The 57,671-nt window shown below is 66.4% G+C and carries 36 protein-coding genes and 1 pseudogene (1 of these 37 running past the window's edge); 14 read left to right on the forward strand and 23 right to left on the reverse strand.

The features are described from left to right. Window positions 1-251: 251 nt before the first annotated feature. The gene (locus tag AB0J58_RS28300) at window positions 252-779 is read right to left on the reverse strand and encodes a flavin reductase family protein (RefSeq protein WP_364221046.1); all 528 of its coding nucleotides are present in this window, start codon (window positions 777-779) and stop codon (window positions 252-254) included. Then, entirely contained in the window at window positions 776-1,306 is a 531-nt protein-coding gene (locus AB0J58_RS28305) for an NAD(P)H-dependent oxidoreductase (RefSeq protein ID WP_364221049.1), read from the reverse strand. The genes AB0J58_RS28300 and AB0J58_RS28305 overlap by 4 nt, the downstream gene beginning before the upstream one ends. Before the next feature lie 577 nt (window positions 1,307-1,883). Here AB0J58_RS28305 and AB0J58_RS28310 point away from each other — a divergent pair. Beyond that, window positions 1,884-2,012 carry a hypothetical protein gene (locus tag AB0J58_RS28310; protein ID WP_364221052.1) on the forward strand — a complete coding sequence of 43 codons (129 nt, stop codon included), beginning with the start codon at window positions 1,884-1,886 and terminating at the stop codon, window positions 2,010-2,012. Here the strand turns inward: AB0J58_RS28310 and AB0J58_RS28315 are convergent. Together AB0J58_RS28315 and AB0J58_RS28320 are read right to left on the reverse strand one after the other, a co-directional pair. After that, window positions 2,009-2,767 (reverse strand): hypothetical protein, encoded by a 759-nt coding sequence (locus AB0J58_RS28315; protein ID WP_364221054.1) that lies wholly within the window; start codon window positions 2,765-2,767, stop codon window positions 2,009-2,011. The two genes, AB0J58_RS28310 and AB0J58_RS28315, sit on opposite strands and share 4 nt — an antisense overlap. Then, on the reverse strand, window positions 2,764-4,443 hold the full coding sequence (locus tag AB0J58_RS28320) for a hypothetical protein (protein ID WP_364221057.1): 1,680 nt from the start codon (window positions 4,441-4,443) through the stop codon (window positions 2,764-2,766). The genes AB0J58_RS28315 and AB0J58_RS28320 overlap by 4 nt, the downstream gene beginning before the upstream one ends. 548 nt (window positions 4,444-4,991) lie before the next feature. Here AB0J58_RS28320 and AB0J58_RS28325 point away from each other — a divergent pair. Then, window positions 4,992-6,011, forward strand: a complete 1,020-nt coding sequence (locus AB0J58_RS28325) for a hypothetical protein (RefSeq protein ID WP_364221060.1) — start codon at window positions 4,992-4,994, stop codon at window positions 6,009-6,011. An 82-nt stretch (window positions 6,012-6,093) separates the two neighbouring features. On the opposite strand, the gene AB0J58_RS28330 is transcribed toward AB0J58_RS28325, so the two are convergent. The 6 genes from AB0J58_RS28330 to AB0J58_RS28355 form a co-directional block, all read right to left on the reverse strand. Then, window positions 6,094-6,909, reverse strand: coding sequence for a hypothetical protein (locus AB0J58_RS28330; RefSeq protein ID WP_364221063.1), 816 nt, complete (start codon window positions 6,907-6,909; stop codon window positions 6,094-6,096). A 13-nt stretch (window positions 6,910-6,922) separates the two neighbouring features. Beyond that, the gene (locus AB0J58_RS28335; RefSeq protein WP_364221066.1) at window positions 6,923-7,480 is read right to left on the reverse strand and encodes a hypothetical protein; all 558 of its coding nucleotides are present in this window, start codon (window positions 7,478-7,480) and stop codon (window positions 6,923-6,925) included. A gap of 377 nt (window positions 7,481-7,857) precedes the next feature. Continuing rightward, window positions 7,858-11,745 carry an AAA family ATPase gene (locus tag AB0J58_RS28340; RefSeq protein WP_364221069.1) on the reverse strand — a complete coding sequence of 1,296 codons (3,888 nt, stop codon included), beginning with the start codon at window positions 11,743-11,745 and terminating at the stop codon, window positions 7,858-7,860. Beyond that, window positions 11,732-12,181 carry a hypothetical protein gene (locus AB0J58_RS28345; protein WP_364221072.1) on the reverse strand — a complete coding sequence of 150 codons (450 nt, stop codon included), beginning with the start codon at window positions 12,179-12,181 and terminating at the stop codon, window positions 11,732-11,734. Before AB0J58_RS28345 ends, AB0J58_RS28340 begins: the two co-directional genes overlap by 14 nt. A 184-nt stretch (window positions 12,182-12,365) precedes the next feature. Next, the gene (locus AB0J58_RS28350) at window positions 12,366-12,659 is read right to left on the reverse strand and encodes a DUF6879 family protein (RefSeq protein ID WP_364221147.1); all 294 of its coding nucleotides are present in this window, start codon (window positions 12,657-12,659) and stop codon (window positions 12,366-12,368) included. A 23-nt stretch (window positions 12,660-12,682) separates the two neighbouring features. Next, complete coding sequence (locus tag AB0J58_RS28355) at window positions 12,683-13,285, reverse strand: TetR family transcriptional regulator (protein ID WP_364221075.1); 603 nt, start codon at window positions 13,283-13,285, stop codon at window positions 12,683-12,685. Window positions 13,286-13,421: 136 nt separating this feature from the next. Here AB0J58_RS28355 and AB0J58_RS28360 point away from each other — a divergent pair, with 136 nt between their 5' ends. Together AB0J58_RS28360 and AB0J58_RS28365 are read left to right on the forward strand one after the other, a co-directional pair. Further along, on the forward strand, window positions 13,422-14,186 hold the full coding sequence (locus AB0J58_RS28360) for a class I SAM-dependent methyltransferase (protein ID WP_364221078.1): 765 nt from the start codon (window positions 13,422-13,424) through the stop codon (window positions 14,184-14,186). A gap of 142 nt (window positions 14,187-14,328) precedes the next feature. Continuing rightward, window positions 14,329-14,691, forward strand: coding sequence for a hypothetical protein (locus AB0J58_RS28365; RefSeq protein WP_364221081.1), 363 nt, complete (start codon window positions 14,329-14,331; stop codon window positions 14,689-14,691). A gap of 44 nt (window positions 14,692-14,735) precedes the next feature. Here the strand turns inward: AB0J58_RS28365 and AB0J58_RS28370 are convergent. The 3 genes and pseudogenes from AB0J58_RS28370 to AB0J58_RS28380 form a co-directional block, all read right to left on the reverse strand. Then, a pseudogene (locus AB0J58_RS28370) lies at window positions 14,736-14,846 on the reverse strand (hypothetical protein); the annotation flags it as partial. A 65-nt stretch (window positions 14,847-14,911) separates the two neighbouring features. Next, complete coding sequence (locus AB0J58_RS28375) at window positions 14,912-16,972, reverse strand: MBL fold metallo-hydrolase (protein ID WP_364221083.1); 2,061 nt, start codon at window positions 16,970-16,972, stop codon at window positions 14,912-14,914. Further along, on the reverse strand, window positions 16,969-22,950 hold the full coding sequence (locus AB0J58_RS28380; protein ID WP_364221086.1) for a hypothetical protein: 5,982 nt from the start codon (window positions 22,948-22,950) through the stop codon (window positions 16,969-16,971). The genes AB0J58_RS28375 and AB0J58_RS28380 overlap by 4 nt, the downstream gene beginning before the upstream one ends. A gap of 1,077 nt (window positions 22,951-24,027) precedes the next feature. Here AB0J58_RS28380 and AB0J58_RS28385 point away from each other — a divergent pair. The 3 genes from AB0J58_RS28385 to AB0J58_RS28395 are packed head-to-tail and all read left to right on the forward strand — an operon-like array spanning window position 24,028 to window position 33,180. Continuing rightward, window positions 24,028-25,044, forward strand: coding sequence for a serine/threonine-protein kinase (locus AB0J58_RS28385; RefSeq protein WP_364221150.1), 1,017 nt, complete (start codon window positions 24,028-24,030; stop codon window positions 25,042-25,044). A 10-nt stretch (window positions 25,045-25,054) separates the two neighbouring features. Next, the gene (locus AB0J58_RS28390; protein WP_364221089.1) at window positions 25,055-27,856 is read left to right on the forward strand and encodes a DEAD/DEAH box helicase; all 2,802 of its coding nucleotides are present in this window, start codon (window positions 25,055-25,057) and stop codon (window positions 27,854-27,856) included. Next, entirely contained in the window at window positions 27,853-33,180 is a 5,328-nt protein-coding gene (locus AB0J58_RS28395; RefSeq protein WP_364221092.1) for a class I SAM-dependent DNA methyltransferase, read from the forward strand. Before AB0J58_RS28390 ends, AB0J58_RS28395 begins: the two co-directional genes overlap by 4 nt. A 583-nt stretch (window positions 33,181-33,763) precedes the next feature. On the opposite strand, the gene AB0J58_RS28400 is transcribed toward AB0J58_RS28395, so the two are convergent. After that, a complete protein-coding gene (locus tag AB0J58_RS28400; protein WP_364221095.1) occupies window positions 33,764-34,417 on the reverse strand; it encodes an NYN domain-containing protein in 654 nt (217 codons plus the stop codon). A gap of 125 nt (window positions 34,418-34,542) precedes the next feature. On the opposite strand from AB0J58_RS28400, the gene AB0J58_RS28405 reads away from it, so the two are divergent. The 4 genes from AB0J58_RS28405 (at window position 34,543) to AB0J58_RS28420 (ending at window position 46,199) form a co-directional block, all read left to right on the forward strand. After that, on the forward strand, window positions 34,543-41,082 hold the full coding sequence (locus tag AB0J58_RS28405; protein ID WP_364221098.1) for a DEAD/DEAH box helicase: 6,540 nt from the start codon (window positions 34,543-34,545) through the stop codon (window positions 41,080-41,082). A gap of 2 nt (window positions 41,083-41,084) precedes the next feature. Continuing rightward, window positions 41,085-43,250, forward strand: a complete 2,166-nt coding sequence (locus AB0J58_RS28410; RefSeq protein ID WP_364221101.1) for a UvrD-helicase domain-containing protein — start codon at window positions 41,085-41,087, stop codon at window positions 43,248-43,250. After that, window positions 43,247-44,152, forward strand: coding sequence for a serine/threonine-protein kinase (locus AB0J58_RS28415; protein WP_364221104.1), 906 nt, complete (start codon window positions 43,247-43,249; stop codon window positions 44,150-44,152). The genes AB0J58_RS28410 and AB0J58_RS28415 overlap by 4 nt, the downstream gene beginning before the upstream one ends. Before the next feature lie 175 nt (window positions 44,153-44,327). Beyond that, window positions 44,328-46,199, forward strand: coding sequence for a DUF262 domain-containing protein (locus AB0J58_RS28420; RefSeq protein ID WP_364221107.1), 1,872 nt, complete (start codon window positions 44,328-44,330; stop codon window positions 46,197-46,199). Window positions 46,200-46,323: 124 nt separating this feature from the next. Here the strand turns inward: AB0J58_RS28420 and AB0J58_RS28425 are convergent, their stop codons facing one another. After that, complete coding sequence (locus tag AB0J58_RS28425) at window positions 46,324-46,533, reverse strand: DUF397 domain-containing protein (RefSeq protein ID WP_364221110.1); 210 nt, start codon at window positions 46,531-46,533, stop codon at window positions 46,324-46,326. Window positions 46,534-46,549: 16 nt separating this feature from the next. Next, on the reverse strand, window positions 46,550-47,443 hold the full coding sequence (locus AB0J58_RS28430) for a helix-turn-helix transcriptional regulator (protein ID WP_364221112.1): 894 nt from the start codon (window positions 47,441-47,443) through the stop codon (window positions 46,550-46,552). Between the two features lie 351 nt (window positions 47,444-47,794). On the opposite strand from AB0J58_RS28430, the gene AB0J58_RS28435 reads away from it, so the two are divergent. Together AB0J58_RS28435 and AB0J58_RS28440 are read left to right on the forward strand one after the other, a co-directional pair. Next, window positions 47,795-48,301: an ATP-binding protein gene (locus tag AB0J58_RS28435; protein WP_364221115.1), complete on the forward strand. Its 507-nt coding sequence runs from the start codon at window positions 47,795-47,797 to the stop codon at window positions 48,299-48,301. A 268-nt stretch (window positions 48,302-48,569) separates the two neighbouring features. Continuing rightward, window positions 48,570-48,941 (forward strand): hypothetical protein, encoded by a 372-nt coding sequence (locus tag AB0J58_RS28440; protein WP_364221118.1) that lies wholly within the window; start codon window positions 48,570-48,572, stop codon window positions 48,939-48,941. A 122-nt stretch (window positions 48,942-49,063) separates the two neighbouring features. Here the strand turns inward: AB0J58_RS28440 and AB0J58_RS28445 are convergent, their stop codons facing one another. The 6 genes from AB0J58_RS28445 to AB0J58_RS28470 form a co-directional block, all read right to left on the reverse strand. Next, complete coding sequence (locus tag AB0J58_RS28445; protein WP_364221121.1) at window positions 49,064-49,648, reverse strand: hypothetical protein; 585 nt, start codon at window positions 49,646-49,648, stop codon at window positions 49,064-49,066. A gap of 246 nt (window positions 49,649-49,894) precedes the next feature. Continuing rightward, on the reverse strand, window positions 49,895-51,133 hold the full coding sequence (locus tag AB0J58_RS28450; protein WP_364221123.1) for an MFS transporter: 1,239 nt from the start codon (window positions 51,131-51,133) through the stop codon (window positions 49,895-49,897). Continuing rightward, window positions 51,130-51,915 carry a class I SAM-dependent methyltransferase gene (locus AB0J58_RS28455; protein WP_364221126.1) on the reverse strand — a complete coding sequence of 262 codons (786 nt, stop codon included), beginning with the start codon at window positions 51,913-51,915 and terminating at the stop codon, window positions 51,130-51,132. Before AB0J58_RS28455 ends, AB0J58_RS28450 begins: the two co-directional genes overlap by 4 nt. A gap of 43 nt (window positions 51,916-51,958) precedes the next feature. Further along, a complete protein-coding gene (locus tag AB0J58_RS28460) occupies window positions 51,959-53,029 on the reverse strand; it encodes a hypothetical protein (RefSeq protein ID WP_364221129.1) in 1,071 nt (356 codons plus the stop codon). Between the two features lie 642 nt (window positions 53,030-53,671). After that, entirely contained in the window at window positions 53,672-53,980 is a 309-nt protein-coding gene (locus tag AB0J58_RS28465; protein ID WP_364221132.1) for a hypothetical protein, read from the reverse strand. Then, on the reverse strand, window positions 53,977-55,050 hold the full coding sequence (locus AB0J58_RS28470) for a hypothetical protein (RefSeq protein WP_364221135.1): 1,074 nt from the start codon (window positions 55,048-55,050) through the stop codon (window positions 53,977-53,979). Before AB0J58_RS28470 ends, AB0J58_RS28465 begins: the two co-directional genes overlap by 4 nt. Before the next feature lie 1,500 nt (window positions 55,051-56,550). On the opposite strand from AB0J58_RS28470, the gene AB0J58_RS28475 reads away from it, so the two are divergent. Beyond that, window positions 56,551-56,892, forward strand: a complete 342-nt coding sequence (locus AB0J58_RS28475; protein ID WP_364221153.1) for an ATP-binding protein — start codon at window positions 56,551-56,553, stop codon at window positions 56,890-56,892. 380 nt (window positions 56,893-57,272) lie between these two features. Here AB0J58_RS28475 and AB0J58_RS28480 read toward each other — a convergent pair whose 3' ends face one another. Next, on the reverse strand, window positions 57,273-57,671 hold the end of the coding sequence (locus tag AB0J58_RS28480; RefSeq protein ID WP_364221138.1) for an amino acid racemase. It continues 480 nt past the right edge of the window; only the last 399 of its 879 coding nucleotides appear in the window; its start codon lies beyond the right edge, outside the window — the gene reads right to left on this strand; its stop codon occupies window positions 57,273-57,275.

Consider the following 57,671-nt stretch of genomic DNA (forward strand, 5'->3'; position numbering starts at 1 on the left):
GCCAGGTCCGACCGGGTACGGACACCCGGCCGGACCTGGCCCGGCGCCCGCAGAGGGCCGCCGCCCTCGTCGTCCATCTGGAGTCGAGGGGAGCACGGGTGGCAGTCTCCGGTTGACGACGGCGATCTGTTCAGGACGTCGCCTCAGGAGGTCGCCGAGAACCCGCCGTCACCGCCCGCGATCAGCCGGCCCGGATTTCCCGGGTGACGACCATGGGACGTGGTCTCAGCCGGTCCGAGGCGCTGGGATCGTCACGACGCCTTCTCCGCGGGGAGCCCTCTTTCGGAGAGCACGGCGTACTGCCCGCGGAAGTAGAGCAGCGGGCCCGTCTCCCGTGGCTCGTATCCGATGTCGAGCACGTTGCACAGCACGATGACGTGGTCACCGGAGTCGAACTCCGTCTCGATCCCGCATTCGATCCAGGCGAGCGCTCCGTCGACGATCGGATCGCCGGTGTTGGGAGAGTGGTGCCAGGCGATGCCCGCCCATTTGTCGCAGCCCGAGCGGGCGAAGGAGCGGCTCACCGGCTCCTGGTCCGCGCTCAGCACGTTGACGCAGCACGTGGTGGCCGTGCGGACGAGCGGGAAGGTCGACGACGTCTTCGCGACGGAGAACGCGACCAGCGGGGGATCGATCGAGACGCTGAAGAACGACTGACAGGTGAAGCCGATCGGTGTGTCGTTCTCCATGGCGGAGATGACCGTGATCCCTGAGCAGAAGTTCCCCATGACGGTGCGGAAGTGACGCGCGAAGCCGGTGTTCACGGTGCCGGTGGTCACTTCGCCACCTCCATCTCGGCCGCGGAGAGCCCACGACCCAGCAGGGCGCTGAGGTTCTCCCTGGCCCATCCGTCGATCACCGCGTCGAAGCGAGGCATGTCGCTCATCGAGAAGTACAACCCGCGGGTGGGAACCGAGGCGCCGAGTTCGACGAGGAGAGGACGGAGGGTGAACTCCACGGCGAGCGCGTGCTGAGGTGCGCTCGCGGTGAGAATCGGAACGGCCCGCACACCCGCGAGAGCGTTGTTGGGGTAGCGGTCCAGGAACGACTTGAGCAGTCCTGTGTAGGAGGCCTTGTAGGTGGGGCTCGCGACCACGACTATGTCGCTGGTTCTGACCGCCTGTGACAGCTCGTTCATCTCATCGTCCGGCCACTGGAAGATGCGGTCGGCATAGTCGATGAGATCGATGACGACCTTCTTTTCGGCGTCGAGGTGCTCGACCACGCGGTCGGCGAGGGCCTCGGCAATGACGAAGGTGCGCGAGCGAGGTTTGGGGTTGCCGACAACAACAGAGACTTGAGTCATCGCTATTCCTGACCGAATCCGTGCAGGCGCAATCGGATGATGAATCACCTGCGATTGGTACGAATGCAGCGGTCCACGGTCTTTTGTCGTAGCGCCAGCCCAACATCTTATGTCGGGGTATGCATGATTTAATAACCTATTTATTAACATCATATAAACTGTCTGTTTCATCTGTGTTACGGTCATTAGGTTAAGGCACTTATCGTCGGTACCGCTGCGCGTGGCCGGTCTTCTGGGGGCAGGGGGCGGACGTACGCCTGGATCACCCGGACGTGATCCTCGCCGAGCCGCCGATCCCGGGCGCCACCTCCTGTGAGTACTCCTTGATCATCACGCTGACGCTCCCGTTTCGCGGGACACTGGGACACTGGGACACGACGACCGTAGAACCTGATGCATGCTTGAGGTCAAGGTGGAATGCCGACCCGCCCGCGTTGACGCAGCGCATATGGGCCCCCGACACGACCTACCCGAGTAAGCCTCCGAAGTCTGGTCATCGGATGATGGGCCGGCTGGTGCCGTCTCTCGATTGCCGGAGTGATGGCGCGGCCGTTGCGGCGAGGTACGGTTCGACCGGTTGGCGGGGCCCCGCGCGCCCGTCGTCAGCCGCGGCGGCGCGGCCCTGGCCGTGGTCCGCTTCCACGCCAAGACGGTGAAGGTGCTGTTCGGGACACTCAAGAAGTGTGTCCGTTCGACTTCTCCCTAGTCAGGTGACCCTGAGTGCGGAGACGTGGTGGAGCAGCCGTGGGTGACGAAGTAGATCTCCATGGAGATCGACCCGTTCGGGGCTGAGAGGTCGTGGAAGTTCCGGGTCACCGCCGCTCCGAAGATGCGCGGGTACGCCTCGCGGATGGCCGTGTTGACCCGGGTGGCCAGCTGGACGCCGCCTCGGGCGCCGCCGTCGGAGTCGGAGCCGAAGGTCAGCACCATGCCGACGCGCCGCCCGGCCAGGTTCTCCCGGTGCCTGCGCAGTTCCTGGCGGACCTGTGCGGCCAGTACGACGTCACCGGCGCCGGGGGTGACCCGGAACGAGAGCGTGACCGGTTTCGCCCGGACACCTCCGACGAGGCCGGTGCAGGGGGACGGCGAAGGGCCGGGCTTTTCTGCGGGGTCCTTCTCGGCCGGGCTCTTCTCCTCCTTGGGATCTTCGGTCCGGAGCTCTCCTCCCGAGGTTCCCTCCTCCGGAGGCTTCTCGGCTGAAAGCCCTTCGGCTGAGGACTCTTCTGGGGACTCCTCAGCCGGACGCCCCTCCGGCGGGGACTCTTCGGTCGGGGGCCGGGTGGAGTCGGGCAGGGGCTGGGAGGGGTCCGGTTGGAACCGAGCGCTGTTCGTCACGAGATCGGTGGGTGAGGGGGGCGGCGCCTGCGCGCCCAGCATGATGATCGTGAGTCCGAGCAGCAGGTCGGCGAAGAGCCAACCGGCCAGCAGGGTCGTGGTGGAGGTTCTTCGGCGGGAGGTCATTGCGAGGTTCGGGCTCTCTGGCGTGAGTCCGGCCCGTCGTCGCCGCTGTCGTCTGTCCCGCCGTTGCCGGTGGCCTGGTCGTGGTCGCCGCCGTCGGCTCGGCCGCCTCCGCCGTCCCCGCCTTCACTGTCCCCGCCGCCGTCGGGGCCCTCGCCCTTGCCGCTGTCCTCGCCGTTCCCACCGCTCCTGCCGGGACCGCCCTCCTTGCCGGGACCGCCCGCCGGGAGAGTCCAGAGGCCGTCGGCCGGAAGCCGCAGCCGGGTGCTCGCCCGCTCCGAGCCGGTCACCTCGCGCTCGGCGAGCTCCCTCGACGGCAGGTCGGCCAGCGCGCTCGCGAGCGCGCTGGGAAGCCGGTCGAGCGCCTCCCGCGTCCGCTCCAGCAGGGTGACCGTCTCGATGGTGGTGTCGACCCGGGAGGCATGGGTCCCGGCGACGGCGGACCAGCTCTCCAGGGCCTCCCGGATCTCCGTACCGGCGCCCTCGAAGGTCCGGTGAAGCTCCCTGGCCGTGCCCGCGATGGTGTCGGTGACCCGTGCGCCGAGCAGGTCGACCGCCTTCTCCGTCGAGGAGCCGACCGAATCGATCGAGATGGCCGCGCGGTCGACGGCATGGCCGATGCCCGCCGTCACGCCGACCAGCTCGTTGATCCGGAGATTCAGACCGGAGACGCTGCCCTGGACCGACGTGATGGATCGTACGAGTTCGTCGTTGAACGCCTGGCGCATGTCGAGGGTGGTCCGGGAGATGGTCGTCGACAACTGGTTCCCGACATCGGTGACGGCCCGGCCGGCCGTGGATCCCGCGGTGTCGATCACGGCCGAGAACCGGGCCACCGCCGCGGCGAGGTCGTCACAGGTGCTGTTGACGGCGGCCAGGTGCCCGCCCAGGTGCTCGACGGCGTCGCGCACGTCGATCGCGCTACCGGCCAGCGCGTCCGTGGTCTTACGGGTGGCCTCCAGGGTCAGGGTGAGCGCCTCGACCAGCTCGGTGTGCACCTTGCGCGCCGTGGTCCCGACGAAGCCGATGTCGGCCGCAGCCCTGTTGAGCTCGGCCCCGAACCGCTCCGGCGCGGAGAGCCGTACCTGACCGAGTACCAGGCTCGCCTCGGTCAGCGCCCCGCGGAGCCGGACGCGGAGGGCACGGAGCTCCCGCTCCGAGGCGTCCTCCCTGCTGTTCCGCGTGATGTTCTCGAACACGGTCCAGCAGATGAGGCAGAAGATGGCCGCGAGGGTGCAGAGCGCGATGTTGTCGAACTTGAAGAACCCGGGCAACCGGCCGTCGAAGCCCTGCTGCCACATCTCCAGGAAGGGCCGCCGGGCCGCCTCCAGGCCACCGGCCGCGAGGACGTCGCCGTAGGCGCCGGTGGCCATCATCAGGCCGAGCCAGGTGATGAAGATCGGTACGAAGACGAGGGCGGGACCGACGGCGCCGCTGAGCCCCCGCCGCCATCCCGGCCTCCTCGGCGAGGACGTGCTCTCCGCCGGTTCCCCGTCCACCAGGATGGTGTCGTCGGGGGAGAAGGCGGCGAACAGGTCGACCTCGCACCAGTGTCCGGCCATGTCGGGATCGGCGACCGCGTCCGCGAGATCACGTAGCTGGTCCTGACGGGCCGCCAGGTGGGGATGATCGGCAAGCTCGCGAAGCTCGCCGGCGAGCTCCAGATCCGTCACGGACAACCGACATCCTCTCCTGATGGCGCTGAGCGCCTTTTCGGCAATCCGGATGGACCGATTCACGCCTCCGGGAGGCGTGATCATTTTGGCATATGGCGCGCATGTCGGCGGAAGGAACGGGCCGACGACGGCGGACACGGACGATGCCGTGCGGCCCGGTGGGTCACAGGGCGGCCCGAACTCGAGCGGGCCGTCACCCTGGCCTGCGAGACGTGCGCCTCCGGCGTCGCGGTCACCCTGGTCGTCCACGAGCACAAGCGGCTCGGCCGCGGCCTCGCGCCGGCCGAACCCGCCGAACAACCGCGCGCCTGCGACGTCGGCCTGGAGTTCCCCCACCCCGTTGCGCGGCGTACGAGCTGACATTGCGCCAAGCGGATCAAGGGCTCGGATCACAAATAGTACGGACTTTTCGTTCCATGTCGCCGTACCTCTAGGCAGGCTGCCCTTGGGTGTGGAAACGTTTCGGCGCCGCACCCGGATCGTCGATTGCGTGTGAACGTGGTCGCCTCCTGACCTCGCCGGGTGGGCGTTGGAAAGGTGCACAGAGCGAGATGGCGGGACGCAAGGCGCTGCTGGTGGGGACGCTACCTGGAGAGACCGCCGAGGAGGCGATGCGGGGGGCTCTGGAGCGGCTCGGGCCGCACCTGCGGCAGCTTCCGGACGGAGAGACCGGCGATCGGCGGATCTGGGTCGTTGGGCTGATCATGAGTCTGCTTGGGCATCCGGACCTGGAAGTCGCCCGCGAAGGGGACTGGTCGGACTACAAGCATCAGCGCAACTACCGCGTCCGGCGCGGGCACAGGTTACGCGGGGACGGCCTCGATTTGGGCTATCTGCGCTGGTACGAGATCAACCGACCGGTGTTCGACAAGCTCGTTGAGGGTGACCTTGCGTTCCAGGTCGGCGTCCCCGGTGATTTGGACATGACGATGTTCACCCTCGGACCGACCCGGATCGCCGGAAACCGGCAGCCCTTCCGCGAGGCCACCGTCCGTGACATCGCGGCGATCCACGCGAAGTCGCCGTCCGACGTCGTGTTCCAGCTGGAGGTCCCGGTGGAGACGGTCTTCGTGGCGAAGGCCGGTCCGCTCGGCGGCGTCGCCGCCGCCCGCCTCGCCGCCGGTCTGCACCGCACCGTCCGCGACGCGCCGACCGGCACCCGCTTCGGCATCCATCTCTGCCTCGGCGACCTCGGCCACAAGGCACTCAGCCGCCTCTCCTCGACCCGTCCACTGGTACGGCTGGCCAACGCGATCGCCGACGGGTGGCCGAGCGGGCGCACGCTGGAGTACGTCCACGCACCCCTCGCCGCCGGCGACGAACCGCCGGTCACCGCCACCCACTTCTACCAGCCGCTCACCGGCCTGCGGCTGCCCTCCACCACCCGGTTCGTTGCCGGTTTCCTGCACGAGAACCGAACCGTCGACGACCAGCGCCGCCTCCTCAACACGATCGAGAAGGCCGTCGGCGGCACCGTCGATGTGGCCGCGGCCTGCGGCCTCGGCCGCCGCAGCGACACCGCCGCGTACGCCACCATGGACCAGGCCCGCGCTCTGTGCGAGACCGAATAACCGCGGACCATACCTTGCAGAGGACCCTTGATCGTGTTCGCGGCCTTCTCCCCGGGCGGACCCGGGGGAAGTACCGCCGGACTCAATCGGCGGGTGAACGCGATCCTTCGGGCCGGTCGGCCGTGAGCATCAACGGGGTGCCGACCCCGTTCTGGGAGGCCGCCTCGGCGAGGAAGGCGGCCAGCCAGCCCAGCGCGTCCAACGACCACTCGGTGAGCACGCCGCGGAATGTGGCCCGGCGCCGGGCGGGCCCGCGCCACAGCTCGTCGATGACGGGGGATTCCAGGACCGTGCCGTCGTCGGTCAGATCGTCGGTCAGATCGTCGGTCAGGGAGACCGAGTCGCACGCGAAGACGTCCTGGGTGAAACCCCGCATCCACCGGAGCATCCCGGGCGCCGCCGAGCGGACGGACGACTCCTGCCCGCCGTCCAACGTCACCCGCACCGGTGTTCTCCACCGCGGGTCACCGTCGGCGAACCAGCCGGCGTCCTGGAGCAGGGGTGTCACGGCTCTCGCCCGCGTCGAGGCGTCGAGGCTCTGCACCGGCAGCAGGAGCTGAACCGCGCGCAGGCGCGGAGCGCCGATACGCGCCACCACGTCGCCCGCACACGAGAGGAACGGCTGGACCGGCAACGGCCGGCCGTCGGGAACCGGCTCGGTCAACGACACCTGGAACCACGCGACGCGTGACGCTTCCGGGCCCTGCCCGGCGTCGTTCATCCCCCACAGGCCGCCGGACGCGTTCTCGACGGCCTCGGTGAGCCATCCCAGCGCGGACGACCTCGCGACGAACAGGCTGTACGCGTCCGAGGAGGCGACGCGAGGATCTCGCCACGGATGCAACGCCAGCTCGCCGTGCAGAGCCGCGAACATGGTGCTGTCGGGTCTGATGCTCACGTCGCCTCTTCCGCTATCGCCTGCAGTAGATGTTCCGGCTCGGTGTGTAGAGCTTGCCCGGGTCGTCGGGCAGGCCGACCAGGTCCACATCGACGACGCTACGCCATCCCGTCAGGCTGTTGCTGTTGCATCCACCGCGTCCGGTCGCGCGGTTGCCGGCGCCGCCGCCGGACCGCACTGTCGCACTGCCCGCCGTGCCGGCGTTCCGCCAGCTGCCGTCGGAGTAGTACTGCTGCAACTGCACGGTGACGACCGCCAGGGTGGCGTTGCAGTTGCCGTTGACCCACCAGCCGTGCCCGGAGGCCTCGAAGGCGGACGAGGAGACGTGGACGTAGTCCCCCGCGGTGTTGAAGACGCACAGCGCCCGGGTGTTCGTCGCGGAGCCGGTGTTCTCCAGTTTCGCCTCGCCCCCTGCCGGAGCCCGGCCGGTATCGGGGGCCGGGGCGGGGGTGGGAGGGGGAGCGAGGACGGACGCCGACGGAACCGCGATCGCCGCGGTCTGCGACATCCCGAGGAGCGCCGCGCTTACGATGCCGGCCGTCATGGAGACCTTGCGGAGTGATTGACGCATGATCGTACCTCCGTGCTGAGTCGAGTCGAGCAGGGGCAGGGACCGTTGTGCGCACTTTTTCTGGCGGTTGGAAATGCGCGCGGTGCTGATCTCACGTGATGGCGCCAGACATTGGTAAACGTGTCATTCTCGCTCTGCCATGTCAACGGAAAAAGAATTATTGGCAGTGTTTCATTGGCTGCCTGACCTGTGATTATCCCCATAAAGTGAGCAATTCGCCGAATAATTATTTATTTCCTACTAAAATCCATCAAGGGTCTCATGTTTCCATGGGTGGTAATGTGCGACAAAGCTCAGGAAGGCGAGCGCGGTATGGAGTCGCCTCGCTGGGGGAAGAGCGGTAGGTCGTGGTCACTCGTCTGATGCGGGCGGCGCCGTCATCGAGTCCGTCGGGGGCAGATGTCCCGGAAGGGCTCGCCCGAGGGGAGGTAGTGCCGCCACTCCGCCTCGGTGAGGGAGCGGCCCGTGATGGCGCAGAGTGCAGGCGACGGCTCCGCGGGGAGGCCCACCTTCCACAGCCGGACGATCCGGTCGTTGCCGCCGGTGGCCAGAACGGTGCCGTCCGGGCTGAACGCCACGGCGCCGACGTACTCGCTGTGTCCGCTGAGCGGGGCGCCGATCTGCCTCCGCGTCGCGGTGTCCCACAACCGGACCGTGTGATCCTCGCTGCCGGTGGCCAGGACGGTGCCGTCCGGGCTGAACGCCATGCTGCCGATGCCGTCGGTGTGGCCTTCGAGCGGGTCGCCGATCGCCTGCCGGGTGGTCGTGTCCCAGAGTCGTACGGTGCGATCCTGGCTGCCGGTGGCCAGGATCCTGCCGTTCCGGCTGAAGGTCAGCGTCTCGATGTTGGTGTGGAAGCCGTGGATCGGCTCGCTGGTCGCCTGCCGGGTGGCCGTGTTCCATAGCTGGAAGGTCTGGCGGTTCGCGATGGCCAGCATCGTGCCGTCCCGGTTGAGAGCCAGCACGCTGCCGTAACCGTCGGGGATGTCGAGCGGGTCGCCGATGGGTTTCCGGGTGGAGGTGTTCCACCGCCGGACGGTGTCGCCGTCGCCGGTGGTCAGGACGGCACCGTCCGGGCTGAAGGCCATGACGCCGACGCTGCCGGTGTGGCTTTCGAGCGGGTCGCCGAGCTGCTTCCCCGTCGCGGTGTCCCACAGCCGGACAGTATGGTCGTCGCCGCCGGTGGCCAGCATCCCGCCGTCCGGGCTGAAGGTCACCGCCCGGAGTAAGCCGGTATGACCTACCAGCGGATCACCGATGGGCTTCCGGGTGGAGGTGTTCCACAGCCGGATCGTATGGTCGTCGCCGCCGGTGGCCAGCATCCCGCCGTCCGGGCTGAAGGCCACTGCCCGGACGGGGGCGGTGTGGCCTCCGAGCGGATCGTCGATCGGCCGATGGGCGGTGATGTCCCACACCCGGGTGGTGCCGTCGTCGCCGCCGGTGGCCAGAGTGGTGCCGTCGGAGCCGAACGCCACCGCCCGGAGGTAGTCGGTATGGCCCCTGAGCGGATCGCCGATCGACCGATGCGTGGCCGTGCTCCACAGCTGGACGTTGTTCCTGGAGCTGCCGGTGGCCAGTATCCCGCCGTCCGGGCTGAACGCCACCGCCGACGCCAGGCCACTCTGCCCTTCGAGCCTGAGCGGGTCACCGATCTGCTTACGGGTGGACACGTTCCACAGCCGGGCGGTGTTGTCGCCACCGCCGGTGGCCAGCGCCGTGCCGTCCGGACTGAACGTCATCGCGACGACGATGGAGGTGTGCCCCAGCAGCAGGGCGACTTGCCTCCTGGTGGCCGTGTCCCACAACCAGACCTTGCCGTCGAACGCGCCGCTGGTGGCCAGCGTCGCACCGTCCGGGCTGAAGGCCATCATCCGGGTGGTGTCGTCGTAGCCGGTCAGATCGCCGATCTGTTTCCCGGTGGTCGTGTTCCAGAGCCGGATGGTCCGAGGGGTACCACCGAGGGCGAAGGCCAGGATCGTGCCGTCCCGGTTGAGCGCCACTGCCCCGGGCCGGCCGACGGGCGCTTTGAACGGGTCGCCGACCGGCCGGTGGGTGCGAAGATCCCATCGCCAGACGGCGCCTTGGCGATCCGCGGTGACCAGCGTGCCGTCCGGGCCGAACGTCATCGCCGAGACGGGGTGGGCATGGCCCTTGAGCGGATCGCCGACCTGCTTCCTGGTGACCGTGTCCCAGAGCCGGACGGTGCCGTCCTCGTTGCCGGTGACCAGCGTCGTACCGTCCGGGCCGAAGCCCAGCTTGACGACGGAACCGGTGTGGCTGTTCAGGATCGCCCTGATACCGGTGGCCAGGGTGGCGATCATGCCGTGGCGGGCCTCGTCGGTGTGGGCGAAGTGCCAGGCGGTGGCGGACAGCAGCCCGGACAGGGTCGGGTCGTCGTCGCCGATCCGGTCGCTGTGCGCCCACAGCAGCCGGGAGACGACCTCCCTGCGCTGGCCTTCGGCCCTGGTCTGTGCCCTGACGGCTGTGTCGGCCGCGTTGACGGCGACCACGGCCGCGGCCGAGGCGACCAGTGCCATGAGGGCCAGGGCGCCGACCGCCAGGCGGGCAAGGCGCCTGCGCCGGATGGCGACCTGTTCGGCGTGGACGGCGGCCCGGTCCGCGGCGGCGAGGAACTCGACGGCGACGGCGGTCAGCGGCGGATGGCGCGGTGGACCTGCCTGCCGACGGTCGCGGATCTGGCGCAGGGCGGCCAGGCGACTGCCCCGGTAGAGAAACGAGGGGTCGCGGCCGTTGCGCTCCCAGTCCCCGGCGTCCTCGCGCAGCTGCCCGTACAGGATCTGGTCGTCACGGTCGGCCCGCAGCCAGCCGGACAGCCGAGGCCAGGCCGTCAGCAGCAGGTCATGAGCGAGCTCGACGCTGTCACCGTCGATGACCAGGAGGCGCTGGCCGGTGAGGACCTCCAGCACCGCGTCCAGGTCGCCGATCTCGGCGGCCAGGCGACCGGCGTACAGCTCGCCGCGGGTCGCCCGGTGCCGCGCGACCTGCCCGTCACCGGTGACGACCGCCAACTGCCGGCAGAGCTGCCGGGCCAGGACCTGCTGGGTGCCGGTGAGCCGTTGGTAGGCGGCCTCGGCACCGGTCTGCACCGCGTGGGCGATACCGCCGGCGGCGCCGTAGCCGCTCAGGGTCAACCGGTCGCCCGTACGCCGCTGCCAGGTCAGCAGCATCGCCTGTGACAGCAGCGGCAGTGCTCCCGCCCCGGGCCCCTCAACGGGGACGGCGGTTCCCGCCCCGCGGCCGGGCGCGGTGAGGGTGCGCAGGTCACCCAGAACCAGTTCGGCCAGACCGTCCTCCAGGCGCAGGCCGGCGCGTCCGGCCGGGCCGGTGATCGCCCGGCGCAGCTCGGAGTCGCTCATCGGGGCCAGGGTGAACGGCCCGGCGCGCAGTGCGTCGACCAGGGGAGGAAAGGACGCGCACCGGTCCCAGAAGTCCCCGCGCACGCCGACCAGGACCAACGCCGCCGGCTGCCGGGCGGGTCCGACGGGGGTCTCGGCGGCGGACCGCAGCGCGGTGACGAACGCCCGCGCCGCACCGGCATCGATCTCCCACCGGTTCTCCGGACCGTCCACGCTCGTCGCCGTCGCCGTGCCCGTGTCCGTCGCCGGGAGCGTGAAGATCTCCTCGAACTGGTCGACGACCACCAGCAGCCGGGCCTGCCGTACCTCCGCCCCGGTGGGCGAATCCGTTCGTGCCAGTACCGCCTGGCGGAATATCAGGTGGGCCTGGTCCGGGTGGCTCGCCAGGCTCTGGCGGACCGCCGGTGGATCCGCTCCGGTCAGCGCGGACAACTGGAGCGCCAGCTCGGTCAGTGGATCGGCGGTGGGCGTCATGACCAGGCGCGGCCAGTGCGCGCTCCCCGGTGCCTCGGCCAGCAGACCACCGGCCAGGTACGGCAGTAGCCCGGCTCGCAGCAGCGAGGACTTGCCCGCCCCGGACGGCCCGGTGACCACCAGCATGCCCAGCCCGTCCAGCCGGGTGGCCAGCATCCGCGCCAGCTGGGCGGTGACCTGCTCGCGACCGTAGAACACCTCCGCGTCGGCTTCCCCGAACGGGGCCAGGCCCCGGTACGGGCTGCCCGTCCAGAGCTGCTCCACCTGAGGGGAGGCCGGGTGATGGTGCTGGTGATCATGGTAGGCGACCGTGCCGGCGACCGGGCCGTGGAAGGTGTTGTCGTGGAACTCCACGTGGTCCCCGGCGTACCGGCTCTCACCGCTCTCTCCGGCGTCCGGATCAGGCTGAGCCATCGTTACCCGGGCCGTTCACGCTCTTGCCGATGACGGGGCCGTGGAAGGTGTCGCCGTGGAACTCCATGTGGTCCCCGCCGTACTGGCGAGCGACCTCGGAACGCGGCCCGTCAGGCCCGTCAGGTTCGGCGGGTTCGGCGGGGGAAGCCGGCGCTTCACCATGCCGGACCCCCGGCCCGGGGAGGGACGGCGCGATGCCGGTGACCACGCCGGGCGGAGACGTGACCCCGTGATCGACAGGCGCGTGCCCGGCCTGGTGGCGCAGCCCGTACACCGAGACGCCGAGCCCGGCCAGGCCGACGAAGACCCCCAGCACGCTGGCCAGCCGATCGGCCTGCTCCAGGCCGATCACTATGAAGACCGCGCCCAGCACCCCCAGAACGGCCCCCGCCCCGGCCATGGCGACTCCCACGCGGAACTTCCGCCGCATCGTCATGCTGTCATCGTGAAGCCAGAGACCCCTGCTGAAAAGCGAATCGGCCCAACCGGAGCCGCGCGACGGCCGAACATCTGCTCTACGACTCACACCATGCGAACCGCCGGGGCGCTCCTCGCCTTCTCCTGCTCCGTATTTGTCGTGGAAACGGGAAGGTCTGCCACCTCGCGATTGAAGTAGGACATCACATCTTCACCGGCCTCGTAGAGGCTTTTGAGGTATTTTTTCCAACATGCGGTGTGAGCGGCGTCTCGACCACGCGTACCCGGTGGAAGAAGGAACCGCGGCGTTCGTCCTCCCGGGTGACCGCGAGCAGGTCCTCTCGCCTTTCGTCGAGAAGCCGCAGCGCTTCCTTCCGGTCGCCCCGGCGAAACGCGTCACGGCTGGGACTGCCCTGTTCCGCGAACGGCGCCCTGGGCAAACGCCCCGGATGAAGGGGCGCGGGCTCCGCGGAACTGCCCTCCGTAACGCCCTGCATCAAGCGGTTTGCTGCCGGGTGGTTCACAGCAGCCGTCTCTGCACGACGTCGGCGATGACCGTGGTCACCACCTTGCCGACGGCCCTGGCCTCCACCGGGGTGCCTTCCCGGCCGGCGAACAGCAGGTGCCCGGCTCCGATCAGTGCGAGTGCGAGCGCGTCGACGTCGGCGTCGGCCGCGATGCGGCCCAGCTCGCATTCGTCGTTGAGGTAGCAGGCGATCATGGCCACGGCCTCCGTCATGACCGGGATGCCGTGGCCCGGCCTGGCGTGGCGCAGCCGGGCGCGCAACTCGTCCCGGAAGATGACGAGACCGACGATCGCCACCGCGATCGGGTCGAACAGATCCGTCAGTGCGCCGGTGAGGTTGCCGGCGACGGTGCCGGTCCCGGCGGACGCGCGCAAGGCGGCGGCCTGGTCGTCGATCCGGGCGATACGGCCCCGTACGAGCTCGGCGAGGAAGTCGTCGAAGTCGGCGAAGTGCCGGTGCAGGACGCCCTTGGCGACGCCCGCCTCGGTGGTGACCGCACGGCTGGTCAACGCGTTCGGCCCGTCCTGAAGCAGGACGCGCTCGGCGGCGTCGAACAGTTGCCGGCGGGCGTCACGGATGTGCACTCCGGTCGGCACCGCGTTCCTCCTTTCGCTCACCGCGAATCGCTGCCCCGTTGGCGAGTGGGCACATGCCCACTATGGTGGGCGCATGCCCACCATATCGCGGGGACAATCGCACCCTTCCGAGAACGAGCCTCACCAGGCCAGACAGATGGCGGAGTCGTTCGGGGCGGACGCCGAACGCTACGACCGGGCCCGGCCCCGCTATCCCGACGCCCTCGTGGCGCGTATCGTCGCCGCCGGTCCCGGGCCTGACGTCCTGGACGTCGGCTGCGGCACCGGCATAGCGGCCCGGCAGTTCCAGGCGGCCGGCTGTACGGTGCTGGGCGTCGACCCCGATGAGCGGATGGCCGAGTTCGCGCGGCACAGCGGGGTCGACGTGCAGGTGGCGACGTTCGAGGCCTGGGATCCGGCCGGCCGGACGTTCGACGCGGTCATCGCGGGCCAGGCCTGGCACTGGGTGGACCCGGTCGCGGGCGCCGTGAAGGCAGCCCAGATCCTGCGGCCCGGCGGCCGGTTGGCGGTGTTCGCGCATGTCCTCGAACCTCCGCCCGCCATCGCGGAGTCCTTCACGGCGGTCTATCGGCGGGTGGTGCCCGACTCGCCGTTCAACGGCCGGCCGCCGAAGCAGGGCCTGGACACCTACCAGGAGATGTTCACCGTGTTCGCCGACGGAATCCGAAAGGCGGACGGGTTCGGCGACCCGGAGCGGTGGCGATTCGACTGGGAGCGGTTCTACACCCGCGACGAGTGGCTGGATCTGCTGCCCACGACCGGTGGCCTCACCCGGCTCCCGGCGGACAAACTGGCCGAAGTGCTGGCAGGCGTCGGAGCCGCCATCGACGCGATCGGGGGCGGCTTCACGATGCCCTACACCACGATGGTGGTCACCGCGGCACGAACCGGCGCCATCTGACCCGGCTTTCCGGCACCGGTTTCCCCCTCGCCTACCGGAAGGTCGTCCCCCGTCATCCGGATCCGCTCGTACTGCCGGCAGCGCCCCACTCCCCGGTGAGCCGGTCGCACCGGACACACCTGACGCCCACCTTGCGGTTCAGGTGCGCATCGACGTCCACCCGGATCTTCCCCATGCCACCCGGCCGGTGTCGGTATCGGTGCACAAGGAACCGCTGTGGACGGACTACGGGGTCCTGGAGTCGTACGAGCCGGGTGGCGACGACGGCGATCCCTTCGAGGACGGCCTGCTCGACCTGCTGCACAAGAACGAGCTGGTGGCCGCGATCCCCGGCCACCTGATGGTCGCCGTTCACCCCGACTACCGGGTCTGCGTCACGACCGAGACATACCGGCGCCGTCCGCCGGTGGAGACCAGGGTTGGCACCACGTCGTCGAGATCGGTTACCGCAGCCGACCGGTTGGGGCCGTCGGCACGGCGCTTCACCATCCACACGGCCGCGTAGTGGAGGTTGACGGGCGGCCGATCCCCCAGCGTGTGCTCGGGGACGACCCGCATGCCGAGCTGGCGGAGTCCGTCCAGCCAGGCCGAACGGGCGCGGTACGCCGCGTTCTTCTCGGAGTTGTAGCCCCTGGCCTTTCGAGGGACGGCGATGAACTGGGTGACCGTCTCGGTGACTCAGTTCACCTAGAAGTCGACCCGGTCGTAGAAGCATGACCCCATGGTCAGACAGATATCCCTTCGTGCCAGGAGCCGGTCGGCGCCATGCGGTGGTGGCGTATTTGCAGGATTTTGGCGAAGTCCCGCTGACGTGACGGAATACCGTGCACCAGCATCACCTGCTTGGCCGCGACCTCGTCGGCGATTTCGAGCAGGCCCCGCTTGTCGGCGTGTGCTGAGAGGCGCATCATCTCGACACGAGCCCTAAGAGGAATTCTTCTCTCCATGCCGCGGTCGTCGACGGACAGGTGCGAGGCGCCACCCTCGGCGAGTCTGAGCAACCTGGCACCACCGGACTCCTCGTCCTGGTATCCGGAGAGAAACAACGCGCTGTTGGCTTCCGGCAGGATACGGGCCGCCCACTGCACGGCCGGCCCTCCGGTGAGCATGCCCGACGTGGTGATCACCACTCCGGAGGTGAACTGGTCGAGATCGTCGGGGCGGTTGGCCCGTGCCACATTCCCGCCGACGATGCGCAGCGGGGAGCTGCGGCCGGCGGTGATGGCCTCGAATGAGGAGGTGATGTCCGCGGCCATCCCGTCGAGAAGCACCGGCACATGGGACAGCCTGTACCGCATGATCAGCGCGAGTTCCTGGGCGCGGCCGAGCGCGAAGGCGGGGATGAGAACACGTCCACCCGCCGCGTAGACCTCTTCGACGGCACGGACCAGGTCGGTGACGCGGGTCTCCCGCGCGTCGTGGATTTCGCCGCAGCAGGTGGACTCCATCACGAGCAGGTCCGCCTCGCGTGCCGCGTCGGGAATCTCGTAGCCGTCCACGGTCTCTTGGCGGAACCCGGAGATGTCGCCGGTGATGACGACGCGCTGGTCACCCGCCTGGAGGACGACCCCCGCAGCCCCGAGGATGTGGCCCGCGGGGAAGAGTTCAAGGGTGACGTTCCCGATTTGACGCCGCACACCGTACGGGACCTCCTCGCAGCGCTGGACCGCGGCCTCGACGGCGGCGCCCTGGTAGAGCGCCTCGCCGTTCGCCCCCCACTTGCGATGGGTACGCTGCCGTCGGTCCATCAGCTTCGCGGAATCGGCCCACATGGCGGGCATCAACTGCACGGTCGCCGGGGTCGCGATCACTCGCAGCCGTGGCATCCGCTCGACCAGCGCAGGGACGTACCCGCAGTGGTCCGTGTGCGCGTGGGTGACCACCACGGCGTCGATCGGTCCGGTCAGAGCCTGATCGATGTCACGCGGTGGCTGGGCCGGATCACCGGGACGCAGTCCGGCATCGACGAGCAGACGGGTGCCACCGGCTTCGACGAGTAAGCACGAGCCGCCGATCTCGGTAGCACCGCCCAAGGGCAGGACGCGCAGCTGGAGTTCCCGGGTGACGGTCACCCGAGGCTCTGGCGTGATGTCCGGAGGAGACACAATCGCCTGGAGCGCCGTGACAAGCGTTTCGGGCTCGATGCCCGCGACCTTCGCCGCAAGCGCGACGAGTGGGACGGGGGGTGTGGGAGGAGCCTGTCGATTACGCGGATCCCGGATCTCGGATCCGCCCTCGGGCATGTCGGGTGACTGCTGCAGGGCGGCGAGGAGGCCGGCGGCGGTCGTGTGTGGATCTCGAAGACGGCGCTGGAGAGCGGACACCTGGACGCCCAGTTCCTCGGCGCGCCTCTCGGCGTCTCCGAGGGCGGCTCTGGTGCTCCGAAGCTCCGCAGCCGCATGCCTGTTCCGACCATTGGCCTGCTCCAGCCGGGCCCGTAATTTTTCGATCTTTTTCTGATGTCTCTGCAGGCGGGTCTGCTGGAGGCGGCTCACCCTGTCCAGCTGTTCCGCCAGCCGGAGCCCCGTCCGGACGACATCGTCGTCAGCCGACGAGAGCAGCGTCACGAGAGTCGCTGACTCCGGTTGGTCGCGGGGAATCTGTAGCTCCCTGCGGATGCGGGCGCGAAGCTCAGGGAACCTGAGCAGCGCGTCGATGAGCAACTGTCGCCGGGCGGTGACGAACTGATCGACGTCGTGTTCGTGTTCCCGCCCGGCCAAAGCCGGGCGGGAGAGGAACACCTCGGCCACCGCGCGGAGTACCGGCAGCAGCGGATCCGAAGTCACCGTGATCGCCCCATCCGCCGGGTCGCCTGCATGAGGACGGGTTCGCGTTCGAGTTTGCCGTCGGCGCGGAGCACGAGCGCGCCCAAGGTGCGAAGCACCTCGACCAGATCCATGGTGGAGACGTAGTGCTCCTGTCGCAGGAGAGCTTCGGAGAGCGGGTGCCCGTCCTCGTCCGCTCCCGCCAGGGCGAGAATGCCCGCGATCGTCTCCTGGTCCTCGGTGATCTCCGTATGCTGTACGAGCTCATTCCACGCGGCCTTCAGTGCCCTGCCGGAGAGGACTCCTGTGGCCTCCACGAACTCACCTGGCGCCCGGTCCAGGTACGCCCGGCACGAATCCAGAGCGTGCTCACGGTAGGTGTCGGGCCTGTTCAGCTCCTGGATCACCTTGCTGATCAGGACCGGCCATCCGCCGGTGACGCGCAACAGGGCTCCCTGACTGGTCTCGTCCTGGAACCCCAGTCCTTCCTCGTACATCCACTGCCGTACTCCGGGCCGGTTGAACGGCTGCAACTCCACGAGGTTGGCCGCAGCGGCCAGGTCACCGGTGCTGTCTCCGGCCGGGTCCGTTCCCCGGCCGATCGTCAGCCACTGAAGGGCGTGCTCCGGAGGAGCGATCATGGCGACGGCAAGGGTGCCGCCGCTGGACAGGGAGACCGAGCGGGAGGCCGTGCGTGCGATATCGACTACTTTGGCAGGTGAAAGGCCGGAAAGGTCGGCGATGACGATGTTGTGCCCCAAACCGCTACCGGCCCGCTGCACCGCCCCGTCGAAGGTGAGACCGTTTTCACCGACTCGCCACACCTGCGCCTGACCATGCCGCTTGGCCTCCTCCTGGAGCGCGGCGGCCACCCGGTCGATCTGCAGTGCCTTCGAGCCGGTGATCAGGTGGAGCATGTTCTGCCGGCGCAGCAGCCAGGAGACCTGGCTGCCGGTCAGCGGCGACCGCTCACGCCGCCCCAGGTACGGAGCGCGGTAGGACTGGGCGTCGAACGAGTCGGCCTGCTCGAAACCTTCGGCCTGTTCCAGGACCGCCCCGACCTCGTCGGCGCCGCCGAGCAGGTTGAGGATGTGCGGGGTGCGCAACCGGTAGCGTTCCCGGTCGGCGGCGAGAACGCCGAGATTGACACATTCTTCGAGGAGCCCGCGGAAGCCGTCGCTGGAGGAGTCCTTGAATCCCTGGGGCCACCATTCCTGGCACGCGGCCCGCAACTCGCCCGCCGTCATCGTGGCGTCCGTTCCCGCGTCAAGAGAATTGAACGCCACGGCATAGGCGATGACCTTGTAACGCTTGTCCAGGTTGAGGGTCCACTCGAAGCGATCACGGAACCCTCGGGCCAGCTTGTTGTCCCGCCAGACGGCGTCCACATCCTCACGGGTGATCTCGTAGGGCAGTGCCGTCTGCAAAGCAGGAAGCCGTCGCAGGCGGGTCAGCAGGGACTCCGCGAAGAGCTGGATCAGGGCGGGCGCGTTGTTGGCCTCAGCGATCACCCGAGCGGCGAGGGTGGGTGGGAAGCGTAGGCCGAGCGCGGCCAGCGGCCTGGTCAGCAGATTGAACGCGTCCTGTGGATCGAGTGGTCCGATCGCGATGGGCGTTCCGAGATGTGCCAGTGGCTGGTTCGGCAGGCTCTCGAAGCGGGCGGTCTGGTGCAGGCCGGCGAAGACGACCTTCACCCGGTGGTCGGTCTCGTTCATCAGGTTACGCAGAGCGATGACATTGCTGAACGACGCGCGGCGGGCGTCCTCGTTGAGGAACTCGTCGGCCTCGTCCAGCAGGATCAGCAGTTGCCGCGTGTGGTCGTTCTCGATCCACTCCTTCACCCCGCGACAGATCTCCTTCGCGTCGGAGAGGATTCTCGCCGAGTCGGGAAGAATCTCGGCCGCGGAGAGTTTCCTGGCGAGCATGGGCCAGAGCGACTCGACCGGCGCCACCCGTCCGATGTCCTGGATGATCTCGAAAATGATCTTTCGGTCCTTGTCGGTCTTCTGGATGTGCCGCTCGGCCTTGCGAAGCAGCGCGGACTTACCGAGTTGCCTGCCGCCGTAGACGAACGAGGATCCCGTCCGGCTGGTGACCTCCTGAAGCTGATCCGAGCGTCCGTAGAACATCTCCTCCGGCACGTCACCCGTGGGCGCGTACGGGTTGGCGGAACTGAACGGTGCGAGCAGGCTCACCGTCGAGGTCCAGTTGGCCTCGGGCAGGCAGGCGAGGTAACAGATCGCGGCGTGATCGACGACGACCGCCACGGGGGTGGGGCGCTTGCGACTGGCCGCGGCCAGCTGACGCCGCTGCTCCACGGTGAGGACCCCGAAGTAGAAGACCAGGACGGTCTGGCCTTCGGGTTGGTCCTTCAACCATTCGATGACCTGCTGCGGGCCGGGAGACTTCCAGACGAGGAGCAGTCTGAGGCGGTCACCCGACGGGCTCATCCTGGACCCGAAGGCCGGTAGCAGCGCGTCGCCGATCGTGCGGACCTGGTTCAGGGCGATCCAGATACGGTTCTGCTCATTGCTGGGGTCGGCGTCCTGTTCCCCCTCCAGGCCGATCATCTGTAGCACGGCGGTGATGGCGGACCTCAGATTTCCGGCGGCCTTCGGTCCCTGCGCCATGGTCTGCCAGTTCCGGATTCCGTATTCGGACACTCCGTGCCGCCCCCTCGGCATGTCGGAGATCGACAGGCCGGTCTGCGCCAGGACGTCGCCGAGCCGGGGATCGGCGACATCGTTCCCGAGTTTGAGCGCGTCCCTGAGTTTCTGGAACCAATCGACGCTCTCCGGTTTCCGCTGCCGTCCCGCCGAGCGGGAGGACATGTCCTCGAAGGACGTGGGGAAACGCGGGAAGAACCGGTCGAGATGATCGACGGCGTCGGGGAGTTCGGGCAGCTGTTTTCCGGCCTGTGCCTGTGCGGTGAACTCCTGGGCCGTGGTCAGGTCACCGGCTTCGATGAGGGGCCTGATCCGCCCCTGGGCCGCGGCGACGTCGGAGTTCTCGGCACTGAGGTCTGTCAGTCGCGCCAGCTCCGCAGTGATCCTGTCATCGCGGATTCCGATGGCCTCCCGCTCCAGCTCGTCGAGGGCGTGGGAGATGACACCAAAATCGTCCCGTTCGTCACCGGCGAGTGTCTGCAGTATTCCGGAGAAGCGGGTGGCGATGACCTCGGGGAACACGCCGTCGCGGCGCCATTTCGCGATCTGATCGTGAATCTCCTCGATCCGGTCGCTGCGCGCGTGCCGGGCCGAGTCGACGAGTTTCTCCCTGCGCTGCCGGAGTTCTGCCGCGAGCGCGTGGTCCTGGTGCGTCAGGACGGAGAGGACGGCCCGGGTGCCCTCGTGGTCGCCGAGATCGGCACGCGCGGTGAAGGCGGTTCGCCAGTCCCGGTCGCCTCCACCGCACAGGGGTAGGAGCCGGCTCAGAGAAGGAGGGGCGTACGGGGTCAACGTGTCGGCGTCGACCCTGATCCCGGGAGAGAACAGGAGATCACCGTTGAGCACGTGGGCGATCGCGGGCTCGGACTCCGGTGGAGAGCTTCCGTCGAGCAGGGACAGGGTGTCGTGAATCAGCGTCGTGGCGGCCACAGCGGCGGCGGCCAGTGGTTCCGCTGAGGCGGCGAGGTCGGCGAGTTCTTCCTCGGCGCGGATCCTGTCGTGGTTGACCACCGCTCGCAGGTCGTTCAGCTTTCCGACGACCGAGGGAGCACCGGAGGTGTCGGTGCGCAGCGCCTCCACCTCACGGACGGCCGTCACCCAGGCCGCCACGCTGTCCAGGGCCTTGTTGACCTTCTCCACCAGCTTGATCCGCGCGCCGGAGTGGATGCGGTTGCTCCCACGGTTCGACGTCCGTTTCTTGGCCTCGGTGTCGATCATCCGGTCGATCACCTGGGCGGCGCGGAGCTTTTTGAGTTCAAGGCCTACTCTTCGCGCCTGGGCGGTGTCGTTACGGGCCGCGATGGTGAGAATGCCGCCCAGCGGTGAGGTTTCCTGGAGCAGGGACTTCCACACCTCGGTGGCCCGCTGAAACTTGATCGTCCGGGACGGGCCGTCCTCAAGGAGCTTCGCCGCAGCCGAGGAGGCGTGCTTTTGGCTGCTCTCCGCCTGTGAGGTGTTCCGCATCCTTCCGGACAACCCCGGTACGAGATAGGCGCCGTCCTGAGCCACCTTGGCGAAGGCCTCTCCGTACGCGGTCAGCGCCGGGAAGTCGGAGACCACACCGGAGAGGTCCTCAAGAAGCCGGGCGGTCTCCGGGGTGGGATGGATCAGACCGGTGCGCATCGCCGCCGCCCAGGCGAGCAGTTGTCCGGCGGTGTCATCGCCGAGCGCCTTTGATGTCAGCCCCGTGGCCGACTCGGTGAACGCCGCCGACAGCCGTCCGGCGAACTCGCTCATCTCGGCGGCCATCGCGGCGCACCGCCGCGCGTTGATCTCGGAGCTGGGGCGGCCCGCCGCCGTCCGGAGCCAGGCCGCCAGCCCTAGCTGTCCGGCGCGGATCGCCTCGGCCTCGGCCGCGACCACCTCCGGGGAAAGGCCCGTCACGTCGTCGGTGGACGGCTGCGAGGGGGCCGATGCTTTTTCTGGCTGCTCCTGTTCCTCCGGACTCACCTCCACAGTGGTGACCCCAGCTGTGGAGGCAACGGGGGCGACGGGAGAAGGGGGAGTGACGCTCGCGACGTTGGGTTCCCGCGACGACGCCCTCTCCGGCTGCGCCAGGCCGGCCTCCAGGAAGGCATCCAGGTCGGCCAGGTCGTCCAGGTCTTCCGGAGTGTCGGAGAGGGCCGCGCCCTGAGGCGGCGATGGGGTCGTCGGCTCGTCCGAAATGGGGGCCGTTCCTCCTTTGTCCTCATCGGACTCGTCATCTTCAGGCTCGTCCTCTTCGGAGAGCCCGCTCGGGAGGTGCGAGGGCTCGGGAACCACCAGCAGGCATTGCGCCGCGGCCGCGGCCACCGGGGCCCAGCCGGCCGGCGCCTCGTCCCTGAACTTCTCCTGCAACTCGAAGGTGCGCAGGAAAGCACTCGGATCGCCCGCGAGATCGATGAGCTCGACGAGCGTCGCCAGGATCGGAGACTCTTCAAGCGAGGCTCTGCGAATCTCCTCCAGCGGTTTTTCGAGGCCGGCCGGGCCTTCGATGTGAGCCAGCGCGAGTATCCGGCGACGCTGGGAACTCGCCGACGCGACATGGTCGAGGGTCCGCTGCAGGGTGGCTACCGTGTCGTCGTCGGCGATCGTGGAATCGGTCGCAGCTGCGAGCCTGTCGCGCAGTTCGTCGAAACCGATGACGCTCCGCCTGATGACGTCGAGGTCGTGATCAAGAGGTCGGCGTGCGTCGGCATACGCTCGCCGTACGTTCTCGGCGGCCTCGGCGCCCTTCAGGAACGCCTGACGCAGACGGCTCATCTCCTCCCGTAGCGCCTCGGTGGAATCCTCGGCGGGTACGTGGGCGGGCTCTGTCGTCAATTCGGACTCTTCAGACTCGTAGTGGTTGAGTTCTTCGATCCCGCCGAGATCCCGCACCGGGGCGGCCAGGGCGGCGTCGCGAAGTTCGGACAGTGAGATCGGTGTTTCGGGGAGCTCCGGATGAGGGGCACGGAACTCCTGCCAGGCGGCGCGGACCGCTTCACCGGCATCCGGACTCATACGCTCGTCGGAGGAGACGAGCAGGGCGAGCGCCATCGAGGACAGTGACACGCCATGCCGCAGGATGTGCGCGAAGACGAGGTCGACCAGGTTGTCGGTGAGGCACCTCGTGGTCGCCAACATCTCGGCGAAGACGGGTGCCGAGGACATCACCTCGGCGGCGGAGTCCGGCCCCAGCAGTCCCGCGCAGGCGTCCGCGGTGAGCTCGTCGTGGTTCTCGAACCCGGGGATGAAGGGCAGGCTGAGAAAGTGGATGAGCGACGAGCTCCGCTTCCTGTCGCTTCCCCTGAGCACATGCACGAGATTGGCCGCTGCCGACTTGTTGATCGAACGCATGTTGGATAGCCCCACATGTCGCAATATCTCCTTGCGAAGAGATGGAGGGTATCTGACTGTGCTCGATAGGAGATCTTCGGCGGTTACCCTTGATATCAGCTCCGCTAGGAGGAGATCAAAGTCCGTAAACACCTTTTGTGTTTTGACATAACCTAAAGGTGCGGGATGGGGGGTCTTCCTGGTGCAGTTCCGCACTGTTGGCACCTTCACCTTCCGCATCGCCGGCCCCCGTAGTAGGGTCGCGTGCTCTCAAGTTCTGTATCCAGGGATGAAGTGCATTCGCTTGGTGGCGATGGAATCGGGTTGTGAAGACTGAAAATACGGCCCGGCGTGCACGGCCGTGCACGATAAGCGAAATTCGTGTCACCGTTCGATGTGCCGGAACCAGATGGCTCCCCGCGGCGGGATCACCGCCACTGTCACGGATTCGCCGAACACCTCGGTCGGGCTCGCCGCCGGTGCGAGGTCGTCGACCTCTCCAAGATGCGGCCGCACACCCGTCCTCGTGCGGCCAAAGGCGGAGCGGTAGGAAGCAGTGGCTGTTCGGTAACCCGATCGGGTGTGTGTCGCGTCACCTAAGTGGTTGATCGTTTTCTATCACATGTGAACTAGATGCACAAATATTTTTTCTGTAGACATGAAACACGTGCGTAGCGTACAGTCCAGTCCCAACCCTTGACGGAACGGTCATTGGGCGATCGACTTTGCGGGTCCGCTGCTCCCGACGGCTATGCCTCTGTGCGATCACCGCATGGCACCTCAGGGGGGTGGTGGGAGCGCCGCCGGCTGATCGGCGCGACCCGGCGACGGCCAGGCATCGGAGCTCTGGTGGAGGTCCGAGGGCAGTGCTGGGTGGTCAGCGAGTCGGCAGATCATCTCCTCCGTCGACCTCACCGGCTACCGGCACGCAGCCTTAGTGTGAATATGATTCACTTGAAAAATGTTGCTGGCGGTCGATAAGCTGACCGGGCGTCGGGGAAAGGGATAACGATCTGTTCGCGGATCTCTGTTTTCGAAGTGCGTTTCTTTCGCGTACGTGATGAGGTCGTACTTTGGCCGGACGACCGTTCTGCAATCTCAAGGCAGGTGCGAATGGACCCCCTGGACCGTTCCGACCCCCGGCGGATCGGTGACATCACGCTGCATGGCCGGCTCGGTTTCGGAGGCATGGGCCGGGTGTTCTACGGCCTGACCCAGGAACAGGAGCAGGTCGCCGTCAAGGTCATCCGTGAGGAACTGACCGGCCGGGCCGAGGTGCGGGCCCGTTTCGCCAGGGAGATCGACGCGCTCCGCACCGTTCAGGGAGCACACGTCGCGGGACTCGTCGACGCCTCCGAGGAGGAGGACGAGCAGCCCTGGCTCGCGGTCGAGTACGTCCGAGGGCTGAGCCTCAAGGAGTTCGTCGAGCTGCACGGCACGCTCACCGCCGAGGACGCGGCCGTCCTCGGCGTCCTCCTCGCGGACGCGCTTAAGGACATTCACCGGGCCGGTCTGTTCCACCGGGATCTCAAGCCCGGCAACGTGCTGATGGGCCGGGAGGGACCCAAGCTCATCGATCTCGGGCTGGTGGCCTTCGCGGACGGTCCTACGGACCTGACGACCTCGGAGTCGACGCTGGGCACACCCGCCTGCATGTCGCCCGAGCAGGCCAACACCCCCAAGAACGTCACGCCGGCGACCGACGTCTACGCCTTAGGCGCGACCCTGCTGTTCGCGCTGACCAAGCACTATCCCTACGACGCGCCGAATCTCGCGGCGCTGTTCATGCGGATCGTCGACCCCGAGATCGCCCCGAACCTCGCCGGGCTTCCCGCCGCGTTCGAACCGATCGTCGCCGCGATGCTCACGCACGACCCGGCGGCCCGCCCCGAGCCGGCGCAGGCGACGGCCTGGCTTGCCGAGCTGGCGACCGCCGATGGAACGTCCCTTCCGGTGGCAGCTCGCAGGCTGGCGGTGGCAACCTATGTGGAGCGGGAGTCAGACCCTCCGGAGATCGAGCCGCCGCTTCCCCCCAGGCGCGACCTCAGCCAGGTGATCGTCCCCGGCTCCGTCGTCGCCCTGCTCGCCGCACGCCTGCGCGGCGCCTACGCTTCGAACGCCCGTTTCTAAGAGGAGAGCCGTGACCGAGACCCAGTATCCGCCAGGTGCCCGGATCGAGGTCCGCGACGCCGAGTGGATCGTCCGCACCTGCGAGACCAGAGGTGCGGGGCAACGGATCACCGCGATCGGCGCGTCGGAGTTCGTCCGCGACGAGGACGCGGTGTTCTTCACCGAGTTCGACACCGTCGAGCTGATGCGTCCCGAGGACACGATCCTGGAGCAGGACGAGACGCCTAGGTTCGCCAAGAGCCGTCTCTTCCTGGAGGCGGTCCTGCGCAGGACGCCACTGCCCCAGACGGAGAAGGGCCTCGCGCTGTCCGACCGTTTCCTGCTCGACCCGCTGCCCTACCAGCGGCGCCCGGCCGAGCTGGCGCTGAGGGGACTCCGGCCGCGCATCCTGCTCGCCGACGTGGTCGGCCTGGGCAAGACGCTGGAGATCGGCCTCATTCTGGCCGAGCTGATCCGCCGTGGCCGGGGCGAACGGATTCTCGTGGTCACCCCGCAGCAGGTGCTTGAGCAGTTCCAGCACGAGCTGTGGACCCGGTTCTCCATCCCACTGATCCGCCTCGACTCGGTTGGCATCGAGCGCATCCAGCGGCAGATCCCGGCCGGTCGCAACCCGTTCACCTACTACAAGCGGATCATCGTCTCGATCGACACCCTCAAGAACCAGGGCAAGTACGGTCAGCACCTGGAGAAGATGCACTGGGACGCGGTCGTCATCGACGAGTCGCACAACCTGATCGGCGAGAACAGCTTCCGCAACCGGCTGGCCAAGCTGCTGGCCCGCAACACCGACGCGCTGCTGCTGGCCAGCGCCACCCCGCACAACGGCGATCCGAAGTCCTTCGCCGAGCTGATCCGGATGCTCGACCCTGCCGCGATCGCCGACGACACCCGCTACTCGGCGCGCGACATCGATCACCTCTACCTGCGCCGTACGAAGATCAACCCTGAGGTACGCGACCAGATGGGCAGCAAGTGGCCCGATCGGGGTCCCTCGGTCCCGGTCCACTGCCCGGCGACCGGCGCCGAAGAGAAGATCTTCGAGGAGCTCACCCAGGTCTGGCTGGCCGGAGACCGGCGAGCCGGTGGGCCGGTGGTCGATGCGAAGAACCGGCTCTTCCCCTACACCCTGCTCAAGTCCTTCCTCTCCTCGCACGTCGCCCTGGCCGGCACGGTGAGCAAGCGGTTGAAGAACACCAAGGAGCCCCGCGAGATCGAGGCGCTGAAGACCCTGCGCGATCTCACGGCGCGGATGGCCGACGACGACTCGGCCAAGCTCGCCACCCTGGTCGCCCGGTTGAAGGAGATCGGCGTCGGCCCGCGCAGCGAGACCCGGGTCGTGGTCTTCTCCGAGAGCGTGCCCACCCTGGAGTGGCTGCGGAAGACCGTTCCGGCGCGGCTGGGGCTGAAGGACGACGCGATCGCCGTCATGCACGGCGGCTTCTCCGACACCCAGCAGCAGGAGATCGTCGAGCGGTTCTCGCTCTCCGACAGCAAGGTGCGCATCCTGTTCACCGGTGACGTCGCTTCCGAGGGCGTCAACCTGCACCGGCAGTGCCACCAGATGATCCACTATGACGTGCCGTGGAGCCTGATCCGGATCGAGCAGCGCAACGGCCGTATCGACCGTTACGGCCAGGAACACCAGCCGAAGTTCACCGCGCTGATCCTGACCTCCGACGTCGAGGGGGCCAAGGACGACCGGACCGTGGCCGAGAAGCTGCTGACCAAGGAGTCGGCGGCCCACCAGAGCCTGGGCACCGCCGAGGCCGTCACCGGTGAGTACCGCGCCGAGCGCGAGGAGCGCCGTCTCATCCAGGACCTGCTCGACGGCAAGAGCGTGGAGGAGTCACTGGAGTCGCACGCGGCCGACGACTTCCTCGCCGACTTCTTCAACGAGGAGAAGAGCCCGGAGAACGCGCTGCCCCCCGAATCGCCGAGGGCGAAGGTGCCGCAGCTCTTCGACAGCACCGAGGAGTTCGCCCACGAGTCCATCAGGACGCTCAAGCTTCTCGACGGTATGGAGGACGACGGCGAGATGCTCGCCTTCGAACCGCCGAAGGACCTGATCCACCGGCTCTCCGTGCTGCCCTCCTCCTACCTGCGCACCCATGACGTCAGGAAGCGGATGAAGGTCACCTTCAGCCGTACGCTCGCCCAGCGTAAGCTCGACGAGGCCCGCAGGACCAAGACCATGTGGCCGGAGATCGCCTACCTGTCCGACCTGCATCCGATGGTCGACTGGCTGACCGACAAGGTCCTCGTCCGGCTCGGCCGCAAGAAGGCCCTGGTCATCACCGCCGAGGTGGACGAGCCCGTCTTCCTCATCCAGGGCATCTACTCCAACAGGCGTGGCCGGCCCACGGTCGTGGAGTGGATGGCGGTCGGCGGACCGCCCGAGGCACTCTCCGTACGGGACGAGGAGATGGTCGAGGTCCTCAAGGTGGCCAAGGTCGGACCCAGGATGATCAACACGGGCCGGCAGCTGGATCTCGGGCCGCTCCAGCAGCTGGTGAAGCCCGCCGTCGAGGTCGCGCGCACCCACCTGGAGAAGCGCCGCGCCCGCTACGACGCGGAGGTGGTCGCACCACTGGACACCTACCGCGCTCGGCTCTCCGACTGGCAGCAGCTGACGCTCGACGGTGTGCACGTCTCGCAGCGTGGCCGCAGGGAGGCCGACGTGCACCAGACCGTCACCGAGCAGGAGCAGCTCCTCGACTCCCTGCAGACCACCGGCGAACCGCTGCTCCGTGTTCTCGCCGTACTGATTCCCATGCCGGACTCGGCCGTGACCAGGCAGGACGGGCAGCGATGAGCTTCGACTCGATAGTCAACCGCGGCGACTACTTCTCGGCGCACTACCTGGCCGAGGTGCTGCCCAAGGACCTGAAGAAGTCCGGTGGCCTGCTCGCCCGCTGGAGCGAGGACGAGAAGGCCGACCGCATCACACCGCGCCGGGGTCTGCGCGAGCTGCGCAAGCAGTACTTCGCCGACCGCCCGTTCTTCGCCGACGTCGACGCGCGGCTGCGCGAGGGCGAGCTCATCGGTCCCGACGACAGGGCCGAGTGGCGCAAGGCGCTGGCCGAGCTGCACGGCGACGTGCTGCGCGCGCTCGGGTTCGCCGCGCAGCCGCGCGAGCTGACCGTGGAGCGGGCGGGCCGGGAGTACGCCGTCCCGGTGGCGTACGCCGACCAGCACCTGGTCGCCGTCGAGTGCGGCTGGGCCGCCGACGTGGACGCCGCCCTCGACGGCGACCGGGCGGGCCTGCTGGCGGCCCCGATCCGGCTGGACGGCGGCGAGCAGCTGGCCTCGGGCACCAAGCTGGCGTCCTGGCTGTTCGCCGCCGACGTCCCGCCGCGCTATGTGCTGATCCTCGCCGGTGGCGTGGCGGTCCTCGCCGACCGGGCCACCTGGGGCGAGGGCCGCTACCTGGCCGTCAGCCTCGATGTGGCACTGGGCCGGAACAACCCGGCCGAGCTGGAGGTCATCGCCGCGCTGTTCGGTGCCGACTCGCTGTTGCCACCGGAGGAGGGCGGCTCCGAGCCGCTGGCCGAGCTGCTCACGAACTCCCGCAACCACGCGGTCGGCGTTTCCGCTGATCTTCGCAAGGGGCTGAAGGACTCCGTTGAACTGATCGCCAACGAGGTGCTCAACCGGATCCGCCAGGCCGAGATGCGCCTTGAGGACGGCACCGTCCGCGCGGTGCGGCCCGAGGACATCATGGAGCCGGGCGCGCTGGCCAAGGAACTGGGTAAGGAGGCACTGCGCTACCTCTACCGGATCCTGTTCCTGCTGTACGCCGAGGCCCGCCCGGAGCTGGGCATCCTGCCGACCGACGACGAGGACTACGGCCGGGGCTACAGCCTGTCCCGGCTGGGCGACCTGGTGGTCCGCGACCTGACCGGCGAGGAGGCGCGGAACTCCTTCCACCTGTACGAGTCGCTCGACCTGCTGTTCCGCCTGGTCAACGGAGACAACCCGAAGCCCGGGGGCTCTGACGGTTCACCGGGCTCTGCGGGGCCGGCGGCTTCCACGCGGGAGAGCCTGCGGTTCGAGCCGCTCCGTGCCGACCTGTTCAACCCGGAGAAGACCAGGCTGATCGGCCGTGCCGCGCTGACCGTGCCCGGCTACGACGAGGACGACCCGACCGCGCCGAAGATCGACACCCGGCTCAGGAACGCGACGCTGCATCGGGTGCTCCAGGCACTCATGCTCACCAAGGGGCGGCGCAAGGAGCGGGGCGGCTTCATCTCCTACGCCCAGCTCGGCATCAACCAGCTCGGTGCGGTGTACGAGGGCCTGATGTCCTACACCGGCTTCATCTCCACCGAGGAGCTGTACGAGGTCGCCAAGAACGGCGACTCCCACGGCGGCACCTGGACGATTCCCGCCTCGAAGGTGCCGGACTATCCGGAGGACGTCTTCGTCCGCCGGGTGGACGAAGACGGCCACAAGACCGAGGAGTACGTGAGGTACGTCAAGGGCTCGTTCGTCTACCGGCTCGCCGGTCGCGACCGGGAGACCAGCGCTTCCTACTACACGCCCGAGTCGCTGACCCAGGTCACCGTCGAACTCGCTCTGAAACACCGCCTCGACCAGGACGGCACGGTCACCCCGGCCCGCGAGATCCTGCAGTGGAAGATCTGCGAGCCGGCCCTCGGCTCTGGTGCCTTCCTCAACGAGGCCATCAACCAGGTGTCGGCCGAGTATCTGCGCCGCCGTCAGCAGGAACTCGGCGTCTCGGTCGATCCGGAGCGGTACGAGGAGGAACTGCAGCGGGTCAAGGCCTACGTCGCGCTGCACAACTCCTACGGTGTCGACCTCAACGAGACCGCCATCGAGCTGGCCGAGGTCTCCGTCTGGCTCAACGTCATGCACCCCGGGCTGCAGGCCCCCTGGTTCGGCCTGCACCTGCGCCACGGCAACTCCCTGATCGGCGCGGGCCGCCGGGTGTACGACGCCGCGCGGTTGACCAAGGGTTCCTGGCTGAAGGAGGCTCCCGAGGACCTGCCGTTCTCGGCGGGGAAGCTTCCGCCGGGGAAGGTCCACCACTTCCTGCTGCCCGCCGAGGGCTGGGGCGCGGTCGCCGGTGCCAAGGAGGCCCGCGAGCTGGCTCCGGTCGAGGCCAAGAAGCTGGCCGACTGGCGCAAGAAGATGCGCGCCAAGGTCTCCGACAAAAAGAAGCAGGGGCAGAAGCTCACCCAGCTCCAGCGCCTCCAGGCCCTGTCCGGCCGGGCCGAATACCTCTGGGACCTGGTCGTCCAGCGACTGACCATCTCCGAGCGCGAGATCAGCCGCAAGATCGACGTCTGGGGCGCGGACTGGATCGATCAGCCTGCTAACGCCGTCACCAGGGAGAAGGTCCTCGGCGACCTGATCGCCCCCGGCACGCCGTACTGGCGGCTGAAGAAGGTGATGGACGCCTGGTGTGCCCTGTGGTTCTGGCCGCTGGACCGCACGGGGCTGCTGGACGGCTCCGACGACGTCTACACCAGGCTCGCCCCGCCCATCCTTTCTGCTGAGCCGGTACGCCCCACCGCGACGGCCGGTTCCCCCGAGACGGCCCATGAGGCGTCTCCGTCGGCCGAGACACTTCCCGCGGCCGGACTGTTCCCTGCGGCCGAGGAGACGATCGGCTTCCGCGTCCGCAAGCAGGAAGCGCTCTTCGGCATGGGCGACGAGCAACTCGACCTGGACAGCATGGCCCACGAGCTCAAGGAGGCCAGGGCCGCCCGCCCGAAGCCTGCCCCCAAGCGCCCGTCCCTCGCGCCCCTCCGCCAGGTGATCCCCCTGGCCGACCTCGACGACTGGCTCGACTTCGCCGAGGCCATGCTGGGCCGGGTGGACATCGACCACGGCGACACCGAGCAGCGCAAGGGGCTGACCACGGTCTTCACCACGCTGGACGAGGTGGAACACCACGAGGACGACATCGTCTTCTGGATGCGCATGGAGTCCCCCGCCAAAACTGCTGAGCGCTTTCCTTGGGTTCAGGTCGTCGATGACATTGCCGAGCAGCAGGGATTTTTCCACTGGGAGCTACAATTCGCTCAGGTTTTTGACAGAGGTGGATTTGACCTTCAAGTTGGTAACCCTCCTTGGGTGCGTCCCGACTGGAATGAAACAGCGGTACTTGCTGAACGGGATCCATGGTTCAAGCTCATTGACGAGCCGTCTATAGAGATTTGGGAGCATCGTAAAACGAATCTGCTCGCGAACTGGGATGCGCGCAAATTTTTCTTGTATGAATATGTCAATAATATGGCAATCGCGAATGTGCTTGCATCCCCGGCTTTTTATCCGCTGCTAGCGGGTACACGGCCTGACCTGTACCGAGCGTTTATGTGTCAGGTTTGGGCGCACCTTGGCGCTTCGGGAACCTCGGGCCTCCTTCATCCGGACACTCATCTCGAAGGCGTTGGGGTAGGATCAATTCGATCTGCCGCATACAAGCATTTGCGTATCCATGGAAGTTTTATAAATGGCGGAAACTGGGCATTTGCTAGCCCGATTAGTCGTACTTTGGAATTTGGCGTTCATATTTATGGGCGACCTCGGGAGATAAGCTTCCTCAATGCGAGCTATCTCTATGGGGCGAATGTGCTTCCAGAGTCGCTCGCTCATAATGGGTGCGGAGATTTTCCGGGGATTAAGTATAGAGGGACATGGGATCGGCGACCTCACAAGGGCAGGGTAATTCATGTTACCGTTGATACCCTGAAGCGATGGCAGGAGCTTCTTGGTAGGACGAGTGATCCTGTTGGCGAAACGCAACTCGTTCACTCTGTGAGCATCGCGGAACAAGAGGCAATGGCTGCCTTGACCCGGATTGGTAATCGCCTCGGCGGTTCGTATTTCCAGACCAGTTCCGGATATAACGAGAAGACTGATCGAGTGAATGGATATATCGTAGAACGGTTGAGTGCTCCTGGAGAATGGAAAGAGATTGTTCTTCAGGGGCCCCATTTCGGGGTTGGAACCCCGCTTGCCAAGCAGCCGCCAAAAATGGGCAATGCCGATAAGGCTGTGAATCTGAATCAATTGCCGGTAGATGCGGTGCCGACCACTAAGTATCGACGATCTTGTGACTGGGGTCGATACTTGCAGAAGCAAAGTCATTGGCTCGATTTTGAGCGCTTGAAGAGGTTGCAAAAATTCTCTCGTGAGGAATTGCTGAAAAAATTTCGCGATGAAATAGATTTGATAGGGGTGTTGTCCGACAAGAGTGTCGACACCCACGATGTGATAAATCTGGGCAGCGAGGATTATCGGCGGCTACTTGAGCGGTTAGCGACGCGCCCCTATACGGAATTCTATCGCCTTGCCTGGCGTGTCATGATTGCCGATAACGGTGAACGGAGCTTGTTTGCAGCCGTAATGCCTCCTGGTCCCGCACATGTGGATGCCGTTAATACGATGGCATTTCCCAGTTTCAGGGATACCGTGCTGGTTGCTGGTTTCTGGGCTGCGCTCCCGTTGGATTATATGCTGCGAATCACGGGGCGTTCACACCTACGTGTTGCCGAGGTCCATGTAATGCCGGCGGTCGACGTACTCCATCCTCTCGCAGAAGCACTTCTTCTACGTACGCTGCGATTAAACTGTCTCGTAGAGGTTTATGCTCCGCTTTGGGAGAAATTATACGATCCGACATGGGTCTCCAATGAGAAATGGGCTGTTGGTTGGCCGGGATTGGCGCCTCTCGAAAATGTCGCTTCCAAGTGGGCTCGGGAAACCCCTTTGCGCTCGGAAGCCGAACGTCGTGCTGCTCTTGTTGAAATCGATGCGCTTGTTGCTGTTTGGTTGGGTATTGGTGTAGAGGAATTAATCGCTGCATACCGTTCCCGTTACGGTGTGCTGTCCAACTATGAGAACGAGATGTGGTTTGATTCGAACGGCCGGAAGATCGCGGGTAACTTCAACACTTTCGGGCATGGGCAGACAAAGGAGCAATTTAAACAGCTCATGGCCCATCTCGACCCCGAGGTCAACGGCCCCGTCCCCGACGGCTACACCGCCCCCTTCTACAAGGCCGACCGGGAAGCCGAGTATCGCCAAGCCCACGCCGTCTTCTCTGAGCGCCTCCGTCAGTCCGGCTGGCAGGCGTCCGCCGCACCTGAGGGCGAGGGCACCGCGTGACGAGACCCGCAAGCTCGGCAGTCGGTCAAGAAGTGGTCTTCTCGGCGGTACCGCAGAGTGGTTCCGGCTGCGGAAGTCGCTTGACGGGATCGCTGGCGCAACTACGGTGGGTTCTGCATGGCTCACTCGGGGTCGTGAAGTGGAGCCGGGTTAACCTCCGCAGGTGGTGGCTCGGCTTTCGCGTCTCATCAGGTCATGCGGGTTCGCAGCCGGCCTGCGAGAGGCATTCCTCGGCCGTCGTGTCCCAGATTGCTCGTGCACTCCGGCATGACTCCGGGGCCGTACCGTGAGGCGCTCGGTGGCTCGGTCCGCGGGTCGATCCGAAACCGGTTGCCCGGTCACCTCGCGTGACGCACACTGGCCATGCCGTACTCCCGGTGAGTGCGGAAGTGAGGCCGGGCTTCCCGATGGAATCGGGTGCCCGGCCTTCGCGTTGTCTTCCCCGACGTGTGCTGGGCGGGCGGGTGTCGCTGTTACTCCGAGTGAGTTGACAGACACGGAGGTGGGCCGGTTTACTGGTCTCAACCACGCCGCCGGACACGTGCCGGTGGTTGAAGGCCCCGCCCACTGGACGGGGCCTCACTCATTTTCGCCAGAGGTCCGGGTGCCACGATGCGGGCCGCTGGATGTCTCCCTCGTGATCCCAAAGCTTCTCAGGAAACTGACAGGCATCGAAGGCGCTCGTCCTGATCTGGCGAAAGAAGGTCGGCGGGATCTGCTGCAGTTGCCAGCTGCCCATGGAGCGTCGTCTGGGGTTGAAGATGCCCACCGGCTGGCCATGGTCATGGCAGACCATCCGGATGGGTTCCGCGAGATCGGCGTCGTTGCTGATCACGACGCTGGATTCGCAGTCACCGCTGAGGGCGTCGGAGAGCAGGTAGGCCCCGATGTTGACATCTGTCCCCTTCTCCTCGACCTTGATCACCTCCACCGTTCTCGGCCCGTCGGGGGAAGGGTGGGCGAGAGGCATCCGGACATTGCTGACCTGGAAACGTCCGAGGTGGATGCTGAGATGCGGAATCGTGGAGAGGGCTCTGAGATAGAAGTCCTGCCGGTTCGGTTTGTCGGGATCGCTCGGCCATGCAATGACATTGGCGGTGAAATAGCGGATGCGATGGATCTCGTGCTCTGGCAGCAGCCGCCGGGTGAAGGCGTCGAGGTCCAGCCACTTGTACGGGCTGCCCTTGAGGCGACCGTAGAAGAGGTTGAATCCGTCAACGTAGACGTTCGTCAACATAGAGTGAATATATCGTCACGCAAAGTTAAAGTGGCGCGAGTTTCGTGCGCTACGCGGGCGTGGGCGCGGACGAGGCCCGGCGGGGGCCGGGCGGCTTCATCTGGACGACTTCATGGGGAGATGGTGTGAAGCCGACGTTGGCCGCTGACGAGTTACAGCGGAGCCTGACGCAGTACCTCACGACCACCTTCGCGCTCGCGGAGAAGCCGGTCCGCGACGCGCTGGAGCGGTTTCTCAACCACCCCGAGCAGGGCATCTTCCGTGGCCCTTACCTGCGGATCCGCACCCCGTTCCGCGCCGCAGACGCGGGGTGGAAGGACCATCTGGAGTGGGTGCCGCCCGGTGGCTGGACACCGTACCGGCATCAGGCGCAGGCGTTCCGGCGGCTCAGCACGCTGAACAAGGCCGCCGAGCCGACGCTGATCACCACCGGGACCGGCTCGGGCAAGACCGAGTCGTTCCTGATCCCGGTGCTCGACCACTGCCGGCGGCGGAAGGCGAGCGGCAGGCGCGGGGTGAAGGCGGTGCTGCTCTACCCGATGAACGCGCTCGCCACCGACCAGGCGCACCGGCTCAACGACTACCTCCAGCAGCCCGGCCTGCACGAGGTGACCGCCGGGCTCTACATCGGTGACACCCCCGAGGTCGGCTATCCGAAGGTGATGACCCGGCGGGCGGAGATCCGCAGGAACCCGCCGGACATCCTGATCACCAACTACAAGATGCTCGACCTGCTGCTCCAGCGCTCCGACGACCTGCCGCTCTGGGAGGACGCCGAGCCAGCGTACGTGGTGGTCGACGAGTTCCACACCTACGACGGCGCGCAGGGCACCGACGTCGCGATGCTGCTGCGGCGGCTCGCCTCGGCCACCGGGCACTCCCGGCCCGGCAGGCCGCTCGGCGACATCTGCCCGGTCGCCACCTCCGCCACCCTCGGCGAGGGTGGCGACAGCACGGTCATCAGGGAGGTCGCCGAGCAGGTCTTTGGCACCCCGTTCGGCGAGGACGCCGTCGTCGGGGAGGACCGGCTCACCGCCGAGGAGTTCGTCGGCGATATCGACGTCACGCTGCCGTTGCCCGAGGTGCAGGAGCTGGCCGCTCTCCCCGACCCGCTCAGGAACCCGGCCGCCATGGAGCTGATCAGCCAGGCCGTCACCGGGAAGAGCGGACTCAGCTCGCAGGAGCTGGGCGGGGTGCTGCGACAGCACATCCTCACCCAGGCGGTGCTCGACCTGCTCAGCGGTGGCCCGGCGACGCCGGCCGAGATGCTCGAACTGCTGCCGCGCCGGGGCGCCTACAACTGGGGTGCGGCCATCCGTCAGTCACCCACCCAGGCGGCCACCGCGCTGGCCCGGTTCGTGGCGCTGCTCTCCTACGCCCGCGACCCGGAGAGCCCGGAAGGCCCGGAGGACTCCAAGCGGCCGTTCCTGCACATCGAGACCCATATCTGGGTGCGGGCCGTCTCCCGGCTGCTCCGGCTGGTCAGCCACACCTCGGCCTTCGCCTGGATCGGCGAGTCGGCCGTGCTGGACGCCGACTCGACGTTCGACGTGATGGGCAAGACCCTGCTGCCCTCGGTCTACTGCCGCCACTGTGGACGGTCGGGCTGGGCCGCCTACTCACCGGAGCGGGACCCGGCGGAGCTGGTCACCAGCCCGGAGAAGATCTACCGCGCCGCCGTCGGGCCGGAGAAGAAGCGTGTCCGTCCGCTGATCATGGCCACCCGGGGCGAGGTCGAGGGGCAGGTACGGGAGCTGGCGATCCTGGACGGCGAGCGGGTCCGCCCCGTCGATCCGACGAAGGACCGGTACGACGAGGGCGACATCGTCTTCGTCCTCACCAACCTGGACACCAAGTCCGAGGCGAACAACGCCGCCGAGCAGGACCGCTGTCCGGCCTGCGGGATGGACCAGGGCATCCGCTTCCTCGGTGCCGGCCTGGCCTCGCTGGCCGCGGTGACCGTCACCCAGCTCTTCGCGGGCAACCAGCTGGCGGCCAAGCAGCGCAAGACGCTGCTCTTCAACGACTCGGTGCAGGACGCCGCCCACCGGGCCGGTTTCGTGGCCAACCGGTCGTACGCCTTCTCGCTGCGGCGGCTGCTGACCGCCCGGCTCGACCCCGGCACGCCGATCCTGCTCAACGACCTGGTCGCGGACCTGGCCGCGGTGGCGAGCGCGGAGGATGTACTGCCCTCGGTGGTCCCGCCCGACCTGCACGACCGGCCGGAGATCGACGCGATCCTGGCGCGGGAGACCGCCGGGTCCCCGCAGGCGTGGGATCTCATCGGCGAGCGGCTGGCGTTCGCCACCATCATGGAACTCGGCCTGCGCTCCCGGCAGGGCCGCACGCTGGAGCTGACCCGTACGGCGGCGGCCGAGGTGGTGCTGGGCGATCCGGTGAAGATCGCCACTCTGGCGCGCGATGTGCACACCGGCATGCCCGGGATGATCGAGCTCGCCTCCGAGGACCGCTATCTCGTCTACGTCCGGGGTCTGCTGGAACGGCTGCGCTACCGCGGCGCGATCAAGCACGTGTGGCTGGACAAATGGCTCGGAAATGCTGGAAGCAACAGGTACAACGCGATCTGGGGCAGGCGTCCGGAGGGGATGCCCGCGTTCCCCAGGGGGCTGTCCGCGCCGACGTTCCTGCTCGACCGGCAGAAGCGGAAGTCGGAGTTCGACCGGATCGACGCCGACCAGGGCTGGTACCAGGACTGGACCACCCGCTGCCTCGGCCTCGAACGAGGCATGGCCGGTCTCTATCTCTCCCGGCTGCTGCCGATGCTGGCCGGCGAGGGCGTGATCTCCGTACGGCCGGCCGATGACGGCGCGACCAGGGTGTACGGGCTGCAGCCGGGGCACATCCAGGTCCGTCTGCTGGAGAAGGCCCAGGTCAACGATGCCGGGATCGGCTGTGACCGGTGTGCCTGGGAGCAGACCGTCCACCCCGAGATCTTCGACAACTGGTACGGCCAGCCCTGCCCGCGCTACCGCTGCGGCGGTCACCTGACCAACCGGGGCAGTCAGAACTACCAGCTCGACTACTACCGGCGGCTCTACCTCGCCCAGGGCGGCGAGGGCGCGTTCCGGGTGGTCACCGCCGAGCACACCGGCGCGCTGACCCGAAGCCAGCGCGAGCAGGTCGAGCAGCGCTTCCGCGACGGCGACCGCTACAGCGACCCGAACGTGCTCGCCTGCACGCCCACCCTGGAGCTGGGCATCGACATCGGCGACCTGTCGGCGGTGATCCTCGCCTCGCTGCCGCCGGGCCCGGCGAACTACGTGCAGCGGGCCGGTCGTGCGGGCCGCCGCAGCGGCAACGCGTTCCTGGTCACCATGGTCGGCCGGTCTCCGCGCGACCTCTACTTCCTCAACGAGCCGCGCGACATGATCGACGGTGAGATCGTGCCGCCCGGCAGCTACCTGTCGGCCGTGGAGATCCTGCACCGTCAGTACACCGCCCACCTGGTCGACCTGTGCGCCAGGGGAGGGCTCGACGGTGTGCTGCCGCTGCCCAGGTTGGCCTCGGCGCTGTTCGGCGAGACGGGCTGGCTGGCCGGGTTCACCACCGCGGCCCTCGCGGCGGGCGACACGGCGGTGCAGGGGTTCCTCGACCTGTTCGGCACGGTGCTGACCCCCGAGGCGGTCGCCGACCTGCGCGGGTTCGCCACCGAGGGCCTGGCCCGGGTCGTGGCGGAGGCGACCGAGTCGTGGCGGCAGCGCCTTGCCGACCTGCGGGAGCGAATCGGTGTCATCGACACCGCGATCGAGGCGCTGGTGGAGTCCGACCCCGTTCAGCGCGCCCAGAAGCGGGCGCTGACCGCCGAGCGGCGGGCGGTGGCCAAGCGCATCGGCGAGCTCGGCCGGGAGAACGCCCAGGGGGCGCTCGTCGAACTCGGGCTGCTGCCGAACTACTCCCTGATCGACTCGACCACCACCCTGGAGGCGACGATCACCTGGGAGGAGGAGATCGAGGGAGGCAGGCGCTACCACGGTGAGGTACGGGAGTACCAGCGCCCGGCCCGGCTGGCGCTCACCGAGCTGGCCCCCGGCAACTCCTTCTACATGCGCGGCTACCAGCACGAGGTGACCGGCCTGGACATCGGCACCCCGTCCCGCCCGGCCTGGGAGCGGTGGCGGGTCTGCCCCGGCTGCGGTTACGTGCGGACCACGCTCGCCGCCGAGGACACCGGCCCCTGCCCGCGCTGCGACAGCCGCGACATCGGCGAACTGGGCTCCCTGTACGGTGTGCTGCGCCCGACCCGGGTGACCTCGCACGACCGGCGTGACGACGCCCAGATCCGCGACGACCACGATGACCGGCAGAGCCGCTACTACGAGACGGCCGTCGCGGTGGACATCGAGCCCGCCGACATCGTGCCCGGATCGTGGCGGCACAAAAAGGTGGTGTTCGGCCTCGACTTCACCCGCAAGGCGGTCGTCCGCCGGTTCAACCTGGGCACCACCCGCTACGACCGGCCCGCCACCGACCGGTTCGCCGGGGAGGACGTCCGGCTCAACCCCTTCCACACCTGTCCGGCCTGTGGCGGCACGACCGTGGACGGGCCGCCGGTGGCTTCCCAACAAGACGCGCTGATCGCGAGCTCGTACGCCGACCCCGGACGCAGGCACCACCGGCCCTGGTGTGCTCACCGGCGCGAGGCGCAGGACGCCGAGCACCTCCAGTTGCTCCTCGCGCACGAGTTGCGCACCGAGGCGCTGCGCATTCTGCTACCGGTCGCCACACTGCTGATCGAGGAGCGAATGGCCTCCTTCGAGGCCGCGCTGATGGCGGGGGTGGCCGCCAGGTACGGGGGCGACCCTGACCATCTCGCCGTCGTCACCGCCACCATGCCCGACCAGGAGACCGGTCGGCGTCGTCGCTTCCTGGTGCTGCACGACACGCTGCCCGGCGGTACCGGATATCTGCACCGTCTCTCCTCACCGGAGGGATTTCGCGAGGTGCTCGAAGCGGCGCTGCGGATCGTGGAGGAGTGCCCCTGCAAGGAGGACCTGCGCAAGGCGGCCTGCCACCGCTGCCTGCTCTCGCACGTGTCGGGTACCAAGTACGACAAGGTCAGCCGGTCCGAGGCGCTCGTCATGCTGCGCGAGCTGCTCGACACCTGGGACCCCGCGCGGGTCGCCACCACCGACGCGATCTCACTCTGGGACCAGGTGGAGAGCGAGCTGGAGGCTCGTTTCCTCGGCGGCCTGCAGTCCTGGGCCCGCCGCACGGACACGCCGGGCACGCTGGGCATGGCCGGTGTGCTGAACGACAAGAAGACCGCGGACCTGCGTATCGAGGGGCCGGACGGCTCGATCGTGCACTGGCAGATGATCCTGCAGAACACCATCAAGGGCACCCGCCCCGACGTACTGTTCCGGCGGTTGGACGACGTGCCGCTGGAGGTCGCAGTCTACCTCGACGGCTACGCCTACCACGCCTCACCGGAGAAGAACAGGCTGGCGGACGACGCCGCGAAGCGAGCCAGGCTGCGCGCCGACGGACGGGTCGTCTTCCAACTCACCTGGGACGACATCGCCGACTGGGAGGCACTCGAACACGCACCCTTCGTCAAGGGAGAGCCACCGCGTGCTCCCTACCTGGGCAACGCGCAGGCCAGAGCACGTCAGATCTACCAGCAAGTCAGCTCCGGCCGGGATCCCGACGAACTGGTCCGCACGGTGTGGGCCAACCCCGTCGACACACTGCTCGCCTTCCTCCGCGACCCCCGGCCAGAACTGTGGTTGCACCGGGCCGAAGCCGCCGCCGCCGGACTGATGGGGCTGGCGAGGGGCCAGAGCCGCTCCGGCCCAGGCGGTGTGCCGGAACGGGTGACGGCCGCGCTCCGCGGGGCGTCCCTTCCGGCTCCGACCAGCGAGAAGATCATAACCATGCACGCCGTGGACGCGGCCGGCTGTCCGCTCGTCGTGGTGCTCGACGGCCGCGACGGCTACCGATGGACCGCCTTCGCGCTGATCGACGACCGGAAGGAGACCATCAAGGCGGACCGGGAGGGGCACGAGAGGCGCTGGGCGGCCTGGCTCTACTGGGGCAACCTGCTGCAGTTCCTGGACGCGGGGTCGGGAGAGGGCGGGCAGCTCGCGCTCACCGATCTGGACGCCTTCGACCCCTCGCTGCTCGCGGTGGCCGGAGGAGAGGGGACCGCCTCCACGCTGAGCCTGCTGCCCCTCGAAGACGACGAGGGCGAGGTGACCGTTCCGGCGGATACCGTACGGCCGCCACGGGAGAGCTCCCAGACCGAGACCGTTCCCTTCCCAAGGCTTCCCGCCGCGTCGCAGGCCGATCGGATCGTGCGGGAAGGCGGCACCGAGGGGCAGGATCCGCGCTGGGAGAAGATCTACGACGTGCTCGACCCCGGAGAATCGGGGCTGGCCGCGTTCGCTCGTGAACTGGCCAGGCTGGAGATTCCCGCGCCCGCCTCCAACGAGGTGGGGTTCGAGCTGGGCGAGCAGGCCTGGCAGGCGGAGCTGGCCTGGCCCTCGGCCAAGGTGGCGATCGTGCTGGCCGGAGACGACGACGAGGCGCACCGGCGGAACGCCGCCTACGCGGCGGCCGGGTGGGACGTACGCGATGTGAAGGGCTGGGACCCGGAGGAACTGGCCGGGCGCGTTCTTGGCGGGCAGAGCGAGAGGACGAGGTGAACATGCAGGGTGAGGCAACGCTGCGGCTGCTCGACAAGGCGGACAAGGAGATCCTCAAGCTCCCGAGAGAGGTCAAGGGCGCGATCTACGACTTCCAGCACAAGTTCCGCAAGAGCCCGGCAAATCCCGGTCTGCACTTCAAGCAGCTCAAGGGGCATCCCCGGCTGTACTCGGCGCGGGTCAACCAGGAGTACCGCGCGCTGCTGCTGCACGCGGGCGAGGCGGACTACATCCTGGTGGCGGTCAAGAACCGCAGGGACGTCTACGACAACCTCGACCGGTTCGCCTACCAGATCAACCCGGTCACCGGTGGTATCGAGTTCGTCGACCTGGTCTCCATCGAGGAGCGGGTCCGGCATGAGCCTTCCGTCTCCGAGAAGCCGAAACCGCTGTTCGCCGCCTTCACCGCGGAGCAGCTGCTCGGGCTCGGGGTGGCGGAGCCGCTGCTCGGGTTGATCGCGAAGATCACGACCGAGGACGAACTGCTCGGGCTGGCCGAGTACGCGCCGCAGCTCACCACGGAGGTGCTGCTCGGGCTGCATGACGGCAAGAGCGTCGACGAGGTTCTCGACCAGATCACCACCCCGGTCACCGCGCCCGAACCGGTCGACGCCGAGGACTACCAGGCCGCCCTGGCCAGGCCCGCCACCCAGGTCACCACGGACGACACGGCCCTGCAGGAGGTGTTGGAGGAGAGCTTCGGCCGCTGGCGCGTCTTCCTGCACCCCACCCAGCACAAGGTGGTGGAGCGCGACTACAGCGGACCCGCCCGGATCAGCGGAGGACCGGGAACCGGGAAGACCATCGTCGCGCTGCACCGGGTGAGATACCTGGTGGACCGGCTCGGACCCGGGGACGACAAGGCGGTTCTGTTCACCACGTTCAACAAGAACCTGGCAGCCGATCTGAAGCAGCGACTGCTTGAGCTCGCGGGGGCCGAGGTGGCCCGGCGGGTGGAGATCGTCAACATCGACAAGCTCGCCACGCAGATCGTCGCGGAAGCCGAGCCCGGCGGGCGTCACCGCTGGATCGACGACACCAGGGCGCTGCAGGAGTGGGACGAACTGCTGCTGGAGCAGGGGGAGACCCGGTGGGACGGCGAGTTCCTGCACGCCGAGTGGTCCCACGTCATCCTCGGCCAGGCGATTCACTCGCGGGCCGACTACTTCCGCGCCCGCCGCGCGGGACGGGGCCGCCCCATCAGCAGGGAGGACCGCGCGGCGATCTGGCAGCTCGTCGAACGGTACGTCAAACGGCTCGACGAGAAGGAGCTGTGGACCTTCCGCCAGGTGGCGGAGCGGGCCGCGCGGCTGGAGATCGAGCGCGCCCGGGAGCTGGCCTCCTACGAGGCCGACCAGGTCAGCTCGGTCAAACTGCAGCGGGAGTCGGGGATCTGGCACCGCCCCCGCTACCGGCACGTCGTCGTCGACGAGGCGCAGGATCTGAGCAGTGCCCACTGGAAGATGCTCCGCGCGATGGTTCCCGAGGGGCCGAACGACATCTTCCTGGTCGGCGACACCCACCAGCGGATCTACGGCAACTACGTATCGCTCGGCAGCCTCGGCATCAACATCCGGGGACGTTCGGCCAAGCTCACCCTCAGCTACCGGACCACACACGAGATCCTCGGCACGGCACTGGGACTGCTCGGCACCGAGGACTGGGACGACCTCGACGACGGCCGCGACGACCTGCTCGGCTACCGGTCGGTTCTGCACGGAGCACGTCCCGTACTGCGTTCGGCATCCACCCCGGACGCCGAACTTGACGCCGTCGTCGAGCAGGTCCGGGAGTGGGACGACGTCGCGCCCGCCTCGATCGCGATCTGCGTCCCCGAGCGCCGCATGGTGGCCGAGGTCGAAAGCCGGCTGAGTAAGGCGGGGATCAGGGCCGCGGCCATCGGATCGGGCGGGCCGAAGTTGTACGACGCGGTCCACGTCGGCACGATGCACCGTTTCAAGGGCCTGGAGTATCAGCGGATGATCCTCGTCGGCGTGGCGGAAGGGCTGGTTCCATCCCGGCACGTCTCCCAGTATCGGGAGACCGACCCGCTGCGTTACCGACGGGAGCTGCAACGTGCCCGCTCGCTGCTGTTCGTCGCCGCCACCCGGGCCAGGGACACCCTGGTGATCTCCTGGCACGGTCAGAAGAGCAGATTCCTGCCGTGAGGACGATCGCCGACCGTTATCGGCTCTCCACCCCCATAGCCCGAGGCGGGATGGGGGCCGTCTGGCAGGGATCGGACCTGCGGCTCAACCGTCCCGTCGCGGTCAAGCTGATCTACCAGGACGACCTGGTCACGAAGAACGAGGCCACCCGCCGTTTCTACCGTGAGGCACGGATCACCGCCCGCCTGCGACACCCCGGCGTGCCCGCCGTCTACGACTTCGGCAGCGAGAACGGGGAGCTCTTCATGGTCATGGAGTACCTCGAAGGCCACACGATCGCGGACCTGATCGCCGAGCGCTCACCGCTGCCGGTCTCCTGGGCGGCCCTCGTCGGCGCGCAGGTCTGCGCCGTCCTGGCCGCGGCCCACGGCGCCGGCCTGCTCCATCGGGACATCAAACCGGGCAACCTGGTGATGTGCCCGGACGGCACGGTCAAAGTGCTCGATTTCGGGGTGGCAACCGCGCTGGGAACCAAGGAGTTCTCGCAGATCACCCAGGCCGGGCAGGTCCCCGGCACGGCCCGTTACATGGCGCCGGAACTGGTGGACGGTGCGGAGGCGAGCCGTTCCAGCGACCTGTACACGGTGGGTTGCCTGCTCTACGAACTGCTCACCGGCTCGCGCCCGTTCGCCTCGAAGGACCTGTTGACGGAGATCGACCGAAGTCGGCGTGAGCCTCCCCCCGGCCTGGGGCGGCCGGATGTCTCCGGTGAACTGGAGGGGCTGACACTCCGGCTGCTCGCGAAATCTCCCCAACAGCGTCCCGAGAGTGCTCTGACGGTCTTCGAGGGTCTGATCCCCCTGGTGAAGGACCTGCCGGCGCTTCCCGGACTGATCGGCGAGGAACTCCACACCGACCCGGTGCACATGTACGCAGCGGCCATCCGGAATATCAGCGGGTGATGTGAATGGTGCACCCGAACCGAGGAACGGGTCGCTTCAAATCTACATATGAAAGGAGTTTTCATCCGTAGGCGATGGTGACGAACCGCTCGCGACTCCTGGCTGAAAGTGTAAGACTCGTCGAGTTCGAAAACCTTCTCGGTGGTTCCCCCGCAACGACGCTCCCTGAGGACGCATGAAGGCTGACACCCATACTCCTGCTGAGATCTTCGGTCGCGACATCCGCTATCTGATCCCCCTTTTCCAACGCCCCTACGTATGGAACAAGGCCGACCAGTGGGAACCCCTCTGGGAGGATGTGCGGGCCGTTGCCGAGCAGGTCCTGGAAGGAAAATCGAGTGCGTACGGCGCACAGGAGATCCCTCCGCACTTCCTCGGCGCCATCGTCTTGGAACAGCAGTGGTCGCAGACCATGCTCATTACCATCAGGAACGTCATCGACGGGCAACAGCGCCTGACGACCCTGCAGATCCTGCTGGACGCCGCACAACTGGTGGCCGAACGACATGGCCTGTCGAGGGATGCCCAAGCGCTTCAGACGCTGGTTCTCAACCGCGAGGGACTGACCGAGAGTCCGGACGAGGTCTTCAAGGTCTGGCCCACCGATCGCGATCAGGACGCGTTCCGTGTCGTCATGGACAACGAGCGGGATGTTCCCGAGGAACTCGCCACCAGCACGATCGTTCAGGCCCATCGGTTCTTCGTCGACACGCTGACCAAATGGGCCGAGCCCGACGGTGACTCGGAAAAGTGCAAGCATCGGATCACCGCGCTTACTCATACGCTGCGGAGCTATCTCAAGCTGGTGGTGATCGACCTTGAGCCGGGTGACAACGCGCAGGTCATTTTCGAGACGCTCAACCACCGTGGAACACCGCTGCTCGCGGCGGACCTGGTCAAGAATCTGGCATTCCAGTTGGCCGCGGCCCAAGGGGGGGACCTCCAAAGCCTGTACCAGCAGTACTGGAAGCCTTTCGACTCCAATCACTGGCGGCGGAACGTCCGGCAGGGACGGCTCTACCGCCCCTATGTCGATACCTTCCTCCAGCACTGGCTCACCATGCAGCGACTCCGCGAAGTGCCCGCGGACCGTGTCTTCAGCGAGTTCCGAGACCATGTGCGCCTCTCCGAACTCCAGGCCTGGGAGATCATGCGGGACCTGGCCGCCGACGCGCAGGTCTACGAGGAACTGGAGAACCTTCCCTGGAACTCGGTGGAGGGGACGTTCTACTACCGGGTCATCCGCATCATGGAGGCCACCGTCGTCGGCCCCTTCCTGCTGTGGATTCTGCGATGGCCCGAAGGGCGGATGCCGGCGGCACAGCGCCTCAAGGCACTGACATCGATGGAGAGCTGGCTGACCCGCCGGATGCTGTGCAAGTTGTCGACCAAGAACTACAACCGCATCCTCATAGACCTGCTGCGGGAACTGGACCGCAACGGGCCTGAGGCGGCCGGTGATGTCACTGAGGCGTTCTTCGCCGGTGCCACCGCCAACGTCGGCTACTGGCCGTCGGACGACGAGGTCATCCAGGCCATGGAGCGGTTGCGGGTCTACAAGGACCTGACCCAGGCCCGGTTGCGGATGGTACTGGAGGCGCTTGAGGACAACCGTCGGCGCAAGTGGTCGGAACATGAGCACTGCCCTCGGGGGTGTCTGACGATCGAACATGTGATGCCGCAGAACTGGGGGGAGCACTGGGGTGGAGACACGATCGACCATGCCTCACGCCAGCGCAGGGACCACCTTGTCCAGACCCTGGGCAACCTGACCCTGGTCAACGACCGACTCAACCCCAAACTCTCGAACCGGCCGTGGACCAATAGCGAGGTGCAGGCACGAGGTCTGACCGATCCAGAGCCGAACATCGGCAAACGGGATCTGCTCCTCAGACACGCCACGCTCAAGCTCAACGCCGAGATCGTCGCCGATCAGCAGGAGGCGTGGACCGAGGAGACCATAACGGCGCGCTCGACCGAGCTCGCCGAACGCCTCGTCCGAATCTGGCCGCGCCCGGCCGGGTCACCGGAAGCCCCTTCGGTTTAGTAGTAAGGACCGATCGCTCCTCAGTACCGGTCGAAAGCTGCTTTCCGGGAAGCTCACGTCTCTCTTGATTCGACGTCACGCTTCCCGGAAAACGGCTTTTTCCTCAGCGAGGAAGTGTCGCCGGTCAGGCGAGGTCGTCGAAGCCGCCGTTCTTGATGTTGCCGATGAAGGTGTTCCACTCGGTGCGGCTGAAGATGAGGGTGCCGCCGTCGCGGTCTTTGGTGTCACGGACGGCGACGTCGTTGCCGACGAAGGCCATCTCGACGCAGCTCGGGCCGCTGCCGCTGAGGCTGCTCTTGCGCCAGCGCGCGCCGGAGAGGTCAGGTTGCTGCATATCTTGCTTCCTTCCTCTAGCGATCTTCGCGTAGAGACGTGAGTAGCGCGGCCGTGTCAGCCGGGCTGAGCGCTATCGCACGAAGATGCTCACAGATGTGGTTGTACTGCTGAATATCTGCCTCTTTTTCAAGAAACAGATCACCGACCATGCTGTCAATGTGAATTACGTCGGAGCCCTCCGTGTCGAACTTCAGGACGATGAAGCTACCGGGCATTCCCGGATGGGCTCCGGCGGAAAACGGGATGACCTGGACGGTGATGTGCGGGCGTCGAGCCTGCTGAATGAGATGCGTGAGCTGGGCACGCATGATGGCGTCGCTGCCGACCGTTCGGTGTAGAGCGGCTTGGTCGATGATTGCCCACAGCCGCAGAGGAGTCTCGTGCTCAAGAAGAGCCTGGCGCTGCATCCTGGCGGTGACGAAGCTGTCAACCTCTGCGGCGGTGGCGGTTGGCAGTACGCCCGGGATCACCGCCCGCGCATAGTCCTCGGTCTGCAACAGACCGGGGATGAAAAGCGACTCGTAGTTGATGGCCTGCTGGGCCTCGGCCTCCAGGCCGATGTAGGCGCTGTACTTGTCAGGGAGGTCTGCTTCGAGGCCGTGTAACCACCCGCGCTGCTTGGCCTCCTTCTGTAGCGTCACCAGGTCGGTGCGCTGGCTGCCGGTGACACCATAGGCGTCGAGCAGGGCGTTGAGTGTCCGGAGCTGCGGCTTGGTCTTGGCCGTTTCGATCCGGTGGAGCGTGGCGAGGTTGACGTCGGTCTTCTCGGTCACCTCGGCCTGGGACAGCCCGGCCTCCTGGCGGAGGCGGCGCAGTTCGGCTGCCAGACGCCGCAGACGCACCGTTGGCGGTTGACGCTTGGTCCGTGGCAGGGGTGCAACTGCCACCAACTCATCCTTCTCTTGCATCTTTGGCACCTCTCTGAACTATGCGGGCAGTGTAAGAACCTGCATTGCATTTACTTATGGTGATGGTGCATGCTCTCTCCGTAAGCCTTCCAGGCGGGCGCCCCGCTGGAAGGCGAAACGCATGATTTCCCCAGACGGCCGGGCGGGCGATCTTCCCTCCCGAGGCGGCCCACCCCGTACCGGGTGTCCGTCCGGCCTCAGCGGTACGACCGGCGATACATCTGCGACGCTCCCCGGCCGTACTTCCCGTAGGACCGGCACCGTGCCCCCGTCCCCCGTGGGGAAGCGCGGCGTCCCCGGCTGCGAACGGTGCCGGTCCTATGCCCGACGTACCAACCAGGAGCGGGTGAAATGACCGGTGCCACCAGCAGCACGCAGTACCTCAAACTCTCCGTCTTCCCGACCTCGCCCTACTACGCCCGGGTCCACGTCCGGCGCGTACTGGAGAGCTGGCACCGGGACGACCTGATCGAGACCGCCCAGCTCATCGCCTCCGAACTGGTCTCCAACGCGATCACCGCGCACGCCGCGTGCCCCGACGCCGCCAAGGCGATCCGCTACGCCGACCCGGACCAGATCTGGATGGACCTCTACCGGATGGGCGAGACCGTCGTGCTCCGCGTCTGGGACGCCAGCCCGCTCACCCCGGTCGTCCGCGACCCCACCCCCGACGACGAACACGGCCGCGGCCTGCACCTCGTCGACCTCCTCGCCACCGACTGGGGCTACTACCGCCCAACCCCCGGCGGCAAGATCGTCTGGTGCACCCTGGCGCCCCCACCGCCACTCCCCGAAGAGCCGCTCAGCCCCGAGGAAGGGAATGGTCGAATGCCTCTGGAAGGTCACCGGCCGGCTTGAGCCGTACGGCGACAGCGTGTCGGTTGAAGAGAGCCACGATCGTTTGAACCGCAGGCTCGCGGCCTGACTGCGCGCGAAACCGTGGCGTACTCGATCGATGAGCAGGTTCTGTCCGTCGGTTTGCCCGGTGAGATCCACACAAGGACCTTCCTGGCAGGGGCACTCCTTTGGTGAGCGGGTCCGTGGCGGACGGCGCTCTCTGCGTCGGCCGCACGTCAATAGCAAAGAGTGAGGCTTCGAAATCTCTCGGTAACGTAAAGTTAAGTGAGTGCTCTTCGCCTTCATCGATGAAAGCTGTCGTGTCCGCCAGGATGACGACTGCGTTTATGTCCTTGCTGCCGTCCTCCTGCCAGCGGAGAAACTCAACCAGATCAGGTCAATGATGGACGCCTTGCGGTACGGCAAGGCGCCCACCGTTCACTGGAGGACGGAGCGAGGCGCACGCAAGCTGCTCATTGCGCAGGCGGTGGCCTCCTTGGAGTGTGCATCGGTGGTTGCCGTCAGCCTGCACGGCACCGCGAGCCGCTCGGAACGCGCCAGGCGTCACTGCCCACTCCGGCTGTTGCCCGAATTGTCAGCACGTCAGGTGGAGGCCGTGGTCTTTGAGTCGCGACGGGAGCAGGACGCCGGAGATCGGTAGCTCGATCGCCCGCCTGCTGCACGCCAAGGGGGCTCAGGTCACCGTCTTCGCCGAGACGGAGCTTATGATCTTCGGCCCGGTATGCCCCCGACTTTCTCACTCAATACACATCAGGCGCTAATTTAGGTGGCTTGATGGTGATTTTTCTCCTCATAAAGTCGATCGGTCGTGCCACTGCTGGAAAACCCGAGGTTGAGCAGCACGACGGACTCGCCCTTACTCAGCGGGGTCCGTCCATGAGGTATGTGCACGCCGTGGAACCACACCGCCTCGCCCACGTTCAGATCCAACGCCATCACGTTCTCCCTGCCGAGTAGGAAGTATGTGGCCGTGGGCCGGGACGAACCCCGCGTCCGTTCCAGGCAGACCAGGCAGCTGAATTCAAAAATGTTCCAGTCGTCAACGTGCAATGGGACCCAGTCGCCCTCCCGATAATACAGGTAAGTTGCGTAAACCGATCGCGAAAGATTGCCATCGATGACAGACGCCCGTAAAGAGGCGGCGAAGTCGGAGGTGCCTAGAGCCTGGACTATCTCGTCACTCGCCCTGGCGATGTGCCGTTCACCGTGTGGGATGACATTGCGCCGCGCCCTGATTTGATCTTCCTGAATCGCGTCCCACAACATTTGGTCGATCGCCACCTCGGATATGAGTTCAGGCTCCATCGCTCGACGTGGCGCCATCATCTCGGCAATGGCCGAGACCACCTCACTCCGAGGACCGTGACGCGGAAGACGGCCCGATGGTGTCAGAGGTATTAGTATGGAGTTCCATTCATCGGCGTCGGACATGTTCTCACCATCCCGGGTGGAGATGCCTTGGTTTTCTAAGGCTAGACTGGGCGAGTAATTATCGGCGATATCATGTCTGGCTCTTAAATGGCATGTCTTTCTCGTCCGAGATGGCTTTCTGGCCGTATTCCCGGTGTTTTCCACGCGCAGATGAAGGGCCTGTCACCGCGGCTCCTTGAGTCTGGAAACGGTCTGGACGCCGCCCCGGGCCTCTGGCGGCACCCTCGTTTCCGAACGTCGTCTCCAAAACCACGAGATCGCGAGCAAAGTGACGACCATGGACAGCAGTGCGGAAACGAGGATCGCGGTCCGGGCATCCACGAAAACTCCCGGGGTTCCGGACATGTACCCAAGCGCCAGGCAGGTGTTCACGAGCACGCGGTAGTACGCCCATGCTCTGCCGTGCATCTCCGGGCTGATGTTGTGGTGAATCACGTTACGGACGCCGACATTGTGCACACCGTTGCCGAAGCCACCGATGAGGAACGCCAACCCGATAACCGCGGCGATGGGAACCAACCCTTCGACCAGCAGTGCGGCCGACACGAGAAATGCTCCGCCCAGCAGCATGACGAGATGATGGCGCGACACCCTGCTCCACCCTCCGATGAGGGAGCCGGGTATGGATCCGAGCGCCCAGGCCGACAGCAGCAGACCGTAGACGGCGTCGCTGCTCGTCACCTCTCGCAGGTAGAAGACACCGGCGACGCCCTCGATGGAGGTCGCGAAGACGACCCCCGCGAAGATGGGCAGTAGCGGGCCGACGATCGGAGATCGCCACATGGCCCTCAACCCGTCGAGTGCTCCGCCGAAGGGGTTCCCGCCCACCGACACGCGTTTGTCGATCTCACCGGGGATGACCAGTCCGACGACGAGCGCCATCACCAGGAAGGTGGTGCCGTTGAGCCCGAGCAACCACGAGGATCCCACTATGGGGTGGAAGGCGCCGCAGAAAGCGGGGCCGGCCAGACCGGCGATGGACAGGGCTGTCGTGAGCCCGCCGTTGGCCTTCTCGATGCCCGCCGTCCCGGCGACCGTGGGAAGCAATTTGAAGCTGGCCGACGAAGAGGTAACGGCCAGCACATTGGCCAGAGCGACAAGAGCGACCCGTACGTGGAAATCTGGAATCAGCGTCGCCGCTGCGAAGAGTGCGGCCTGGAGCAGGACCGCCGCTACCCAGACCTTCTTGGCGTTAGCGCGATCCACGAAGGCGCCGAGAGCCGGTGCCAGGAGCAGCGGGGGGACCAGTTCGGCGAAATACACTTCTGTGACCCACCATGTCGGGCCTTTGTCCGCCGCGTCCAGGACCATCGCCAAAAGTGCGATGCCGTCTCCGAACGCGGAAACAAGCGTTCCCAGGATGAGCGCGACCAGGGCGAAGGGAGGTCTTGTGAACGTCATTCCCTATCCATTTGCAGTAACAACACGTCGCATGGCCACCCTTGTGCGCCACCTTGGTCGACCCTTGTGAGTTCACTCGCCTTCAGGCTCAGACCGGCTTCCTTTGCCAGGGCAATGATTTCACCAGATTCCCAGATGCGCTCTCGATGTACGCCCAGAACTCCTGGGAAGCGGTGGCCCTGATATTCTATGAAGTAGTTCTGTCGAAAATCCCGGTCTTGGTAGTGAACTCCTCGCCAGAGCAGGCGGCGAATGCCTTCAGCGTCCTCGAATTCCACGACATCCATCGCCCCGCTCAACTTCTCGAAACGCTCGAGAATCCCATCTTGGTAGACGACCATAATGGCATGCCCTTGAGGGGTGAGCGAACTCGTTATGTACCGTAGCAGCATCCGGACCTCCTCCTGGGTCCGAAACGAGTTGATGGTCGCATCGCCCATTACCAGCAGGTCGGCCTTTGTTCCGTGTAGAGGCGATGTACGCAGGTCGCCGGAATGGAAGCGTGCCCGCTCCTCATCGTGAAATCGCTCCTGGAAGGCGGTGCGTGCGGACACCGAATTATCCACCCCTAGAATGGTTCCGGTGAATCCGCTCTCGAAGAGATTCCAGGTGATGCGTCCTTCCCCACACCCCAGGTCGATGATCGTATCTGGGTGAACCATGCGCACCAAGGTGGTGATGGCTGGTACATCCCATCGCTGAGGCCAGGCACCACATTTATGGTAGGCATAAAAATCGTCTTCGAAAAAGCTTATTAGGGGAGTGTTGGGAAACTTTCGCATGATATACCGAAAAGGCCCGAAAAGAGCATCCTCGCCCCATGGGTTAGACATCGGTGGTTACCGCCTGTCGCTCGGCGTCTCGCAGATAGGTGTTGTCGATCGGACGCCCTAGCGTTCGCATGTCGTAGGCATGACGCCGAAAGGTGTCGATAAGCCAATCCAGCATGGCGGCGGCATCGGGTCCGAGATCCTCTGACATGCTCCCCTTCTCTGCTATCAGCCAAAAGAACCTCGCTCGCCGCCAATACGTTTCCAGATCGGCGGACACGGTCGGATGACGATAGCCCATCCGAGCCAAGGAGATGATCAGAGCCATCACATGTGCGTAGACATGTAATGCAGACAGGATCATCAATGAATCCATCCTGCGGCGTTTTCCGTTCACCGGATTCCAGGGGATCGTGTAGGTGCGTTCCCCCGGACCTCCGTAACCCGGCTTGAGCAGACGGCGAACCGCGATCAGATCGTACAGCTTTTGGTGGCAGGCTTCATGAATAACGGCATCTGCGACGGCCACAGGATCCCCGAGAAGCGACTGATTGAGGATCGAGACCTCGGGGACGGGGACAATGAAGGCCGAACCGATGGCGTCGCATTCGATGATCAGGGCACCTGACACGCTTCGCATTGTTGTAACGGCGAGTTCGCCGAGCGCCGCCACCAGAAGTTTTACGCCCTCGGCGACCTTGGCCGCGTGATCCCGTGTCGCGTCGATCGGGACCATATTGTGCGGGAGCAGGTCGTTCTGAACCGCATGGATCTGTAGAAGGCCCGGCTCCAGTTGAGTCCAGTTTCCTGCCAGGTTGTACGACTTGTCGTGCACGGGAAATTCAATTTGATCACCAGTTCGGCTGAGAAGCAGAACGCCCTGTTGGAGGATCTCCCGAGCCGCGCCTGGGTCTTGACGGATCACACATGCCTTGAAGGCCTTGTCGAGGTGGGTGCGCCAGATACTTCGTCCCAACAAGGATTCATTGACCACCGGCATGTTAACACCGGTTGACCGACCCAACATGTCGACCAGTCCGGTGTGAAAGACCTCCAGGTCCGTCCTCAAAGCATCCGGATCACCAAAGGGGCCCTGCAACAAAAAGTCCGTCGACTGAGTGTTCATGTGACCGTTCCTTAAACCGCTGAAGGGGGTGGGCGAAAGGATCCTTTCGCCCACCCCGTCCGTTACACCACTCCCGGGTACTGGGCCTGCGCCTTCACATCAGGCACGACAACGGTGGAGACAGGCTCGCCCAGCTCGTTGTCGATCTCCTCAAGAAGGTCCTCGAAGTTGATGACGGTCATTTTTACACCCCCTTTCTTCTGGCTCGTAGTCCGGATCACACTGCTGCGAGCCGGTGACCTTGGGGGCACTGAGAGCCCAATGGGGCAGTGAGGACTTCTCCACGCAAGTGCGTGGTCATGTCGTGCTCTAAACCCGTAGGGATGAGTGCAGGAATACTGGTCGCGTCGACTCTTCCATGACTGGAAAATGGTTTCGAAAGGTGCGTCGAGCGTTGCCCTTGGACACGAATCCGTGTCGTGCACGACAAGTCTTTTGGTGTGGGCGTGAAGAGGGCTGCTTGACCGGAAGCCGTGTGCGGCTTTTGGCCTTAATAGCTGAGTGCGGCCGATAGTAGTGCCCCGTGTCCCGGATTCCGATGGATGAGGTTCGGAATGTGGTCGTGATCAGCGGGAGACAACGAATTCAGCCGTATCCCTCGTCAAGGCGGGGACACCGTGGAGCTCTGCTCCTCTGTGGAGATCAACCCGGGTTGAGGTTTCCGCCCGGTGTGATGTCGGTGAGCCGGGTGAGGCCGGCCGCCCGGAGCGCGGTTACGGCGGCATCGAACTGGGAGCCGGCGACCTCTTCCGAAACCCCGCGCCTTCCTGTGATGCCCAGATACTTTTCTCGGCAGGCGCTGGTATCGCTCTGGGGTTGATCGAGGAGTTGAGCCACCACCGCTGTCGCTGCGTCGACCATCATCACGGTGGGTGGATTCTGGGCGAACAAGAAATAGCGGCCCTTGATTGATATGGGCGCGATCCTGATCGATGTTTGCGTCTCCGTCACGCGCTCACCAATTCTCTTCTGCTCCAGCGTTCGGTGGGATACGGTCGTAGACCGATCTCTCGATCGCGGGCCAACTTTCTCGCCGGAGCAAGCGCGTTCGATTCCAGCCATTTGTGAAGATGGTCTCCGTCGGACCCTAAATGATTGCTTATCTCCCGCCATGAAAGAGCCTCTGAAAGATATGCGCCGCGCTCATAGTTCAGGCGGATTCGAGCGCTGGCCTCGGGGTGGTGTTCCACCAGTTCCGGAGTCTCGAGAACGGCAGCGTGAAAAGCCGTCAGGTGAGCGTATACATGCAGGGTCGACAGTGTCCGATTGACCTTGAAGATTCTTTTTCTTGGCTGGGTGAGCGTCCAAGGCAGAAGGACCCCCGGACTGCTGTCGTCGGTGTAGCAGGAAGCAAGCAAGCCTCTTACCAGGCGAAGCTGAACGTATTTCTCGTGTAGGCACTCATGAAGGATCGATTCCGCGATCACGAGGTCACTTGCTTGTCTCAGAAATGTCTGGCCGATGCCGATGCTCTCCGGGATCTGCATCAGGTGCCAGGACGGAACCATGGTATCCGGCATCAGAAGCAGGCGCACGAGCGGCAGTGTGTTGGCGGAGATATGCGGAATCGCTTCTTGAAGTATGGAACAAGCCCTGCGTACTTTTGCCATATCGTCCGAAGAGACGCTGCCCGCCTGGAATTCACCGTCGAACGCGCTGAAACGGAAGATCTCACGCATGAGGCTCAGCAACTGCCGTGCATCGGCGTCGGCCCAATCTGTGATCGTCCAGACAGGATGTCCATCAAGCCACGGAGCCGGCGAGGTCCATCTCTCCGCCGTTTCACCGAGCATGGGAGACAGGCGGTCCCATGGCAGGTCGTACCCTGTTAGATCGTGGTTCATGCGCTGCGAAATGCGCGCCAAAACCTGAGGGCTGGTCAACGCCGTTTTTGGAGGAGATTCCAGATGGTACGCCCAAGCTCGCCCTTCGAGGAAGGTGTCGTGATCCTCATGAAGGAGTTCATAGCTTCCGAATGGGCCAGATGAAAGGTTGCTGTCTATCTCGGAGCGAACGAGCAAAGCTCTCCCTGGGGTTTAGCTACAAGCATGAGTTCGCCACATCCTGCTGCATCCTGGAGCGAGGAGTCCGTGACACCTTCGGATGTTAGATCAGGCTCGCACTCAAGGTCAACCAAGAATGTCAAATTCCTGACTTACAATTGCCGACAAGCGCTGCGAGGAACTTCGTGGTTAACTCGCACTGCCGGGTTCCGGAGTAATGGCTTATTATCATACTCGCCCCACCACGGTAAACACATGGGACTTCATGTTTTTCAACAACGTTCCGTGAGTCATGTGTTACGTGGCGTTCGCGGATTTTTCAGGGTCCGCGAAGATACACCGGTACTACATTCGTAGGTCCGCTGGGAGTGGGTTGCCGCGCCTCCGACAGTGGCTGATCAGGGTACGCATCTGGTGAAGCCGCCGGAAGTCCGACCAGGCCAGGACATGATCGATGGCATTGGCCGCGGGGATGAACAGCCGGGCCAGAACACGATGGATCTCGGCCAGAGACAGCCGCAGGGGCCTCAGCGCGGTGGTGCCTCCAGGAGCGGATGGTCTTTTCCCTCGTCAGCGGTTTCATCAGCGTCGGCGGGCAGGGGGCGCGCATGACGGCCAAGAACGCCAGTGCGAGCATGCAGGTGGTGACGTGCCGGTGCCAGGGCGTCCACTTGCGGACCTGGTACTGGGTCAGGCCGAGCAGGTCTTTGCCGTGCTCGTTGTTCTCCTCGATCCTCCAGCGCATCCCGGCCGCGTCGATCACCTCGGTGACGGCGGTGCTGACCGGGACATGGGCCAGGAAGAACTCCACCTCCAACGGGGCCGCGATCGAGCATCGGACCAGCAGCGTGTGCGTATCCGGGTGTGGGCGCCTGCTTGAAGTTGACCCGGTTTGGTGGACGCATGATCTCTGGAGAACCCTGACGTGCGGAGTAGGTCCGGGTCCGCTGCGGCGAGGTGTCATGGAGGCTACGACGGCGCCGGCATTCTCACCCCGGGCAAACAACCCTCTGACGGGCGATGTCTCGATCTTGGCACCCACACCCACACCCGCAACGCGCTCCTGCGCTGCCTGGGAGAATGAGGCTTCGCCTTGCTCGGACAACGCCGGCACACCCTCCAGTGCATCACCGCCAACCCAGCAAAATCGGCGACATCGTCAAAACCGCACTCGTCGTTCTCCCTCATTTCGAACACGGCTATCTGAAATAAAATTCGCTGAGATCACCTCAGTGGTCTCGTCCAGCATTTCTCCGAGGAGTGGGACGAGTATTTCCAGTTCGACACCGGGGTGAAGGACGCCTCCTGGTCGACTCGCGTGCAGACCAGGAAACTGACCAACACCGAGGAACCCGACTTCCCCGCTGACGTCGTCTGCGTCGAGTTCTACCGGGTACAGCTGTGGCCGCCGGCGGTCGGAACCGGATGAAGCCGTACTGATGGGATCGTGCTGACATCCACAGCCGTGATGTACAGCATTTCCGATGCGTACTGGAGAGCCGGCACCGGGACGACCTGATCGAGACCGCCCAGCTCGTCGTCTCCGAGCTGGTCTCCAACGCGATCACCGCGCACGCCGCGTGCCCCGACGCCGCCAAGGCGATCCGGTACGCCGACCCGGACCAGATCTGGATGGACCTCTACCGGATGGGCGAGACCGTCGTGCTCCGCGTCTGGGACGCCAGCCCGCTCACCCCGGTCGTCCGCGACCCCGCCCCCGACGACGAACACGGCCGCGGCCTGCACCTCGTCGACCTCCTCGCCACCGACTGGGGCTACTACCGCCCCACCCCCGGCGGCAAAATCGTCTGGTGCACCCTGACGTCCCCACCGCCACTCCCCGAGGAACAGCCCAGCTGAGGTCTCCCGCCAAGGCCTCCTGAAACGGCGAAAGGCGAATTCGGGTAATCCTCCCGATCATCGGGGTCGTGCCACCTGCCGGTCCGCTATGGCCCGGCAAGGTGGCGGCGCCGGCATGGGACCGAGCCACTGCGATGACGGTCGGGACGGACCGGCAGGACGCGAAGGCGCCCGCCGTACGGGGGCACAGTGGTGTAGGTAAGTCTCTGTAGATCCTGCTGGGCAGCCGCGACCGCCTGAGAGTCGCGTTTGGCAATCGTGGATCTCTGACCGAGTTCACCAGATATGAGCGGTTCGGTTTTCCGGACCCGGCGGGATGGCGTCAGATCGTCGTCCCCGTCGCGGACTCCGCGGCGCGACGTCTTCCTCAACCCGAAGTCCTACGCCGTGCTGGTGCTGACGGCGGCGGCCCTGGTACCGCTGTTGCGGGCCGCCGGAGCGGAGATCGACGGCTCCGACGACAGCCTCGACACCATCTTGGGCCTGCTCACCGGAGCCGCCGTGGGCGCGCCGGTCATGACGGTCGGGTTGTGGCCGGCCGTTCGAGGGTGCGGCAGGAGGTGCTGAGTGCCGAGCACCATGTCGACGACCCGGCGGGCCAGCAGGCGAGCGGGGTCGAGAATCGGGACGGGGACGCGGGAGCCGTCCAGAGCCAGGACGAGTTCGGTGCACGCGGTGACGACCCGCTCCGCGCCGCGATCGGCGAGGGAGCGGGAGAGTTCCTCCAGCGCCCGCCGATGGGCCGGTCGGACGCCGCCGCTCTTGACGGCGCCGATGGC

The organism is Streptosporangium sp. NPDC049644 (assembly GCF_040675205.1).
GTDB lineage: Bacteria > Actinomycetota > Actinomycetes > Streptosporangiales > Streptosporangiaceae > Streptosporangium > Streptosporangium fukuiense.

Excerpts from the sequence above, each read along its gene's own strand:
- AB0J58_RS28305 (WP_364221049.1), bottom strand. The coding sequence starts at position 1,306 with ATGACTCAAGTCTCTGTTGTTGTCGGCAACCCCAAACCTCGCTCGCGC.
- AB0J58_RS28315 (WP_364221054.1), bottom strand. The coding sequence starts at position 2,767 with ATGACCTCCCGCCGAAGAACCTCCACCACGACCCTGCTGGCCGGTTGG.
- AB0J58_RS28325 (WP_364221060.1), top strand. The coding sequence starts at position 4,992 with ATGGCGGGACGCAAGGCGCTGCTGGTGGGGACGCTACCTGGAGAGACC.
- AB0J58_RS28335 (WP_364221066.1), bottom strand. The coding sequence starts at position 7,480 with ATGCGTCAATCACTCCGCAAGGTCTCCATGACGGCCGGCATCGTAAGC.
- AB0J58_RS28340 (WP_364221069.1), bottom strand. The coding sequence starts at position 11,745 with ATGGCTCAGCCTGATCCGGACGCCGGAGAGAGCGGTGAGAGCCGGTAC.
- AB0J58_RS28345 (WP_364221072.1), bottom strand. The coding sequence starts at position 12,181 with ATGACGATGCGGCGGAAGTTCCGCGTGGGAGTCGCCATGGCCGGGGCG.
- AB0J58_RS28350 (WP_364221147.1), bottom strand. The coding sequence starts at position 12,659 with ATGCAGGGCGTTACGGAGGGCAGTTCCGCGGAGCCCGCGCCCCTTCAT.
- AB0J58_RS28360 (WP_364221078.1), top strand. The coding sequence starts at position 13,422 with ATGGCGGAGTCGTTCGGGGCGGACGCCGAACGCTACGACCGGGCCCGG.
- AB0J58_RS28385 (WP_364221150.1), top strand. The coding sequence starts at position 24,028 with ATGGACCCCCTGGACCGTTCCGACCCCCGGCGGATCGGTGACATCACG.
- AB0J58_RS28395 (WP_364221092.1), top strand. The coding sequence starts at position 27,853 with ATGAGCTTCGACTCGATAGTCAACCGCGGCGACTACTTCTCGGCGCAC.
- AB0J58_RS28400 (WP_364221095.1), bottom strand. The coding sequence starts at position 34,417 with ATGTTGACGAACGTCTACGTTGACGGATTCAACCTCTTCTACGGTCGC.
- AB0J58_RS28410 (WP_364221101.1), top strand. The coding sequence starts at position 41,085 with ATGCAGGGTGAGGCAACGCTGCGGCTGCTCGACAAGGCGGACAAGGAG.
- AB0J58_RS28420 (WP_364221107.1), top strand. The coding sequence starts at position 44,328 with ATGAAGGCTGACACCCATACTCCTGCTGAGATCTTCGGTCGCGACATC.
- AB0J58_RS28425 (WP_364221110.1), bottom strand. The coding sequence starts at position 46,533 with ATGCAGCAACCTGACCTCTCCGGCGCGCGCTGGCGCAAGAGCAGCCTC.
- AB0J58_RS28430 (WP_364221112.1), bottom strand. The coding sequence starts at position 47,443 with ATGCAAGAGAAGGATGAGTTGGTGGCAGTTGCACCCCTGCCACGGACC.
- AB0J58_RS28435 (WP_364221115.1), top strand. The coding sequence starts at position 47,795 with ATGACCGGTGCCACCAGCAGCACGCAGTACCTCAAACTCTCCGTCTTC.
- AB0J58_RS28450 (WP_364221123.1), bottom strand. The coding sequence starts at position 51,133 with ATGACGTTCACAAGACCTCCCTTCGCCCTGGTCGCGCTCATCCTGGGA.
- AB0J58_RS28455 (WP_364221126.1), bottom strand. The coding sequence starts at position 51,915 with ATGCGAAAGTTTCCCAACACTCCCCTAATAAGCTTTTTCGAAGACGAT.
- AB0J58_RS28460 (WP_364221129.1), bottom strand. The coding sequence starts at position 53,029 with ATGAACACTCAGTCGACGGACTTTTTGTTGCAGGGCCCCTTTGGTGAT.